This is a genomic window from Ensifer sp. Root423 (genome assembly GCF_001426275.1).
In the GTDB taxonomy this organism is placed as follows: Bacteria; Pseudomonadota; Alphaproteobacteria; order Rhizobiales; family Rhizobiaceae; genus Ensifer; species Ensifer adhaerens.
The window spans coordinates 549116-606220 of record NZ_LMEG01000045.1; the positions used below are offsets into that span (position 1 = coordinate 549116).

General features: G+C 63.7%; 51 protein-coding genes and 1 pseudogene (2 of these 52 only partly in view). 20 read left to right on the forward strand and 32 right to left on the reverse strand.

The genetic code is table 11. The annotated features are described in order from the left end of the window. Positions 1–216 carry the 5' portion of an IclR family transcriptional regulator gene (locus ASD01_RS31295; protein WP_051659582.1) on the reverse strand. It extends 603 nt beyond the left edge of the window, so 216 of the gene's 819 nt are visible here — the first part of the coding sequence; its start codon is at positions 214–216; the stop codon falls past the left edge of the window. 154 nt (positions 217–370) lie between these two features. Here ASD01_RS31295 and ASD01_RS31300 point away from each other — a divergent pair, with 154 nt between their 5' ends. From ASD01_RS31300 to ASD01_RS31320, 5 genes are all read left to right on the forward strand, one after another. Then, positions 371–1141, forward strand: coding sequence for an SDR family NAD(P)-dependent oxidoreductase (locus ASD01_RS31300; protein WP_060529839.1), 771 nt, complete (start codon positions 371–373; stop codon positions 1139–1141). Beyond that, on the forward strand, positions 1138–2058 hold the full coding sequence (locus ASD01_RS31305) for a 2-dehydro-3-deoxygalactonokinase (protein ID WP_177235696.1): 921 nt from the start codon (positions 1138–1140) through the stop codon (positions 2056–2058). Before ASD01_RS31300 ends, ASD01_RS31305 begins: the two co-directional genes overlap by 4 nt. A gap of 15 nt (positions 2059–2073) precedes the next feature. Next, on the forward strand, positions 2074–2709 hold the full coding sequence (locus ASD01_RS31310; protein WP_034801028.1) for a 2-dehydro-3-deoxy-6-phosphogalactonate aldolase: 636 nt from the start codon (positions 2074–2076) through the stop codon (positions 2707–2709). After that, a complete protein-coding gene (locus tag ASD01_RS31315) occupies positions 2709–3593 on the forward strand; it encodes an SMP-30/gluconolactonase/LRE family protein (RefSeq protein ID WP_034801025.1) in 885 nt (294 codons plus the stop codon). Before ASD01_RS31310 ends, ASD01_RS31315 begins: the two co-directional genes overlap by 1 nt. A 96-nt stretch (positions 3594–3689) precedes the next feature. Beyond that, positions 3690–5414 (forward strand): IlvD/Edd family dehydratase, encoded by a 1725-nt coding sequence (locus ASD01_RS31320; protein WP_034801023.1) that lies wholly within the window; start codon positions 3690–3692, stop codon positions 5412–5414. A gap of 63 nt (positions 5415–5477) precedes the next feature. Here ASD01_RS31320 and ASD01_RS31325 read toward each other — a convergent pair whose 3' ends face one another. Next, entirely contained in the window at positions 5478–6572 is a 1095-nt protein-coding gene (locus ASD01_RS31325; RefSeq protein ID WP_051659570.1) for a hypothetical protein, read from the reverse strand. Positions 6573–6927: 355 nt separating this feature from the next. Between ASD01_RS31325 and ASD01_RS31330 the strand changes: the two genes are divergently transcribed. Then, complete coding sequence (locus ASD01_RS31330) at positions 6928–7566, forward strand: PRC-barrel domain-containing protein (RefSeq protein ID WP_034801021.1); 639 nt, start codon at positions 6928–6930, stop codon at positions 7564–7566. A 116-nt stretch (positions 7567–7682) separates the two neighbouring features. Next, positions 7683–8261 carry a hypothetical protein gene (locus ASD01_RS35865; protein WP_060644847.1) on the forward strand — a complete coding sequence of 193 codons (579 nt, stop codon included), beginning with the start codon at positions 7683–7685 and terminating at the stop codon, positions 8259–8261. Between the two features lie 25 nt (positions 8262–8286). Here ASD01_RS35865 and ASD01_RS31340 read toward each other — a convergent pair whose 3' ends face one another. Continuing rightward, a complete protein-coding gene (locus ASD01_RS31340) occupies positions 8287–9837 on the reverse strand; it encodes a trimethylamine methyltransferase family protein (RefSeq protein ID WP_034801018.1) in 1551 nt (516 codons plus the stop codon). A gap of 92 nt (positions 9838–9929) precedes the next feature. Between ASD01_RS31340 and ASD01_RS31345 the strand changes: the two genes are divergently transcribed. After that, entirely contained in the window at positions 9930–10868 is a 939-nt protein-coding gene (locus ASD01_RS31345) for a LysR substrate-binding domain-containing protein (RefSeq protein WP_034801015.1), read from the forward strand. Between the two features lie 6 nt (positions 10869–10874). On the opposite strand, the gene ASD01_RS31350 is transcribed toward ASD01_RS31345, so the two are convergent. Together ASD01_RS31350 and ASD01_RS31355 are read right to left on the reverse strand one after the other, a co-directional pair. Then, positions 10875–12221, reverse strand: a complete 1347-nt coding sequence (locus ASD01_RS31350; protein ID WP_051659581.1) for a putative bifunctional diguanylate cyclase/phosphodiesterase — start codon at positions 12219–12221, stop codon at positions 10875–10877. Positions 12222–12484: 263 nt separating this feature from the next. Then, a complete protein-coding gene (locus tag ASD01_RS31355) occupies positions 12485–14203 on the reverse strand; it encodes a response regulator (RefSeq protein ID WP_034801011.1) in 1719 nt (572 codons plus the stop codon). Between the two features lie 381 nt (positions 14204–14584). Between ASD01_RS31355 and mutL the strand changes: the two genes are divergently transcribed. Together mutL and ASD01_RS31365 are read left to right on the forward strand one after the other, a co-directional pair. After that, positions 14585–16402 carry a DNA mismatch repair endonuclease MutL gene (gene mutL / locus ASD01_RS31360; RefSeq protein WP_034801009.1) on the forward strand — a complete coding sequence of 606 codons (1818 nt, stop codon included), beginning with the start codon at positions 14585–14587 and terminating at the stop codon, positions 16400–16402. Positions 16403–16492: 90 nt separating this feature from the next. Next, positions 16493–16726 (forward strand): DUF2093 domain-containing protein, encoded by a 234-nt coding sequence (locus ASD01_RS31365; protein WP_034801006.1) that lies wholly within the window; start codon positions 16493–16495, stop codon positions 16724–16726. A 53-nt stretch (positions 16727–16779) separates the two neighbouring features. Here ASD01_RS31365 and lpxK read toward each other — a convergent pair whose 3' ends face one another. The 6 genes from lpxK to ASD01_RS31395 all read right to left on the reverse strand — a co-directional run bounded on the left by lpxK (position 16780) and on the right by ASD01_RS31395 (position 22711). Further along, on the reverse strand, positions 16780–17820 hold the full coding sequence (gene lpxK / locus ASD01_RS31370; protein ID WP_034801004.1) for a tetraacyldisaccharide 4'-kinase: 1041 nt from the start codon (positions 17818–17820) through the stop codon (positions 16780–16782). Between the two features lie 213 nt (positions 17821–18033). Next, a complete protein-coding gene (locus tag ASD01_RS31375) occupies positions 18034–18738 on the reverse strand; it encodes an HAD family hydrolase (RefSeq protein ID WP_034801001.1) in 705 nt (234 codons plus the stop codon). A gap of 24 nt (positions 18739–18762) precedes the next feature. Beyond that, positions 18763–20076: a lipid IV(A) 3-deoxy-D-manno-octulosonic acid transferase gene (waaA, locus tag ASD01_RS31380; RefSeq protein WP_034800999.1), complete on the reverse strand. Its 1314-nt coding sequence runs from the start codon at positions 20074–20076 to the stop codon at positions 18763–18765. Positions 20077–20167: 91 nt separating this feature from the next. Then, a complete protein-coding gene (locus ASD01_RS31385; RefSeq protein ID WP_034800996.1) occupies positions 20168–20404 on the reverse strand; it encodes a DUF4170 domain-containing protein in 237 nt (78 codons plus the stop codon). Positions 20405–20464: 60 nt separating this feature from the next. After that, complete coding sequence (locus ASD01_RS31390) at positions 20465–21280, reverse strand: 3'(2'),5'-bisphosphate nucleotidase CysQ (protein ID WP_034800994.1); 816 nt, start codon at positions 21278–21280, stop codon at positions 20465–20467. 84 nt (positions 21281–21364) lie between these two features. Continuing rightward, the gene (locus tag ASD01_RS31395; RefSeq protein WP_034800992.1) at positions 21365–22711 is read right to left on the reverse strand and encodes a TldD/PmbA family protein; all 1347 of its coding nucleotides are present in this window, start codon (positions 22709–22711) and stop codon (positions 21365–21367) included. 147 nt (positions 22712–22858) lie between these two features. Here ASD01_RS31395 and ASD01_RS31400 point away from each other — a divergent pair, with 147 nt between their 5' ends. After that, positions 22859–24694, forward strand: coding sequence for a monovalent cation:proton antiporter-2 (CPA2) family protein (locus tag ASD01_RS31400; RefSeq protein ID WP_034800989.1), 1836 nt, complete (start codon positions 22859–22861; stop codon positions 24692–24694). Positions 24695–24765: 71 nt separating this feature from the next. On the opposite strand, the gene ASD01_RS31405 is transcribed toward ASD01_RS31400, so the two are convergent. From ASD01_RS31405 to ASD01_RS31415, 3 genes are all read right to left on the reverse strand, one after another. Continuing rightward, entirely contained in the window at positions 24766–25647 is an 882-nt protein-coding gene (locus tag ASD01_RS31405; protein WP_060529841.1) for a patatin-like phospholipase family protein, read from the reverse strand. Between the two features lie 83 nt (positions 25648–25730). Then, entirely contained in the window at positions 25731–26291 is a 561-nt protein-coding gene (rsmD, locus tag ASD01_RS31410; RefSeq protein WP_034800983.1) for a 16S rRNA (guanine(966)-N(2))-methyltransferase RsmD, read from the reverse strand. Positions 26292–26297: 6 nt separating this feature from the next. Beyond that, positions 26298–28373: a pseudouridine synthase gene (locus ASD01_RS31415; RefSeq protein ID WP_034800981.1), complete on the reverse strand. Its 2076-nt coding sequence runs from the start codon at positions 28371–28373 to the stop codon at positions 26298–26300. Positions 28374–28446: 73 nt separating this feature from the next. Between ASD01_RS31415 and ASD01_RS31420 the strand changes: the two genes are divergently transcribed. Next, positions 28447–28896 (forward strand): nucleoside deaminase, encoded by a 450-nt coding sequence (locus tag ASD01_RS31420; protein ID WP_034800979.1) that lies wholly within the window; start codon positions 28447–28449, stop codon positions 28894–28896. Between the two features lie 23 nt (positions 28897–28919). Here the strand turns inward: ASD01_RS31420 and ASD01_RS31425 are convergent, their stop codons facing one another. The 5 genes from ASD01_RS31425 to ASD01_RS31445 all read right to left on the reverse strand — a co-directional run bounded on the left by ASD01_RS31425 (position 28920) and on the right by ASD01_RS31445 (position 35264). Beyond that, complete coding sequence (locus ASD01_RS31425) at positions 28920–29399, reverse strand: GNAT family N-acetyltransferase (protein ID WP_034800977.1); 480 nt, start codon at positions 29397–29399, stop codon at positions 28920–28922. A gap of 114 nt (positions 29400–29513) precedes the next feature. Further along, positions 29514–30134, reverse strand: coding sequence for a hypothetical protein (locus ASD01_RS31430; protein ID WP_034800975.1), 621 nt, complete (start codon positions 30132–30134; stop codon positions 29514–29516). A gap of 127 nt (positions 30135–30261) precedes the next feature. Beyond that, positions 30262–33171: an isoleucine--tRNA ligase gene (gene ileS / locus ASD01_RS31435; RefSeq protein WP_034801431.1), complete on the reverse strand. Its 2910-nt coding sequence runs from the start codon at positions 33169–33171 to the stop codon at positions 30262–30264. A 244-nt stretch (positions 33172–33415) separates the two neighbouring features. Further along, positions 33416–34402, reverse strand: a complete 987-nt coding sequence (locus tag ASD01_RS31440; RefSeq protein WP_034800973.1) for a bifunctional riboflavin kinase/FAD synthetase — start codon at positions 34400–34402, stop codon at positions 33416–33418. A 13-nt stretch (positions 34403–34415) separates the two neighbouring features. Further along, on the reverse strand, positions 34416–35264 hold the full coding sequence (locus tag ASD01_RS31445; RefSeq protein ID WP_034800971.1) for a TIGR01459 family HAD-type hydrolase: 849 nt from the start codon (positions 35262–35264) through the stop codon (positions 34416–34418). 433 nt (positions 35265–35697) lie between these two features. Here ASD01_RS31445 and groES point away from each other — a divergent pair, with 433 nt between their 5' ends. The 3 genes from groES to ASD01_RS31460 all read left to right on the forward strand — a co-directional run bounded on the left by groES (position 35698) and on the right by ASD01_RS31460 (position 38839). Further along, the gene (gene groES / locus ASD01_RS31450; protein WP_004675403.1) at positions 35698–35994 is read left to right on the forward strand and encodes a co-chaperone GroES; all 297 of its coding nucleotides are present in this window, start codon (positions 35698–35700) and stop codon (positions 35992–35994) included. A gap of 62 nt (positions 35995–36056) precedes the next feature. Next, positions 36057–37697, forward strand: a complete 1641-nt coding sequence (gene groL / locus ASD01_RS31455) for a chaperonin GroEL (RefSeq protein ID WP_034800965.1) — start codon at positions 36057–36059, stop codon at positions 37695–37697. A 692-nt stretch (positions 37698–38389) separates the two neighbouring features. After that, positions 38390–38839, forward strand: a complete 450-nt coding sequence (locus tag ASD01_RS31460; protein WP_034800963.1) for a hypothetical protein — start codon at positions 38390–38392, stop codon at positions 38837–38839. Positions 38840–38957: 118 nt separating this feature from the next. Here ASD01_RS31460 and ASD01_RS31465 read toward each other — a convergent pair whose 3' ends face one another. From ASD01_RS31465 to hisS, 7 genes and pseudogenes are all read right to left on the reverse strand, one after another. Beyond that, the gene (locus tag ASD01_RS31465; RefSeq protein ID WP_060644848.1) at positions 38958–41756 is read right to left on the reverse strand and encodes a bifunctional diguanylate cyclase/phosphodiesterase; all 2799 of its coding nucleotides are present in this window, start codon (positions 41754–41756) and stop codon (positions 38958–38960) included. A 216-nt stretch (positions 41757–41972) separates the two neighbouring features. Continuing rightward, positions 41973–43196 (reverse strand): NAD(P)/FAD-dependent oxidoreductase, encoded by a 1224-nt coding sequence (locus ASD01_RS31470; RefSeq protein ID WP_034801428.1) that lies wholly within the window; start codon positions 43194–43196, stop codon positions 41973–41975. An 87-nt stretch (positions 43197–43283) separates the two neighbouring features. Next, the gene (locus ASD01_RS31475; protein ID WP_034800959.1) at positions 43284–43991 is read right to left on the reverse strand and encodes a glutathione binding-like protein; all 708 of its coding nucleotides are present in this window, start codon (positions 43989–43991) and stop codon (positions 43284–43286) included. Positions 43992–44137: 146 nt separating this feature from the next. Beyond that, complete coding sequence (hisG, locus tag ASD01_RS31480) at positions 44138–44833, reverse strand: ATP phosphoribosyltransferase (protein ID WP_034800957.1); 696 nt, start codon at positions 44831–44833, stop codon at positions 44138–44140. After that, positions 44830–45963, reverse strand: a complete 1134-nt coding sequence (locus ASD01_RS31485) for an ATP phosphoribosyltransferase regulatory subunit (protein WP_371273164.1) — start codon at positions 45961–45963, stop codon at positions 44830–44832. Before ASD01_RS31485 ends, hisG begins: the two co-directional genes overlap by 4 nt. After that, positions 45848–46105 carry a zinc finger domain-containing protein gene (locus tag ASD01_RS37675; RefSeq protein WP_371273162.1) on the reverse strand — a complete coding sequence of 86 codons (258 nt, stop codon included), beginning with the start codon at positions 46103–46105 and terminating at the stop codon, positions 45848–45850. The genes ASD01_RS31485 and ASD01_RS37675 overlap by 116 nt, the downstream gene beginning before the upstream one ends. Positions 46106–46151: 46 nt before the next feature. Continuing rightward, positions 46152–47489, reverse strand: a pseudogene (gene hisS / locus ASD01_RS31490) (histidine--tRNA ligase); the annotation flags it as partial. A gap of 440 nt (positions 47490–47929) precedes the next feature. On the opposite strand from hisS, the gene ASD01_RS31495 reads away from it, so the two are divergent. Further along, positions 47930–48358, forward strand: coding sequence for a hypothetical protein (locus ASD01_RS31495; protein WP_034801425.1), 429 nt, complete (start codon positions 47930–47932; stop codon positions 48356–48358). 108 nt (positions 48359–48466) lie between these two features. After that, positions 48467–48853: a CopM family metallochaperone gene (gene copM, locus ASD01_RS31500; protein WP_034800951.1), complete on the forward strand. Its 387-nt coding sequence runs from the start codon at positions 48467–48469 to the stop codon at positions 48851–48853. A 60-nt stretch (positions 48854–48913) separates the two neighbouring features. Here the strand turns inward: copM and ASD01_RS31505 are convergent, their stop codons facing one another. Further along, positions 48914–49558, reverse strand: a complete 645-nt coding sequence (locus ASD01_RS31505) for a DNA-3-methyladenine glycosylase I (protein WP_034800948.1) — start codon at positions 49556–49558, stop codon at positions 48914–48916. Between the two features lie 256 nt (positions 49559–49814). On the opposite strand from ASD01_RS31505, the gene ASD01_RS31510 reads away from it, so the two are divergent. After that, the gene (locus tag ASD01_RS31510) at positions 49815–50588 is read left to right on the forward strand and encodes a L,D-transpeptidase (protein ID WP_034800946.1); all 774 of its coding nucleotides are present in this window, start codon (positions 49815–49817) and stop codon (positions 50586–50588) included. A gap of 191 nt (positions 50589–50779) precedes the next feature. Then, positions 50780–51475: a L,D-transpeptidase gene (locus ASD01_RS31515; RefSeq protein WP_034800943.1), complete on the forward strand. Its 696-nt coding sequence runs from the start codon at positions 50780–50782 to the stop codon at positions 51473–51475. Positions 51476–51541: 66 nt separating this feature from the next. On the opposite strand, the gene glcF is transcribed toward ASD01_RS31515, so the two are convergent. The 4 genes from glcF to ASD01_RS31535 all read right to left on the reverse strand — a co-directional run bounded on the left by glcF (position 51542) and on the right by ASD01_RS31535 (position 56008). Next, complete coding sequence (gene glcF / locus ASD01_RS31520) at positions 51542–52837, reverse strand: glycolate oxidase subunit GlcF (RefSeq protein WP_082572962.1); 1296 nt, start codon at positions 52835–52837, stop codon at positions 51542–51544. Between the two features lie 111 nt (positions 52838–52948). Beyond that, complete coding sequence (locus ASD01_RS31525; RefSeq protein ID WP_034800937.1) at positions 52949–53329, reverse strand: DUF4870 family protein; 381 nt, start codon at positions 53327–53329, stop codon at positions 52949–52951. A 31-nt stretch (positions 53330–53360) separates the two neighbouring features. Further along, the gene (gene glcE / locus ASD01_RS31530) at positions 53361–54572 is read right to left on the reverse strand and encodes a glycolate oxidase subunit GlcE (protein ID WP_034800935.1); all 1212 of its coding nucleotides are present in this window, start codon (positions 54570–54572) and stop codon (positions 53361–53363) included. After that, positions 54569–56008, reverse strand: a complete 1440-nt coding sequence (locus tag ASD01_RS31535) for an FAD-linked oxidase C-terminal domain-containing protein (RefSeq protein ID WP_034800933.1) — start codon at positions 56006–56008, stop codon at positions 54569–54571. Before ASD01_RS31535 ends, glcE begins: the two co-directional genes overlap by 4 nt. Before the next feature lie 106 nt (positions 56009–56114). Here ASD01_RS31535 and ASD01_RS31540 point away from each other — a divergent pair, with 106 nt between their 5' ends. Next, complete coding sequence (locus tag ASD01_RS31540; protein WP_034800931.1) at positions 56115–57011, forward strand: LysR family transcriptional regulator; 897 nt, start codon at positions 56115–56117, stop codon at positions 57009–57011. 72 nt (positions 57012–57083) lie between these two features. Here ASD01_RS31540 and ASD01_RS31545 read toward each other — a convergent pair whose 3' ends face one another. Next, positions 57084–57105, reverse strand: partial view of a DUF3422 family protein gene (locus ASD01_RS31545; protein WP_034800929.1) — the end only. Its footprint extends 1253 nt past the window's final position; only the last 22 of its 1275 coding nucleotides appear in the window; the start codon falls outside the window, past its right edge — the gene reads right to left on this strand; it ends in the stop codon at positions 57084–57086.

Genomic DNA, 57105 nt, shown 5'->3' on the forward strand with positions numbered 1-57105 from the left:
GTCGCGGCGCTGGATCAGCAGTCCTTCCTCGACCAGATGGCTGAGCAGCCGGTACAACGTGCCGCGCGGCTGGCCGGACCGGGCGAGAATATCGGTAAAACGCTGCGGGCCATCGGCGGTGACCACCGCTTCCAGGACGGTGATTGCCTTGCCGAGCGTGCCCGTGCCAGCCTCCGCACGCACTTCGTCCCCTCCGCCTGCCGCTTCATCCGTCATCGTCGCTCGCTTGTTTGTTTCCGATTGCAGTCGCGCGATCGGGCGCGCGACCTTGACAAGGTAGACGCTTCGACGTGATAATTCCATATAATAAAATCAAGTTCCAAATAATGGAACAAATCTTCACCATAGGACTGATCGGGGATACAGGAATATGCCGGTGCCGAAGGCACAATTTCATGATCTCAAAGACCGCGCGGTGCTGGTCACCGGTGGCGGTTCCGGCATTGGCGCAGCGCTTGTCGAGGGTTTCGTCGACCAGGGTGCACGGGTGGCCTTCGTCGATATCGACGAGAGGGCAAGCCTCGACCTCGTCGAAAGGCTCGCCATCAAGGCAAGCACGGCACCGGTCTATATTCCCGCCGATTTGCGCGACATCGAAGCGGTAAAAAAGGCCGCGCAGACTGCGGCGGCCGCTCTCGGCGCGCTCCACGTGCTCGTCAACAATGCGGCGCGCGACGATCGCGAGCCACTGGAAAGCGTGACCGAAGAGAGCTGGGACGAGAGCCAGGCGGTCAACCTCAGGCACCTCTTCTTCATGAGCCAGGCGGTTGCGCCGCATATGCGCGAAGCCGGCGGCGGGTCGATTGTCAATTTCTCGTCGATCGCCTATCTGCTCAACATGGCCGAAATCCCGGCCTATGCGACGGCGAAAGCCGCGATCGTCGGCCTGACCAAATCGCTCGCCGGAAAGCTCGGCCAGGACAACATCCGCGTCAACGCGATCCTGCCCGGCATGATCGTCACCGAGCGCCAGAAACGGCTGTGGCTGAGCGACGCGGCAATCGCCGGCATGCAGGAACGGCAGTGCCTGAAGCGCAGCCTCACCGCCGACGATCTCGTCGGCCCTTGCCTTTTTCTCGCGTCGGCGTGCTCGTCGGGCATGACCGCGCAAACAATGATCATCGATGGAGGCGCACTTTGATGACGGCAGCCTATTATGCCGCGGTCGACTGGGGAACCACGAGTTTCCGGCTGTGGATCATCGGCGAGGACGGCTCGGTGCTCGCCGAGCGCCGAAGCGGCGAAGGCATGACCACGGCCAACAAGGCCGGGTTCCATGCGATCCTCGAAAAGCACCTGGCCGCCGTCGATGCGCCAGGCCACCTGCCGGCGATCATCTGCGGCATGGCCGGGGCCAAGCAGGGTTGGGTGGAGGCCGGCTACCTCGATACGCCGGCCGCGCTCGCCGATATCGCCTCCCATGCCGTGGCAGTGCCGGATCTCGATCGCGACATCCGTATCCTGCCGGGTCTGGCGCAGCGTGATCGGCGGCACCCGGATGTGATGCGCGGCGAGGAGACGCAATTGCTCGGCGCGGCAAGCGACCTCGGTCGCGGTCTACATCTCGTCTGCATGCCGGGCACACACAGCAAATGGGTGCGGCTCGAAGACGGCGCCGTCAGCGGCTTTTCCACCTTCATGACCGGCGAATTGTTCGACGTGATCTCCAAGCACTCGATCCTCAGCCACTCGATCGCCGACGCGCATGCGTTTACCGGCGATCATCCCGCCTTTGCGGCGGCGGTGGCCGAGGCACGCACAAATCCGGCGCTCGCCACCAGCCTGATCTTCGGCGCGCGCTCAGGCCAATTGCTGCACGGCGCAAGCGCGACCGACGCCAAGGCATTGCTGTCGGGCACGCTGATCGGCCTGGAGATCGCCGGCGCGTTGGCTTCAGCCAAGACGATCGACAGCATCTGCCTCGTCGCCTCCGGATCCCTTGGTACGCTTTATCAGGCTGCGCTCGAAAGCCTCGACTGCCCTCTTCAGGTGGTCGATGCCGACACGGCCGTCCGCTCCGGCCTTTCGACCGCCGCCCAGGCGATCTGGCCCCTCTGAACGAAAGACACGCTCATGACCCGCATTCCCTTTCCGTCGATGAAGTACCCGCTGATCGCGATCCTGCGCGGCCTCAAGCCCGAGGAAACCGCAGGCGTCGTTGGTGCCCTGATCGAGACCGGCTTCTCCGCGATCGAGATCCCGCTGAATTCGCCCGATCCGTTCCGCTCGATCGAGACGGCAGTGAAGATGGCGCCCGAGGGATGCCTGATCGGCGCCGGCACGGTGCTGACGACGACACAGGTGGAACAACTCGCCGATGTCGGCGGCCGCCTGATGGTGAGCCCCAATGTCGAGCCGGCGGTGATTTCTCTCGCCGCCAAAAAGGGCATGGTGACCATGCCAGGCGTGCTCACCCCGACCGAGGCGCTTTCGGCCGCGGCGGCGGGCGCCACCGGCCTCAAGTTCTTCCCGGCAAGCGTGCTCGGCCCGTCCGGCATCACCGCGATCCGCGCGATCCTGCCGCCAGAGCTGGAAATCGCTGCCGTCGGTGGCGTTTCGGACGCGAATTTCGGCGACTATGCCAAGGCCGGCATCCGCAGCTTCGGTCTTGGTTCCAGCCTCTACAAGCCCGGCATGAGCGCGGCTGAAGTGCGCGAGCGCGCCGTTGCCACCATCAAGGCCTACGACGCCGTCTACGGAGCGCGCTGATGAGCGACACCATCCCCTTTTCCGGCAGCATTCTCTGCGAAGCGACGTCGATCCTCGGCGAAGGTCCGACCTATGACCCGGCCACCGGCACTGCCTGGTGGTTCAACATTAAGGGCCAGGAACTGCATGAACTGCACCTCGAAAGCGGGCGCAAGTCCGTGCACGCCCTACCCTTCCTCGGCAGCGTGCTCGCCGTCATCGATCCGACCCGGCAGCTGATCGCCTCCGACCAGGGCCTCTTCATCCGGGATACGCGGACCGGTGCCTTCAGCCTGCTGACCACGCTTGAGGACGAACCCATCAATCGCTCGAACGACGGCCGGGTTCATGCGTCCGGTTCGCTCTGGATCGGCACCATGGGCCGCAGCGCCGAAAAGGGCTCCGGCGCGATCTATCACGTCGCCGGCAGCAAGGTGACGAAGCTCTATGCCGCCATCACCATTCCCAACAGCATCTGCTTCTCGCCGGATGGAACCGTCGCCTATTTCGTCGATACCGACATCAATCACCTGATGCGCGTCGATATCGACGCCGCGACCGGGCTGCCGAAAGGCGAACCGAGCCTGCTCGTCGACGGCAGTGGCGAAGCTGGCGGTATCGACGGCTCCGTGTGCGATGCCGACGGCCTGATCTGGAACGCCCGCTGGGGCAGCGGCACGGTCGATGTCTACCGCCCCGACGGCGCGCGCATCGCGCGCTACGCCGTGCCGACGAGCCAGCCGAGCTGTACCGCCTTCATCGGAGCGAAGGCCGACCGCATGCTGGTGACATCCGCCTGGCAGGACATGGACGAGGCAACGCGTGCGGCGGACCCGCATGCCGGCAAGGCCTTCGATCTCGGCGTCAGTGTCAAGGGCCGGTTCGAACCGTCTTTCCGTCTCTGACCGGAAATTCTTGGCCGAGTAACTCTTGGCGAAGCGCCAATAAAAAGTCATACAATTCAGCCACGCGTTTGATCGCATGGTGAGGAGGAAGCTCGCATGAGCGACAAGAAGAAAGAACTGCGCAGCCGTCACTGGTACGGCGGCACCGACAAGGATGGGTTTATCCATCGCTCCTGGATGAAGAACCAGGGATTTCCGGACCACGTTTTCGACGGCCGCCCGATTATCGGCATTTGCAACACCTGGTCGGAACTCACGCCCTGCAACAGCCATCTGCGCATTCTGGCAGAGGGCGTGAAGCGTGGCGTGTGGGAGGCCGGCGGTTTCCCGGTCGAGTTCCCGGTGTCTTCGCTCGGCGAGACGCAGATGCGCCCGACCGCGATGCTCTTTCGCAATCTGCTTGCCATGGATGTCGAAGAGGCGATCCGCGCCTATGGCATCGACGGCGTGGTGCTGCTCGGCGGCTGCGACAAGACAACCCCCGGCCAGTTGATGGGTGCGGCGTCGGTCGACCTGCCGACGATCGTCGTCTCCTCCGGCCCGATGCTGAACGGCAAGTGGAAGGGCAAGGACATCGGCTCCGGCACGGATGTCTGGAAGTTCTCCGAGGCCGTACGCGCCGGTGATATGAGCATGCAGGAATTCATGGCGGCAGAAAGCGGCATGTCGCGCTCACCGGGTGTGTGCATGACGATGGGCACGGCCACCACCATGGCGTCGATCGTCGAGGCGATGGGCCTGTCGCTGCCGACCAATGCGGCGCTGCCGGCCGTCGACGCCCGCCGCATGGCGCTGTCGCACATGACCGGCAAACGCATCGTCGAGATGGTGCATGAAGACCTGCGCCTGTCGAAGGTGCTGACCAAGAAGAATTTCGAGAACGGCATCATTGCCAACGCCGCCGTCGGCGGCTCGACCAATGCCGTCGTGCACATGCTGGCGATCGCCGGCCGCGCCGGCGTTGATCTCTGTCTTGAAGATTTCGACCGCGTCGGCAGCCAGGTGCCGTGCATCGTCAACTGCATGCCGTCCGGCAAGTATCTGATCGAAGACCTCGCCTATGCCGGCGGCCTGCCGGCGGTGATGAACCGCATACAGCATCTGCTGCATGCCGACGCGCCGACAGTCTTCGGCGTGCCGATCAGCAAATACTGGGAGGATGCCGAAGTCTACAACGACGACGTCATCCGCCCCCTCGACAATCCGCTGCGGGCTGCCGCCGGCATTCGCGTGCTCAAGGGCAACCTTGCCCCAAACGGCGCCGTCATCAAGCCGTCGGCCGCAAGCGAGCATCTCCTCGTCCATGAAGGTCCGGCCTATGTCTTCGAGACGATCGAGGAGCTGAAGGCGAAGATTGACGATCCGGACCTGCCGGTGACCGAAGACACGATCCTCGTGCTCAAGGGCTGCGGACCCAAGGGCTATCCGGGAATGGCCGAGGTCGGCAACATGCCGATCCCGCGGCGCCTCGTCGAAAAGGGCGTGCGCGACATGGTGCGCGTGTCCGACGCCCGCATGTCCGGTACCGCCTTCGGCACCGTGGTCCTGCATGTCAGCCCGGAATCGAATGCCGGCGGGCCGCTCGCCATCGTCAAGACCGGCGACCGCATCCGCCTCGACGCGATGAAGGGCGAGCTCAACCTGATGATCAGCGAGGAAGAGTTTGCCACGCGCATGGCCGCCTGGCAGGCGCCGCCGCAGAAATGGACCCGCGGCTACTACAAGCTCTACCAGGACACGGTGCTGCAGGCAGACAAGGGTGCGGACCTCGACTTCCTCGTCGGCGGCAGCGGCAGCGAAGTGCTGCGCGAAAGCCACTGACGGCTTCGGACGCAGTTCGAGGCAGACGCGTTTCAAATACCCCGCCCGTCAGGCGGGGTATTTTTATCCGGCCAGGGGACGGGAGCCCAACGGCGAAAGCCTTGCGGCCGGCGAACGCAGTCGCGACCAGGTTTCAAAGCCGTAGATGGCGAGCCCGAGCGCAATGAAAAACTCCTTGTACTCGGTCGGGTCCCAAAGGCGCACGAGCGTGGAAGCCTGGAGAATGAACAGCTCCTGGATCGCGACGATCAGAATGGCGCCTGCCGTCAGCACGATGAACTCGCGCCAGTGCCCTGCCCTCAGCGCGATATCGGCAACCATCAGCAGTATGATCACGGTCATCATCACCATCATCTGCGTCGGCAACATGCTCCAGTTGTCGCTGTTGAAGGCGGCCATCGGGGCGCTTGCCGCCAGCACCAGCACGCTCGGCGCAAAAGCATCGAGCCGACCAAGGCTGATGCTCTTGCGCAGATAGAGCCAGACGAAGGGCGCCAGCGTCAAAAGGAAGAAGCTGCCGGTGTAGTAGAGCAGTTCCGAGAAGCCGGTGGAGATGTTGTGCAGGTTCAATTCCTGCTGCTTGTTGAGCGCGAGCAGGCCCTCCGGCGTGGCGATACCGAAGACGCGCTGCATCCAGGATATCTCCTCCATGCCGACCACGAAGAAGCAAAGCGCCAGAAGCGCTGCAAAAGCCGCGGCCATCCAGGCGCGACGTCCCATTCCTGAACGGGCCACGCGCAGTTGCCCGACGGCAGCAAACGCAAAGAAACCGCTGGCGATGAAGATCAGCAGGGCAGAGGCCCATTCGACCAGGCCGTCTTCACGCGCCAGAAGGCTGAAACCGAGGGGATCGGCAACGAACACCAGCGCCATCAGCACGGCGAGCATCCAGCCGGCGACACAAAGCCCAAGCTCGCGGCCGGACGCCAGCCGCAGCTCCGGCGCGCCCAGCCAGGCGGCATCGCGGGTAAAGCCCTGAACCGCCGCGAGTGACAGGCTCAGCGCCACCCAGGCATGCCAGAGATTGTAGGGCTCGACGCCAGGAACCCGTTCCGAAAAATAGCGCAGCCCAAAAAGATTGCGCTCGATCAGAACGAGGCCGGCCATCGCCAGAACGGAGAGCAAGGAAACAGAAAGAAAGCGGCGCGGCAAAAACATCGAAAACCATCCCGGGATAACAGGGTGACGACGCTGCGCGCTATTTCCTGCCATCTGCCAAGTATCGACAAGAACGCTCAAGAATTCATGAATGACCCAAAGTACATAATTGATCACTAAAATACATATATTCGAAATCCAAAATACATGTCCGCGCGAGATTGCCGACAATCCTTGGAAAATCGCGGACGAGGGTCACGTTCACCGGCAACGGACCTTTCGACCTGAAACTTTGACTATTTTTTCCGGAACCGTTCGGGCTCCCGGGCGTTGACACCATATCACCGGCGCGGTCGACCTGGCGGCAGAAGCCAGGCCGCGCCCTGATCGAAACGTCAAGGAAAGGCAGTTTGAGATGATCAAGAAACTCGTAACAACCGTCGCAGCCGGCGCGCTCTTCGCGGGTCTTACTGTCGCCCCGGTGGCTTTCGCGCAGGACGCAACCAAGCCGATGGAACAGCCGCAGACAATGCAGCCGGCGCAGCCCGCCCCGGACGCCATGGCTCCGGCCGATCAGGCTGAAACGAAGCCGCCGATCACGGAAACCAAGACCGCTGATATGGCGCAATCGGACGCCACCTATCTGACCGAGCAGGCAAGCGACCAGATCGCAACCAGCACCTATATCGGCCAGAGCGTCTACAATGCCGGTGACGAAAGCATCGGCGAGATCAACGACCTGATCATGAAGAAGGATGGCGGCGTGGAAGCGGCCGTAATCGGTGTCGGCGGCTTCCTGGGTCTCGGCGAAAAGGACGTAGCGGTTCCGTTTGATCGCATCACGATCGCCGAGCAGCCCAACACGGACAAGCTGAAGCTGACGACCACCGAAACCGCCGATACGCTGAAGTCGGCTCCGGAGTTCAAGACGAAGGCGCAGCAGGTTGCCGAACAGAACGCCAACCAGCCGGTTGACACGTCGACGACCTCTTCGACCACGACTACTGCACCGGCGCAGCCGATGCAGCAGGGTACCGAACAGCCGCAGCAGTAACGTCGTAGCATTCCAAGCTGTTCAGTACGCCTTCCAACGGGCGGCGGTGCCAGGCACCGCCGCCTTGGCTTTGCGTCAGACGAGCACTCCGTCGCGTAGGCATCGTAAATGCCCGCGTGGATGTTGCGACTGGCGACGTCATCGCCGATCCGGAACATGTCGAAGCGGGCATCGAGGTTTTTCTGCGGGGTGGGGTTCTCACCGCGAAGCAGCGCCTTGTAATCGACGCCCCCCAGCTTCCGAGAAAGCAGCTCGAGTTCACGACAGAGGTCGTCCATCGGCACCTCGACCACCAGTGGCGCGACACGCCCCTTGATCGTTGCCTTGTCCGAAAAATCGGAACCGAGCGTCGCAACAAGGCCATTGCACTCCCGCCGAACGGATTTCAGCCGCGTGTTGATCGTCACCCGGACATTGTGTTCGGCAAAGGCGGTCGCATAGGGCACATGGTTCATGCCCCCGACCTCGGGCGCGAACATGCGCTCGGGCGAGACGATCTGCTCGCCGCCGCCTCGCGCGATCAGTTCGGCCGCCATCATGCCGCTATAGGCGCCGTTGTCGTCATAGAGCGGCACCGGCCCCTCCGGCTTCACCGTCCCGGCGATGATATCCCAGCTCGACACGACGAGGTCGTCGGCTCAGGCGGGAAGGCTGCAGCAGCGGATCTTTCGACGATGTCGTTTCCTGTTCCTTGAAAGGCGACCGAGAATGCCGGCTTCGTCAGTACCAAGCATCCGCCATGCTCTCCTTGCGGCGCGTGACATAATCGATCAGCGCCTCGTCGCGCGCCACATCCAGCGGCGGCGCTTCATATTCGGCAAGCGTCTTCTTCCAGGCGCGGTTGGCACGCGTCGCCATGTCGGTCTCGCCCTCCTCAACCCATTTCTCGAAGGGCTCGTTGTCCGAAAGGGCCGAATCCCAGAAGGCGGTCTGGTAGTTGCGCATGGTGTGGTCGCAGCCGAGGAAATGGCTGCCGGGACCGACCTGCAGGAAGGCGTCCATGGCCAGCGTGTTGTCGTCGACGACCACGCCGGCAAGATAGGCATGCAGCGCGCCGCAGAAGTCGGTGTCCATAACGAACTTCTCGTAGGACATGGCGAGCAGCCCATCGACGAAGCCGGCGGAATGCAGGATGAAATTCGCGCCGCAATGCACCGCCGAGAGCATCGACATCGCGCCTTCCTGCATCGCCTGTGCATCCGGCAGCTTCGAATTGGAGAAATTGCCGGCACAGCGCAGCGGCAGGCCGAGCCGGCGCGCAAGCTGGCCGACGACCATGCTGCCGATCGCCGGTTCCGGCGTGCCGAAGGTGGGCGAGCCCGAGCGCAGCGACATGGACGACAGGAAATTGCCGAAAATGACCGGGGCGCCCTTGCGCTCCAGCTGGGTCAGTGCACAGCCGGCAAGCGTCTCGGCATAGGACTGGGCGATGGCGCCGGCATTGGTGACCGGCCCCATGGCGCCGCCAAGGATGAAGGGCACAATGACCGCGGCCTGGTTTGCCCGCGCATAGGCGCGTAGCGACTTCGTCATCGTCCCGTCCCAGACGAGCGGCGAATTGACGTTGACGTTGCCGAGGATGACGCAGTTGCGATCGACGAAATCGCGACCAAAGAGAATGCGCGCCATCTCGATCGAATCTTCGGCACGGTCTTCCGCCGTGATCGAACCCATGAAGGCGCGGTCGGAATATTTGATATGGCTGTAGACCATGTCGAGGTGGCGCTTGTTGACCGGCACGTCGACCGGCTCGCAGATCGTGCCGCCGGAATGGTGCAGCCAGGGGCTCGACTGCGCCAGCTTGATCAGGTTGCGGAAGTCCTCGATCGTGCCGTAGCGCCGGCCCTTGTCGAGGTCCATGACGAAGGGCGAGCCATAGGCCGGCGAGAAGACGACGTTGTTGCCGCCGATCTCGACATTGCGCGCCGGATTGCGGGCATGCTGGGTAAACTGGTGCGGCGCCGAGGCGACGATTTCCTTCAGCATGCCCGGTTCGAAGGTCACCCGGACGCCGTCGACCTTCGCGCCGGCCCTTCGCCAGTGATCGAGAGAAACCGGGTCGTCGCGAAACTCGATGCCGACTTCGGCAAGGATTCGATCGGCAATCGCTTCGATCCGAAGCAGGCTTTCCTCGCCGAGGATATCGTAGGTCGGAATGTTTCTGGTGATGTAGGGAACACCGAGGCTGCGTCCTGCGCCCTCGCGCCGGTTCGGCCGTGTGCCGCGTGTCCGTCTCGGTACCGCCGCGTCCGTTGCCAGTGCCGTATCCATGCCCATATCCTCCCATCATCTCAGATGATGCTATGGGCGAAAAACTCCACTGTAACGCTGGAAAAATTCGATCCATGCTATAAGCGTCATTTATGGAAAACCTGCGCCGCCTGCTCCCGTCCGCCACAAGCCTCATCGTGTTCGAGGCAGCCGGCCGCCACCAGAACTTCACCCGTGCTGCCAACGAGCTCGGCATGACCCAGGCTGCAGTCTCCTACGCCGTGCGCGGTCTTGAGGAACAGCTGGGCGTGCCGCTGTTTCATCGCGTGCACCGCGCGGTCGAGCTGACGGAAGCGGGCGAGAAGTTTCATGCCGACGTCTCCGTCGGCCTGTCGCGCATCCAGAAGTCGGCCGAAGACATTCGCGCCAAAGGCCGCGAGACCAACGTGACGCTCGCGGCCTCCACCGCTTTTGCCTCGATGTGGATGCTGCCGCGCCTCAACCGCATGCGCGAGGACCTGCCGGAAATCGATCTCCGGATCCAGACCAGCGTGCGCGACCTCGATCTGGAGGAAGAGCCGATCCCGCTCGGCATCCGCGGCGGCGACCCAAGCCATTGGCCGCGTTACCATGCCGCCCTGCTCGCCGACGAGGTGGTCAACGCGGTCGCCACACCCGCCTATATCGAGCGGCACGGCTTGCCGAAAACGGCCGCCGACCTGCCACGCCACAATCTCATCCACCTGGAAGAGCCGGTCCGACGCGCCTGCGACTGGACCGAGTGGTTTGCGAGCGCCGGTCTTGCCTATCCCAAACAGGCGCGCCGGCTTTCGATCAACGACTATGTCCTGGTGATCCAGGCGGTGCTATCCGGCGAAGGCGTGGCGCTCGGCTGGGAACACTTGATCTATCCGCAGATCCGCTCGGGCGCGCTGGTCCCGGTCGCCGGACACGTGCTGAAGACGGGCCTTGCCTTCTACGTCGTCTGGCCGCGATCGCGCGAACTGAATGCGCAGGCCAAAAGGGTGCGTGACTGGCTGCTGGATGAGGGGCGGCGCGACCGCGCAGCGATGTCCGGCGCCGAGGACTAACCCGGATCAGGCCTGGGCGGGAAGATCGCGGTAGCGATCGGCAAGATAGCGCATCGTCGCCACCGCATCGGCGGGCTTTCCATAGAAGTAGCCCTGCCCCAGTCCGCAGCCGAGCGCCTTCAGTTTCAGGGCTTCGGAAAAATCCTCGATGCCTTCGGCGACGACTTCGAGCTCAAGCCCCTCGCACATCGACACGATCGCCTTGATGATATGCTCCGAGGCACGATCGGCAGAAATGCGCGAGACGAAGGCCCGGTCGATCTTGACCTTGTCGAAGGAGAAGTCGCGCAGCCGGCCAAGGCTCGACTGGCCCGTGCCGAAGTCGTCGAGCGAGACGCGGACGCCGGCGGCGCGCAGTTCCGCAACGATCTTCTGGGCGATATCCGCATCGGCCATGACGGCCGTTTCGGTGATTTCCAGCTCCAGGCGCCGCGGGTCGAGGCCGATCTGGCTGATGATCGACAGCAGGCGCCGGCTGGTGGTCGGATCCGTGAGCTGCGCCGAGGAGAGATTGAAGGAGAGGAAGAGCTCCTTCGGCCAGGAAAGCGCGGCATGGGCTGCCTTGCGCAGCAGGACCTCGGCGAGCGAATCGATGAAACCACGCTCTTCGGCGAGCGGCACGAACACCGCCGGCGAGACATAGCCGAGATCGGCATCGCACCAGCGCGCCAAGGCCTCGAAGCCGACAACCGCGTCGTTGCGCAGATCGACGATCGGCTGGAAGTGCACGTCAACCTCGTTGGCGATGATGGCGTTGCGCAGCGCTTGCTCAAGCTGCGTCGCGCGCTTCATCTCCTGGGCGATCTCCTGCGAGTAGACGGTGATCTGCCCGCGGCCGCGGCGCTTCGAGCGATAAAGCGCGGTATCGGCGCTTTTCAGGAGGTCCTCGAATACCTCTCCGGCAAAGGGATAAACGGCGAAACCGAAGGAGGCGGACAGACGAACGTGACGGTCGCCGAGATCAAAGGGGGCCGACAGCACCTCCTTCAGCATCTGTCCGATCTTCTCGGCGCCCTTGCGCTCGAAGATCAGCGGCAACACGAAGGCAAATTCATCGCTGTCGAAACGGATGATCGTGGCGCCCTCGGGCGCGCAGGCCTTCAGGCGATAGGCCACCTGGCAGAGGATTTCGTCGCCCGCTTCCGGTCCGAACAGGTCATTGATCGGCTTGAAACCATCGATATTGGCAAGGCCGATGGTGAACGGGGCCGGGTCGCTGGCACGCTCCTCGGCGAGATCAAGGACACACTGGCGCAGGCAACGGGCGTTGCCGAGCCCCGTCAGTTGATCGACATCACCCCGGGCCGCAGGCGCCTCGCGGCCAACACGGTGGTAAGGAGTTTCCGCTGTCATCATCGCCGTCCCCCACTCATCTGGCAGGGATGGCGTGCGATCGAGCCCGCCGCCAGCGTGCGCCACGACGAAGACCGGCTGTGTCTTTCCGACACGACCGGGGCTTGGGCAACGAGGTGGATGCGAGGCATACGGATGGGGCTCTACACTTTAGCGGCAATTCGGGGCAGACGATCGCAATCGGCGGTTAACAATCCGATATCGTGCCGCTCCAAGATTTGCCATTGGCCTCCCCAATTCTAGCGAGTTGACACGCCTTTTACTCAACCTGCCGTTCGTACTGCCTTCACCGGCATGAATTTTCTCAACACCGCCTCGATCATATCGGGGCTCACCGGCTTCATGATGTGGTCGTCCATGCCGCATGCCTTGCATTGCTGCAGGTCGATATCCAAGGCCTGGGCGGTAACCCCGATGATCGGAGTTTTCTGTGCGCGTCCCTTTTCAGCCGACCGGATTGCGACGGTTGCGTCGAAGCCGTTCATGACCGGCATCGACACATCCATCAACACAAGGGCCGGTTGCAGTTCGTGCCAGAGTTCGACGGCCTCGCGACCGTTGGCGGCGATCCGATGCGAAACGCCGAGCCCCTCGAGGATCTGGGTGAAGACGAACTGGTTGATCTGATTGTCCTCGGCAACGAGCACGTCGACCTGCGGAGCCGGCGGCGGCGGCGCGATCTCTTCGGCCTCGAACGACAGCGACCATTCCGGTTGCAGCGCGGCACCCGCGCGCTCGGAACAAACACGGAAGACTTCCGCAAGCACCGCCGCCCCGTCCTGATCGGCGGACACCGGGAGGATCGGGCTGTCGCGCCAGCCGGCAGCTATCTTCTGCCGCTCGGGGAAAGCCGCGTCGAGCAGCAGGATGTCGAGTTTCAGCCCCGCCTCGTCGACAGCAGCGCAGAAGGCGTGCAATTCGTCGACATCGCGAACGGCGCAGGCGTCGAGCCCGGAGCCGCGCAGCCGGGCGACAAGCCGCTCCTCCAGCGCTCGGTCGTCGGTCGCCAGAAGCACCCGCAGGCCGCGCGCCGGCAAGGTCTCGATCATCGACCCCGCCTCGACGAGCTGCTGGACATTCAGCGCCCGGAAAGGATCGTAGAAATTCTGCGCCGCGGCAAAAATGCTGTAGTCGCGGATCTGCAGGGTGACCTCGCCCGAGGGCTCCTCGCCGCCCGGATACCAGACGGCAATATCGGTCACGTCGTTCATGCAGGTGACGACGAAATGGCGGCCGGGCATGCCGACGCGGTACTTGCGGGTCAGCACCCAGAGGTCGCTGCCGTCGGCACGCACGATGTGCTCGGCCTGCGAAAACGGCTTGCCGGTTTCAAGCACCATGCGATCGGACTGTTCGAAGCGCTCCGCCAGGTCGCTCTCGACCAGGTCCCAGGCTGAGCGGCCGAGGATGGCGTCCTGCGCCAGGTCATGGATCAGGCAGAAGGCCTTGTTGACTGCGATGTAATTGAGATTGCGATCCTTGACGCAGATGGGATTGGGCTGCGCGTCGAGGATCTGCTCGGTCAGCTCCACCCGCTCCAGGTCGGTCTGAAGCTGTTCGTCGCGCTTCTTCTGGTCAGAGACGTCGCTGATCGACAGGATGCCCATGCCGCTCGACAGGCGGCGCTTGCGCATCGAAACCCAGCGGGTGCGGCCGGCGCGCTCTACGCTCTCGTAGCGCTCGCGCCAATGCAGCGCCATGTGCTCGGCAATCCATTCCTCGCGGTTGGTGCGTCGGCGGCTGTTTTCCGGGACGGTGCCCGGACGGACACCGGTGTCATAGACGGCACCGAGGAAATCCCTGAGCCGCGCGCCCGGCATCAGGGCTTCCGCCGGGACCGGGAAAAATTGCAGCATCGTGCGGCTGGCAAAGAGAATGGTATCGTCCCGGCTGCAGACAAGCACAGCGATGCCGAGTGCGTCGCAACTCGACTCAAGAATGACCCTGTTGATGTCCGCGCCGTTCGGCGCCCCATCGCTCATCGCACTGTCCTCACTCGCCTACCGCATGTGTCCCTGGATCGTCAGATCAGGGGGAACAGGCGGCCATCCAAAGTGCCACAACGGCCTGCCGCGTCTTCATAATGACGCGCGGCGCTGCAACGGCGGTTTCATTTCGGGACATGCTGGGGTGGCCTTGGCAGGCGTCTCTTCGAGCGGCGGGAGTGCGGCGTCCAGCTACGCCGCAAGGCTCAAAAGACAAAACCCGTGATCATTCAGGTTGTTGTGGAAAATCGCAGCAGAGTGTTAAGGGCCGATTAAACCCTCGATCATTTTTCAAGGGTGTCGGCACCAAGCGCTCGCGACCGGGGACGAGATACCGTCCCCTCTTCCGTTTCCGCGGCGAATCCCGGAAAATGGGCCATGGCCATCAAGCAGCTTTCAGAAACCCTCATCAACCAAATCGCCGCCGGCGAAGTGATCGAACGTCCGGCCAGCGCCGCCAAGGAGCTGATCGAGAATGCGCTCGACGCCGGCGCGACCCGCATCGAGATCGCGACCGCCGGCGGCGGCAAGACGCTGCTGCGGGTCACCGACAACGGCTCGGGCATGGCACCTGGCGACCTCGAACTTGCGGTCCGAAGGCACTGCACGTCGAAGCTCGACGACAGCCTCTTCGACATCCGCACCCTCGGCTTTCGCGGCGAGGCCCTGCCTTCGATCGGCTCGGTCGCCCGGCTGTCGATCACGACGCGCACGGCCGGCGCCAGCGAAGGCGCGGTCATTGCGGTTACCGGCGGCAAAACCGAGGCGGTCCGCCCGTCGCCCGCCAATACCGGCACCGTCGTCGAAGTGCGCGATCTGTTCTTCGCCACCCCGGCCCGACTGAAGTTCATGAAGACCGAGAAGGCGGAAGCGGCGGCCATTTCGGAAGTGGTGCGCCGCATGGCGATCGCGTTTCCGGCGGTCCGTTTCGTGCTCTCCGGCAGCGACCGCTCGACACTCGAATTCCCGGCAACCGGCGACGACCGGCTGGCGCGCATGGCGCAAGTGCTCGGCAAGGATTTTCGCGACAATGCGATCGAGATCGATGCGGCGCGGGAAGACGTCGAACTGACCGGCTTTGCCGGCGTGCCGACTTACAATCGCGGCAACTCGCTGCAGCAATATGTCTTCGTCAATGGCCGCCCGGTGCAGGACAAGTTGCTGCTGTCAGCGATCCGTGCCGCCTATTCCGAGACGATCCCGAGCGGCCGCTATCCGGTCGCCGTGCTGTCGATCACGCTCGACCCGGCGCTCGTCGACGTCAACGTGCATCCCGCAAAGTCCGACGTGCGCTTCCGCGACCCCGGCCTGATCCGCGGGCTGATCATCGGCGCGATCCGTCAGGCGCTGACGCGCGACGGCGACCGCGCCGCAACGACGGGCGCCCGCGGCATGATGCAGGCGTTCCGCTCCGGCGATTACCGCCCGCAGCCCTGGAGCGCCGAGACGTCGCCTTCCCGGCCGACACAATTCGACGCGATGCTGCGCCACCTCGGCGAGCAGCCGCAGGCAAGCTTTGCGGCATTTTCCGCCCCTTCCGCGCGTGTCGCCACCCCGTTCGAGCGAGAAATGCCCGTGCCGGCGCCGGAGGCCCCGCAACCGCCGCCGCCGCAATCGTTCCCGCTCGGCGCCGTGCGCGCCCAACTGCACGAAAACTACATCGTCGCCCAGACCGATGACGGCCTCGTCATCGTCGACCAGCATGCCGCGCACGAGCGGCTGGTGTTCGAGGCGATGCGTACGGCGCTGCATTCGCGACCGGTCGCCGCCCAGGCGCTGCTGATCCCGGAGATCGTCGACCTGCCCGAAGACGATTGCGACCGGTTGATGGCCCATGCGGAGGAGTTCTCCCGCCTGGGTCTCGCGATCGAGCGCTTCGGACCGGGCGCGATTGCGGTGCGCGAAACGCCGGCCATGCTCGGCGAAATGGATGCCGTCGGTCTCGTGCGCCAGCTCGCCGACGAGCTTGCCGAATGGGATACGGCAAGCGGGCTGACGAGCCGGCTCGAATATCTCGCCGCGACCATGGCCTGCCACGGATCGGTGCGCTCGGGACGGCGCATGCGCACCGAGGAGATGAACGCGCTTTTGAGGCAAATGGAGGCGACGCCCGGCTCGGGCCAGTGCAATCACGGCCGGCCGACCTATATCGAACTCAAGCTCTCCGATATCGAACGGCTGTTCGGCCGGAGCTGATCTTCACGCCTGGCGAAATGCGACTGGCATTTTTCCGGACGGCGAGCTAGACCAGAGAACCAATAACGAAGACGGAAACAGGCGCCGAGCATGATGAACCGGTTTGAAGGAAGCGCTTCGCGCGAAGCGAAGATCCGTTATCTCGACGGCGACTTTCAGATCGTGCTTGCGGGTTCGCACGTGGTCTGCGCGATGACCGGCAAGATCATCCCCGTCGACGAACTGCGTTACTGGAGCGTCGCCCGGCAGGAGCCCTATGTCGACGCGGAAGCCTCGCTCGAGGCGGAAAAGCGCGCAGGCGCGCTGCCCAACCAGCGCCGCTAATCAAGCCCGGACACCAACGACGGCACTCCGGCGCCACGACCCACAGGGCGCCGTTACTTAGCCGCGCCTTCGCGCAGCTTGCGGGCACGCGCCGCGGCAAGCGCCGTCTCGATGATCTTTTTCGGCGCCATCGGGTCGTCGAAGCGCACATCGATCTCGATCACCCTGCTCGCTGCGGCGAGTTCGGCGGCGCGGCCGTGGCCGGGCTCCAGGCGCACCAGATCCTTGGCCGTGGTAACGAGCTGGCAGCCGAGCGCTGCAGCCTGGTCGAGCAGATCGGCGATTTCGTCCTCGGAGAAATGGTGGTGGTCGGGAAAACTGCGGGTTTCCTCGATGACGGCGCCCGTCTCCCGAACGGTGCGGTAGAACTTCTCCGGATCGGCAATGCCCGCCCAGGCAAGCACCTTGACGCCATTTAGCGATCCGTCGTCGCGCCTTATGACGTCGGCTTCGTAGATCTGCTTGCCGGCGCGGGCGGCGCGACGGATCAGGGCGTCGGCCTCGATGCCGTCACCGATCTTGAGCAGGGCCGTGGCGTGGCGGAGCTGGTTCGACAGTGGCGCCCGCACCGGGCCCGCCGGCACCAGATAGCCGTTGCCGATGCCGCGGCGGGAATCGATCACCAAAAGCGCGAAGTCGAAGGCCAGCCGCGCGCTCTGGAAACCGTCGTCCATGATGATGATGTCGACGCCTTCCTTCACCAGCCGGCGAGCCCCATCGACGCGGCGGCGGCAGACGACGGTCAAGGCCTCCTTCGCCAACAGCAATGGTTCGTCGCCGACGTCGCGGGCGCGGTGATGTTCCAGATCGACGACGGTCGTCACGTCGAGCGAGCCGCCATAACCGCGGCTGAGGAAGCCGGGCTTCAGCCCCTTTTCGCGGATGACGCGCGCAAGCGCGATGGAGGTCGGCGTCTTGCCGGCGCCGCCGACGGTGAAATTGCCGATGCAGATGACCGGGACCGGCACGGAGGCGCGCTGCGCGCGATCCATGCGCATGCCGGCAATCCGTCCGTAAACCCATGAGAACGGCCACAACGCGCGCGCACGCCAATCCGCCTTGGTCCACCAGAATGGCGGCGCTTCCGATACCATCTTCGTTCCGTGGCCTCCCGGCCGCTCAGGTCCTTCCGTTTCCGGGAGGGACGGTTTGTTCGCCGGTCGAAACCGGCGGATTGCGACAAAAAACGTCAGAACGGGAAAAAACGCAAGCTATGGAGACCAATACGGCCACGGCAGGGGCGCTGAACCGGGCCGATCACGATGCAAAACTGAAGGCAATCGCGGCAAGTGCTGCCGCAACTCGATCTAGAGGACAGCTTCGAGTTCGGTGATATCCGAGAGGCAATGGTCGGAAGCCGCCGCAAGCGACTGGCGCGAGCCGGTACCCGTCAGGACGGCGACCGTCATGCCGACGCCGGCGCTGCGGCCCATGTGCATGTCGTGATTGTTGTCACCGACGACGACGACCTGCTGCGGCTCAAGGCCGGTCGCAGCACAAAAGCCAAGCACCATGCCCGGCTCCGGCTTGACGCCGTAGCCGCTGTCGTAGCCCGCCACATAGTGCAGGTAATCCTCGAAGCCGAAGCGCTTTGCCGTTTCGCGGATCGAACGCTCGTTGTCGCTCGAGGCGACACCGAGGCGGTAGCCCTTGGCGTGCAGCCCGGCGAAGAAAGCGCCGAGATCGGTCACCGGCACGGCATATTCAGCCGAGCGCGCAAACAGGCCGTCAAGCAGGGTCGTCAGTTCGGCAACCGTGAAGGGCGCGCCCGCGCCGACGAAGCCGGTCGCGATCTCGACCGTGTTGCCTGCGGCAAGCAGGCTGTCGGGCAGCACGTGGCCGGTGTCGGCGTCCATGCCGCCGGCTGCAAGCAGCGTGCGGGCCAGAGCCTCATCACCCTTTGCCGCGATCCGCGCCAGTTCGTAGTTCACCGGTACCCAGCTCTTTGCGTAGTCGAGCAGGGTTCCATCCTTGTCGAACAGGATGCCGGCTATGGCTTTGGCTGCGGTCATGACGAGGCTTCGTCTCCTGCTGGATCAGTTGTCGGTCGGCGGGTTGAGACGCGCCTTGACGATGAGCGGATTGATATAGGGCTCAAGTCCCTTCATCGTCGCCGACAGGGCGCCGCGCATCTCTTGCACGGTTTCGAGGCCGGCATCGATCATCGAGCGACGCATGTCGTCGTTGGCGAGCAGATAGTTGACGCCCTTGGCCAGCATCTCGACATCGCGCACGATCTTGGCGCTGCCGTTCTTGGCCAGCGTCTGGTAGGTCTCGCGAAAATTCTGGACGTTGCCGCCTGACAGGATGGCACAGCCGAGCATGGCCGGCTCCAGCGGGTTCTGACCGCCTTCGGCAAACAGCGAACGGCCGACGAAGGCAACCTCCGTCAGGCGGAGATAGAGACCCATTTCGCCGATCGTGTCGCCAAGGAAGATATCGACGTCCGGCGTCAGCGCGTCGCGGCGCGTGCGCCGGGCGACCTTCAGCCCCTTGGCCGTCAGCGCCGCCTCGATGGCGTCGCTGCGATCGGGATGGCGCGGAACGATGATCGTTAGAAGGCCGGTTCGCTCCTTGAGCGCACGGTGCACGACACCGGCGGCCGCCTCCTCGCCGTCGAAGGTCGAGATCGCCGCCCAGGTCTTGCGCGTGCCGATCTGCTGGCGATACTCCTTCAGCGCCTGCGGATCGTGTGGCGGCGCGTCGGTGTCGACCTTGAGATTGCCCGACACCATGACCGGCAGCGCACCGAGCGTGCGGAAGCGCTCCGCATCGACATCGGACTGGGCAATGACGAGCGCGAGATTCTCGAACAGCGCATCGGCGAGCGCCGGCCGACGCTTCCAGCGCGCGAAGGTCCGGTCGGACATACGCCCATTGACCAGAACCTGCGGGATATGGCGGCGGCCGAGTTCCAGGATGGTCATCGGCCAGATCTCGGATTCGGCGATGATCGCCAGATCCGGCTCCCAGTAGTTGAGAAAACGGCTGACGGCCGGCTTGAAATCGAGCGGGACATACTGGTGGATCACCGTCGACCCCAGGCGCTCGGCCACGACACGCGCCGAGGTCATCGTCCCGGTCGTCAGCACGACGTGGATGCCGCGCCGCCTAATTTCCTTGATCATCGGGATGACGGCGTTGGTTTCGCCGACGCTTGCCGCGTGGAACCAGACGAGGGGGCCCTGCGGCCGCGGCTCGCTGGCATGGCCGTAGCGCTCACGGCGGCGCGCCGGATCCTCCTTGCCCTTCGCCGCGCGAATGGCAAGGTAGGACCAGACGAGAGGATAGATGGCCGAGCCGATCCAGCGGTAGCTGGACAGCGCCAGGCGCGCGCGAAAGCTGCTCATGACAGGCCACCTTCCCCGGCCGTTCCGGCCCGGAGAGACTTAAGGGCGACTGGCATGCGGGTAAACACCGCGCATCCCGACCTCATCGGCATCAGCCGTTTTCCGGGTCGAGCAGACGGTGCATGTGGACGATGAAGTAACGCATGTGAGCGTTGTCGACGGTCATCTGCGCCTTGGATTTCCAAGCAGTCAGGGCGCTTTCGTAGTCCGGGTAGATGCCGACGATATCGAGCTTGTCCAGGTCGCGGAAATGTACGTCAGTCAGCGTGGTGAGTTCGCCGCCGAAGACGAGGTGCAGACGTTGTTTTTTCTCGGTGTCGTGAGCCATCGGACTTCCATTTATTCTTGTTGGGTGTGGGCGTTGATTTGAGGCATTCAGCCTCAAAGGTCAATGGGGCTCCATGGACCGCGATGCGGCGATCAGGCCCGGCAAGAGCGGCTTTGCCGCCGCGCAGAGAACCCCGTGAACGACAGTGGATCGATTGTATGAGAGCGGCTGCGCATCGAGATCGGCCAGCGCGCCGCCGGCGCTCGCTAGAATGAGATCTGCTGCAGCCAGGTCCCAGTCGTGGGAGTTCTTCTTCACCAGCGTGCCGTCGATCCGCCCGTCGGCAACCATGGCCAGCCGATAGGCAAGCGACGGCACATGCGGGATACGGGTAACGGCGCTGCGATAGGGCGCCGGAAGCTTGCCGATCGTGTCCTCGGCAGCCGCCAGATGCAGTGTTTCCCCGGGTTTTGCCTCGCGCACCGAGATTTGGGCACCGTTTTTCAGCGCACTGCCGCCTGCGACCGCCTCGAAGAGTTCATCGAGCGCCGGGGCATAGAGCACGCCGGCAACGGGCTGGCCGCGATGCACGACGGCGACGCTGACGCACCAGAGTTCCTTGCCGGCGATGAAAGCCCGCGTGCCGTCGATCGGATCGACGACGAAGACCGTTTCGCGCGACAGCCGGCTCAGATCGTCGTCCGTCTCCTCCGACAGCCAGCCGTAATCGGGCCGGGCCGCAAGCAAGCGCGTCTTCAGCACATCGTTTGCGGCAAGATCCGCCTCGCTTACCGGCGAGCGGCCTTCGTTCTTCCAGCGGACGTCGGGCGCCTTGCGGAAATAGCCGAGCGCGGTTTCGCCGGCGACAACCGCCGCGGCACGGATCACGTCGAGATCCGGCTTCCAGTCCGCGCCCGGTGGTGCTGTGTCAGACATTCAAAACCCCGTCAGCCCGCCTCTCCCTTGTCCGGAAGGCGGGATCGGCGCGGGCTTCCCGCGCCTGCTTTTCCAGCGGCCTTGTCAGAGGCCGGCGAGCGTCATGCCCTCGATGGCGAGCGTCGGCGCCGCGACGCCGAACTTGCGGTCGATGTCGTCTGCCGGCGTCAGCGCCATGAACATGTCTTTGAGATTGGACGCGATCGTGACTTCAGAGACGGCAAAGGTCAGCTCGCCGTTCTCGATCCAGAAGCCGGAGGCGCCGCGGCTGTATTCGCCGGTCACCATATTGACGCCCTGGCCGATCAGTTCGGTGACGTAGAAGCCGGTGCCAACCCCGCGGATGAGATCGTCCCGCGAGATCGATCCCGGCTCGAGCGCCAGATTGGTCGAGGACGGATTGACCGTCGGACCGCCGCGCACGCCGCGGCCGTTGGTCTGAAGCCCGAGTTCGAGCGCTGCCGATGTGGACAGGAACCAGTGGTTCAGCACACCATCTTCGACCATCGCCAGTTTCTCGCCGCTGACCCCTTCGCCGTCAAAGGGACGCGAAGAGGAGCCACGCACGATCAGCGGGTCGTCGGTCACGGAAAGACCCGACTTCAGGATCTGCTTGCCCATCATGTCGCGCAGGAAACTCGTCTTGCGGGCGACAGCCGCGCCATTGATTGCGCCGGCCAGATGGCCGACGAAGCCGCGGGCTATGCGTGGATCGAAGACGACGGTGACATTCTTGGCGGTCGGCACCTGGCGCGGATTGATGCGGGCGACCGCGCGCTCGCCGGCCAGGCGGCCGATTTCGTCGGCGTCGCGCAGGTCGGCAAAGAAGAGGCGGCTATCATAATCGTAGTCGCGCTCCATCTTGGTGCCCTCGCCGGCAATCGCGCTGACGGAGCGGCCAAAGCGGGTGGCCATGTAGGAGCCGGAAAAGCCATGCGAGGTGACAAGTACCAGCCCGCCCATGCCGGCCGATGCCCCAGCGCCGCTGGAATTGGTAACGCCCGAGACCGCGAGTGCCGCCTCTTCGGCGGCAAGCGCTGCCTCGGTCAGGGTTTCAGTGGAAACCGCCGTGGCGTCGAAAAGGTCGAGGTCCGGATAGGACTTCGCCAGCCGGTCGGCGTCCGCCAGCGCGGCGAAGGGATCCTCCGGCGAAGCCTTGGCCATGGCAACCGCGCGCTCCGCGAGCAGCTTCAGGTCAAAACCCGGATTGGCCGAAACGCTGGCGACACGCCGTCCGACAAAAACACGGAGCGAAAAGTCGTCACTTTCGGAGGCTTCCGTCGCTTCGACCTTGCCGAGGCGGACGGAGACGGAGCGGGAGCGCCCGCGCACCACCACCGCGTCCGCCGCATCGGCGCCGGCCTTGCGGGCGAGGTCCACGAGTTCGGATGCGCGTTTTTCGAGGTCGGCAGAATCGATCGTGTCTGACATGGTGTGGCCTTTCATTCCTGCCCCATTTATTGTGCGGCGAAGCAGGCATCAAGGGCATCGACCCGATTCCCGCTCAAACACCGCAAATGAAGCGCTCTCGAATGCTCCGCTTGGGGGCCGGGTTCAGCAACAGTGAAAGCCTGAGGCATGGCAACGACACCGATCATCTATTCCCAGGCCCTGATGCTGCTCGGTGGCGCAGTGATCGCCGCTCCCATCTTCAAGCGGCTCGGGCTCGGCACGATCCTCGGCTACCTTTCGGCCGGCGTGCTGATCGGACCTGTCGCCCAAAGCATCACCGAAGGCGAGCAGATCCTGCACGTCTCGGAACTCGGCGTCGTCTTCCTGCTCTTCATCATCGGGCTCGAACTCAAGCCTTCGCGCCTCTGGCAGATGCGGCGCGACATCTTCGGCCTCGGCACGGCGCAGGTGCTGCTGACAGGCATCCTGCTTTCCTACGCCATCTATGCCCTCGGCCTCCTCGATCATGGCGGCAGCATCATCGCCGGCTTCGGACTGTCCCTCTCGTCGACGGCATTCGCCATGCAGATCCTCGACGAGGGCAACGACCGCAACACGCGCTACGGGCAACGCGCCTTCTCGATCCTGCTGCTGCAGGATCTCGCGATCGTGCCGCTTCTGGCGCTGATCCCGCTGCTGGCGGCACAGGCGCCCGAGGACACCACGCCGCCGCTCGAGGATTTCGCCATCGCCACCACTGCGATCGTCGTGCTCTTCGCTGCCGGGCGCTACCTTGTGAACCCGCTGTTCCAGCTCATCGCTCGCACCGGCGCACGCGATGTCATGATCGCCGCCGCACTGCTTGTGGTCATGGGGGCGGCGACCATGATGCAGCTCGCCGGATTGTCGATGGCCATGGGTGCCTTCCTTGCAGGCGTGTTGCTGGCCGAGTCCTCCTACCGCCATGAACTCGAGGCGGATATCGAGCCGTTTCGCGGTATCCTGCAGGCGCTGTTCTTCATGGCGGTCGGCCTGTCGCTAGAGCTCGGCGTCATCGTCGAGCGCTACCAGCTGATCATCATCGCCGTGCCGCTGCTGATGGCACTGAAGAGCCTGGTTCTCTATTGGCTCTGCCGCTTCACCGGATCACATCACAATGACGCCGTGCGCATCAGCCTGCTCTTGCCGCAGGGCGGCGAGTTCGGCTTCGTGCTGTTCACGGCGGCGGCAAGCGCCGGCGTCTTCTCGGACGGCAACGCCTCGCTGCTGGTCGCGATCGTGACCCTGTCGATGGCGCTGACGCCCCTTGCCTCAATGCTCGCGCCGAAATTGATGCGCGAGCAGGACGAGATGGACGAAGAGATCGAAGAAGACTTCGACGGCGCCAATGCCGATGTGCTGATGATCGGCTTCTCCCGCTTCGGCCAGATCGCCGCCCAGATCCTGCTTGCCGGCGGTCGCGATGTGACGATCATCGATCATTCCGCCGCGCGCGTGCGCCAGGCCGCGACCTTCGGCTTCCGGATTTACTTCGGCGACGGCAACCGTCTCGACGTGCTGCGCGCCGCGGGCATCGAACGGGCCAAGATCGTCGCCGTCTGCACCCAGAAGAAGGAAACGACCGACCACATCATCGATCTCGTGCAATCCGAATATCCGAATGCCCGCATCTACGCCCGCTCCTACGATCGTCTGCACACGCTGGAACTGCGCGCCAAGGGTGTCGACTACGAACTGCGCGAGACCTTCGAGTCCGGCCTGCTCTTCGGCCGCAAGACACTGGAGGCACTGGGGGTCGGCGACGACGAGGCGATCGCGATCATGGACGACATCCGCAAGCGCGACGAGGCGCGCCTCGTGCTACAGGAGGCCGAGGGCATCACCGCCGGCCGCGACATGCTGCACTCGCGGCCTGTGCGTCCGGAGCCGCTGGTCAAGCCGAAGCGCGAGGTCGACCATTCGCAAGAGACTGGCGAACGGATCCTCCCGGGCCTTCCCGCGGACGAGCGCGAAAGCGCCTAACCGCTCACGCTGCGACGGCACGCGCCGTCATTGCCAAGGTTGTTCAGGCCCCAAGCTTCAAACACCAAGGTTCAGGTGAGCCTTGGCGCTGTCATCCGCTCTTCGAGGGCGCGCTTCAGTTCGTCCTTGATCGCAGCCGTTGCGTTCAGCACGTCCTGGGCGCGCAGGAAATCCATCACGCGGTAGCGGCCGACATCGGGACGCAACAGGATGTCCGGCGCCCCCTCCTTCAGCTTCATGGCGATGATCGACTGCATCATCAGCTGGCTCGCGCCGAACAGGCTGTCGATCCGGCTCGGGATCGCCTTGCCGTCGCCATCCGGCCCGCCGACGACATCGACCGCAATGACGATATCGGCAAGGCCGCGCAGGTGATCGAAGGGAATGGGATTGTAGATGCCGCCGTCGATCATGACCCGCCCGTCGATCCGGACCGGCGTGAAGATCGCCGGCAGCGCCGCAGACGCAGCCAGGGCCTTGCGGAGGTCGCCCTTCTCGCAGATCTTCTCCGTCTGACCGTAATAGTCGGTGGCGACTACCTTCAGCGGGATTTCGAGGTCGGAGAATTTCTGCGGGATGGCCTCGGGCAGGAAGGCCTTGAGCACCCGCTCGACATTGAACTGGCCGAAACGGAAGCCGCTCGCCATCGCTTCGGAAAGGCTCGACGGCCGCAATTGCCACAGGCGGTTGACCACTTCGCGCCGGTGGCCGACGGTGGAAAGCGTATGGGCCCGGATCTCTTCGCCGCGCAAACCCGCCGCCATGCCGGCGCCCATGATCGCGCCGATCGACGAGCCCGCGATCGCGACCGGCCGAATGCCGAGTTCATCCAGTGCCTCGATGACATGGATATGCGCAAGACCGCGGGCGCCGCCACCGCCAAGCGCCAGCGCGACGGTGGGCCGCGCCGGGGCCCCAGCCGATCCATGCGTCATCGAAAGATCCTGCTTCATCGGCATGCCTCCGCGCTGGGCGGGTTGAGAAAATGGCGTCGTCCGGCTGAGCCTATCCCGGCAACTCAACCGAAATTACGGCATCAGGCTCCGCGAAACCGATAGAAATGCATGCGCGTGTCGCCGAACACCCTGACGTCAAGGTTTTCGAAGACTGCGACCGGCGCCGGCTGGACATCTGCCCGCTCTTCGAGGATCACCAGGGCGCCGGGCACCAGCCAGTTGCCGATGGCAGCCGACTCCAATGCCTTTTCGCCCAGCCCCTTGGCGTAGGGCGGATCGGCGAAGACGAGATGAAACGGCTCCATCGTACCGACGCCGCCAAGGCTCGTGGCGTCGCGCCGGAAGACCTTGGCCCGGCCCTGCAGGCCGAGCGTCTCGACGTTGGTCTGGATCAGGCCCCTGCCCTCGACGCCCTGCTCGACAAAGAGCGCATGCCGGCATCCGCGCGACAGCGCCTCGAAGCCGACGGCGCCGGTGCCCGCGAAAAGGTCGAGCACACGCGTGCCGTCGAGCGCGTCCGGATAGGAATGGCTCAGAATGTTGAACAGGCTTTCGCGCGTCCGGTCCGTGGTCGGCCGGATATCGTTGGACTTTGGGGTCGCCAGGCTGCGACCCCGAAACTCTCCGCCGACGATCCGCACGACCGCTTAGTTTCCTCTGCCGCGCGGCTTGCCGCCGCCAGCCGGGCGCCCGCCGCCGGAGCGACCAGGACCGCCGGGGCGTCCACCGCCGGGCTTGCCGCCACCAGGCTTACCGCCGCGCGGACCGCCGGAGCGTTCACCGAAGGATTTTCCGCCCGAGGGCTTGCCGCCGAACGACTTGCCGCGAGGCTTGTCGCCAAACGGACGGTCGCCACCTTCGCGACGCGGCGGACGGTCACCGTCAGCGCGTGGAGCCCGCGGCTTGTCGAACCGGCGATCACCGCCGTCGCTGCGAGCCGGACGGTCACTGAACGAACGCTCACCGCCTTCGCGACGCTGCGGACGATCACCGTCGGCGCGTGGCGCCCTCGGCTTGTCGGAATAGCTGCGCGGTCCGCCTTCAGAACGGGGACGGTCGCCGCCGTCACGGCGCGCAGGACGGTCACCGTGATCGCGCGACCTGCGGTCACCCGCGTCGCCCGACTTGCGCCGGCCGAAACCGCCATCGCGGCCCTCGTCCTTGCCGCGACGGGCAGGTTCGCTGGCACTGATCCATTCGCCCTCGTCGTCGCGACGCTTGACCGGCGCGGCAGAGGCCGGACGATCGGCGCGGTCGAAGTCTCTGTGCGGGCCACCCTTGCGGTCCGGGTCGAACTTGCCGGTCGTCTTCGTCGCCAGACCATCCTTGTTGCGGCCGTAGCGCTTGGACTTAGGCGCGCTTTCCGGACGCTCGCGACGGGCGGACTTCTCGGTGGCATCGCCATCAACGGACTTCGGCTTCTTTTCGGCGAGCGGGCGGGCGCCCGGCGCCATCCAGACATTGGCCGTGCGGGCGCGCTGAGCCGGCGCGCGCTTCGGCCGATCCTCGAACTTGGCGTCGCGGTCTTCGCGCGGGCCACCCTTGCCGCGGGCACCATCCTTGCCACGACCACCACCGTCGCGGCGGTCGTCACGACGGGTGTCCAGACGAGAAAGGGCACGCTCGCGCTTGTCCTCCGGCTTTTCCCAGCGGTTGTTGCGCTCCGGCCTGCGCGTGTCGGCGGCGTCGTCTTCAGCCTCACCGGCAACGGTCGCCGCCTGATCATTGTAAAGCGGCGCGTCGAAGTTCGCCTTGGCGTCCTCGATCAGGCGCGGTCCCAATTGGTCGCGCAGCGTGCGTCCGCGAATTTCCTGGACGTGTCCTTCCGGCAGTTCGCCGAGCTGGAACGGGCCGTAGGAGATGCGGATCAGGCGGTTGACGTCGAGGCCGAGCGCGCCGAGCACGTTCTTGATTTCGCGGTTCTTGCCTTCGCGAAGCCCCATCGTGATCCAGACGTTCGAGCCCTGGACGCGGTCGAGCGTCGCTTCGATGGCGCCGTACAGCACGCCATCGACGGCGATGCCGTCCTTCAGCTTGTCGAGCGCTTCCTGATCGATCTCGCCATGGGCGCGCACGCGGTAACGGCGCAGCCAGCCGGTCGACGGCAGTTCGAGCACGCGGGCAAGGCCGCCATCATTGGTGAGGAGCAGCAGGCCCTCGGTGTTGATGTCGAGGCGGCCGATCGACAGAACCCGCGGCAGCTCGTCCGGCAGGTTCTCGAATACGGTCGGACGGCCCTCCGGGTCGGCATTGGTGGTCACCAGACCGGCCGGCTTGTGATAGAGCCAGAGGCGCGTGCGCTCGATACCGCGGATCGGCTGGCCATCGACCTCGATCGCATCGGCGAGCGTCGCGTTGACCACGGGCGTGTCGAGGATGACACCGTTGAGCCTGATGCGGCCTTCCATGATCATGCGCTCGACGTCGCGACGCGAGGCAACGCCGGCGCGCGCCAGGATCTTCGAGATGCGCTGCGGCTCGTCGGCGGCCGCTGCAGCCGCTGCCGGGCGCTCCCGGGCCGGACGCGAAGCGCCGGCCTTGGGATCAGACGTCTTTGCGTCGAAGCTCCTGCCGGGGCCCTTGGCACCGAAAGACTTCGGGCCGGAAGCCTTGGCTCCTGCAGCCTTTTTCGGCGCAGCGCCCTTCTTGTCGGCGAAATGCGGTTTCTTGTCCCGGCCAGCGGACTTGCCGCCAGGCCGCGTGGGCTTGTCTTTGGATGTCATTTGTGTTGCCTGCCTTTTGCGGCTGTCCTATCAGGTCGCGGCCCGTGGGTTAAGAGAAATTATTGTTTGAGCGATGGCTGAGACGACACGCTTCATGGATGCGGCCCTTGAAGAGGCCCGCAAGGCTGCCGAACGCGGCGAAGTGCCGATCGGCGCCGTGGTGGTTTTCGACGGCCGGATCATCGCCAGCGCCGGCAATCGGACCCGCGAGCTCAACGACGTGACGGCCCATGCCGAAATTGTCGCGATCCGCGAAGCCTCCGCAGTCCTCAACGACGAACGGCTTGCTGGCGCCGACCTCTACGTGACGCTCGAGCCGTGCACGATGTGCGCCGCGGCGATCTCCTTTGCGCGCATCCGCCGCCTTTACTACGGCGCGGACGATCCGAAAGGCGGTGCGGTCGACAGCGGCGTACGGTTCTTCGGCTCGCCCACCTGCCATCACGCCCCCGACGTCTATTCCGGCCTCGCCGAGCGGGAATCTGCCGAGATCCTGAGGGATTTCTTCGCCAGCAAGCGCTGAGAAGGCACGTCCGTATTCTTGCTTCAGTCGGCTGCGAAGCTCGTCAGTGCTGCGCCCGAGAGACGGTAGCGCGTCCATTCCGACATCGGCTCGGCACCCACGGCCTCGTAGACCCGGATCGCCGGCTCGTTCCAGTCGAGAACGCTCCACTCGAAGCGGCCGCAGCCTTCCTCGACGGCAATCCTTGCCAGGTGCTTCAGGAGCATCTTGCCGGCGCCCGAACCGCGGCAATCCGGCGTGACGTATAGATCCTCGAGATAAAGCCCCTTGCGCGCCTGCCAGGTGGAATAGTTGTAGAACCACATGGCAAAGCCGGCCGGCTTGCCGTCCTTCTCGCAGATCACGGCGCGGGTGATGGCGCCCGGGCCGAAAAGCGAATCCTGGAGCATCCCGACCGTCGCCTCGACGGCGTCGGGCTCTTTTTCGTAGATGGCAAGTTCCGTGATGAAGCGCAGGATCGTCTCTGCATCTTCCGGGCGGGCGTCGCGAATGCTGATGGTCATGGCTCTGGCGCTGCTTAGGCAATTCCAGAAAACGCGCGAAGTGCTTTCGTCCGGAGCTGCATGGATGCAAAAGGGTGAGGCATTCGCCGTTTCAAATGAAACGGCGAACTGGTCTTAGAAGGGCCAATACCACTTGGTGCCGGAATTCTTGACCTGCGCTTCCTTCTTGCGGCGGCGCTCCTTGTCCTTCTCCGGCTCGCCGAGGTCGGTCTCCGTGCCCTCGGGCAGGCGGCGGTAGTCGAGCGGCGGATCGCTCAAGAAGCGGCGCTTGTCGGAATAGGCGCCCTGCTCGACCTTGCGGGCCTCGCGGTAGGCCTCCTGCTGCTCCTTTGCCGAAAGGCGGCGGCCGTTGGCGCTGGCCTTGGCAAGGGGGGAGACGTAGTTCGGGTTGTTCTTGTTGGCGTCGGCCTCTTCACGCAGGCGGTTGCGCACCTCTTCCGGAGACTCGACCCATTCCGGGTTCCCCTCACGGCTGGCGAGCGACTTCTGCGGCTCGACGAGTGACGCCTGCTGGGTGGACGGCGGCAGCACGAGACCAGGACGCGGCTGGTACTTGACCGGATCCCGCTTCGGCGGACCGAAGCTGGCGACGCTGCCGAGGTCGTCCATGAGCTGCTCGCCGGCCGTCTTGTCCGTGCCGTAGGTCGGCCCGCCGATGCAGCCCGTAAGCACCAGGCCGCTCGTCAAAATGGCGGCCACGCTGGCAAACACTCGCAACTCTCGCGTCATTTCCATGAGATTCCTTCCAGCCGGCCACCAGTCAGCGCGGCCACTCAAGCGCCCATGGCGGAGAAATCCGCCAAATTTCGGGCAGGTTTTACCGGATGAACGCAAGGAGTGCAATTCATCCGGTAACAATGCGTTAAGCCTTGAAACCAAGCTCGCGCAAGGCAGCGGCATCCCGGGCGGACACGTCCGGGTAGAGTGCGTCAGAACCGACATCGGTCGTGATCCGCCAGGAGCGAGCACATTTCTGGCCCTCGGCAAGCTTCGGCACGACGCTGACCTTGGCCACGTCAGCCAGCCGGAACGCGTCGGCCGGACCTTCGGTGGTCTCGACAGTGATCCCCGAGGTGATGCAGATCTCGGCGAAATCCTGGCCTTCCAGCGCCTTCAACAGCTCCGGATCGGCCACGTGGACGACCGGTGCGGCTTCCAGCGACGAGCCGATGCGCTTGTCCTTGCGTTCGATCTCGAGCGCGCCGGTGACGACGGTGCGGACCGCACGGATCTTCTCCCACTTGGCTTCGAGCGCATCGTTCTTCCATTCCGCCGGGATCGCCGGGAACTGTTCGAGATGCACCGAGACCGCATCGGGCTTGCGCGACAGCCAGGCCTCTTCGGTCGTAAACGGCAGCATCGGCGCCAGCCACAGCACGAGGCAATCGAAGAGCTTGCGGATGACGGCGAGTGCCGCACGGCGGCGCAGGCTCGACGGCGCGTCGCAGTAGAGCGCATCCTTGCGAACGTCGAAATAGAAGGCCGAGAGTTCGACGTTCGAGAAATCGATCAGCGAACGGGCGATCTTCTTGAAGTCGAAGGCGTCGTAGCCTTCGCGCACGACCTGGTCGAGTTCGGCCAGGCGATGCAGCATCAGCTTTTCGAGTTCCGGCATCTCGGCATAGGCAATTTCCTCGCCCTTGTCGTGGGCGAGCGTGCCGAGCATCCAGCGGATCGTGTTGCGCAGCTTGCGATAGGCGTCGATGTTTGTCTGGATGATCGTCTTGCCGAGGCGCTGATCTTCCCAATAATCCGTCGTCATCACCCACAGGCGCAGGATGTCGGCGCCGGCATCCTTCATCACCTCTTGCGGGGTGACGGTGTTGCCCTTGGACTTCGACATCTTCTCGCCCTTCTCATCCATGGTGAAACCATGGGTGACAACGGCGTTGTAGGGTGCGCGGCCGCGCGTGGCGCAGGCTTCGAGCAGCGAGGAATGGAACCAGCCGCGATGCTGGTCCGAACCTTCGAGATAGACGTCGGCCGGCCACTTCAGGTCCGGACGGTCTTCGAGCGTGAAGGTATGGGTCGAACCGCTGTCGAACCACACGTCGAGGATGTCCATGACCTGATGCCACTTGGCATGATCGTGGTCGTTGCCGAGGAAGCGATCCTTGGCGCCTTCGGTGAACCAGGCATCGGCACCTTCCTGTTCGAAAGCGTCGAGGATGCGAGCGTTGACGGCCTCGTCGATCAGGATCTCGCCCTGATCGTCGGCAAAGATCGCGATCGGCACGCCCCAGGCGCGCTGGCGCGAGAGCACCCAGTCCGGACGGCCTTCGATCATCGCACGCAGGCGGTTCTGGCCGGCGCCCGGAACGAAGCGGGTGTCGTCGATGGCGGACAGCGCGCGCGAACGCAGGGTCGTGCCATCACCAAAGGCCTTGTCCATGTAGACGAACCATTGCGGCGTGTTGCGGAAGATCACCGGCTTCTTCGAGCGCCAGGAATGCGGATAGGAATGCTTGAGGCGACCGCGAGCGAAGAGCGCGTGACGGGCGATCAGCGCCTTGATGACGCGATCGTTGGCGTCACCCTTCTTGCCCTTGTCGTCGATGACGCGGCCCGCGCCACCTTCGGCGTCCGGGCCGAAACCATGGGCGTCAGCGGTGAAGTAGCCGGCATCATCGACCGTGAACGGGATCGCCGAGGAGATGCCGCGGGCTTCGAGCGCGCGGGCATTGTCCATCCAGGCATCAAAGTCCTCGCGGCCGTGGCTCGGGGCCGTGTGCACGAAGCCGGTGCCGGCATCGTCTGTCACGTGGTCGCCGTCGAGCAACGGCACCTTGAAGGCGTAGCCGCCGCCCAGACCGTGCAGCGGATGGGCGCAGGTCACGGACGACAGTTCATCGGCCTCGAGGTCGCGAACGAAGTTGAAGGTGAGCTTCGCCTTGGCGGCAGACTCATCGGCCAGGCGCTTGGCAAAGATCAGCTTCTCGCCCGGCTGGGGGCCGAAATCGTTCTCGGCGGTCGCCACTTCGTAGAGGCCATAGGCATAACGCGACGAGTAGGCGATGGCGCGGTTGCCGGGGATGGTCCAGGGCGTGGTCGTCCAGATCACAACGAAGGTGCCGGCAAGGCTGTCGGGACCTTCGGTGACCGGGAACTTCACCCAGATCATGTCGCTTTCGACATCGGCGTATTCGACTTCGGCTTCGGCAAGCGCCGTGCGCTCGACGACCGACCACATGACAGGCTTCGAGCCGCGATAGAGTTGGCCGAGCTTGGCGATCTTCATCAGTTCGCCGGCGATGCGCGCTTCGGCGTGGAAGTTCATCGTCGTGTAGGGATTGTCGAAGTCGCCCTCGATGCCGAGACGCTTGAACTCCTCGGCCTGGACCTGGATCCAGCCGGCGGCGAAATCGCGGCATTCCCGACGGAACTCGTTGACCGGAACCTCGTCCTTGTTCTGGCCCTTCTCGCGGTACTTCTCCTCGATCTTCCACTCGATCGGCAGACCGTGGCAGTCCCAGCCGGGTACGTAGTTGGCGTCGAAACCGCGCATCTGGAACGAGCGGTTGATGACGTCCTTGAGGATCTTGTTCAGCGCGTGGCCGATGTGGATGTTGCCGTTGGCATAGGGCGGGCCGTCGTGCAGCACGAACTTGTCGCGGCCGGCAGCCGATGCGCGCAGCTTCTTGTAGAGGCCCATCTTCTGCCAGCGGGCCACCGTTTCCGGCTCCTTCTGCGGCAGGCCCGCGCGCATCGGAAATTCCGTCTGCGGCAGATAGAGGGTCGAGGAGTAGTCGATCTTTTCAGCGGTGTCGGTCATGGTTTTTGCAATCGCTTCTTCGCGCGAACGGCCGCGCATACGAAATGGGCTCGGTATCGAGAGATGACTGGGGCGTCGGAAACGCCGAAATCCCGGACCTTCCGGCTGATCACAGCACGCGGAAGGCCGGGCCAATAATTCGCTGATCGATGATCAATCGACGGTGCCGGGTCATGGTGGCCGGTTGTTTAAGGCGTTTTCGGCCTTTTGAAAAGGTCCGCCGCCGCGCGAAGACCGAAATCTTTTATCGGGCGAAGTTGAGCTTGCGGTCGATGTCACCGAGTGGCGTGACGCCGGAAAGCAGCGCGCGGGCCTCGGCCTCGTCCTGCCGGATCTGCGCCACCAGCGGATCGAGGCCATCGAATTTCAATTCGTCGCGCAGGTGACCGAAGAAAGTCACGGCGCAGACTTCGCCATAGAGATCGCCGGAGAAGTCGAAGACGAAGGTCTCGAGCAGCGGTTCGCCGTCGCTGTCGACCGTCGGCCGGCGCCCGAAACTGGCGACCCCGTCGTAAAGCGAGCCGTCGGGACGACGGAAGCGCACGGCGTAGATGCCGGGTCGGAGTTCCACCTCGGGTGCAAGCCGCATGTTGGCGGTGGGAAAACCGAGTTCGCGACCGAGCTTCTTGCCGCCGATCACCTCGGCTTCGACGAGATAACGGTAGCCGAGCATGCCCGCGGCCTGGGCGACATCGCCTTCGCCGAGCAGCGCGCGGACATAGCTCGACGAGATGACGGATGCATTTTCATCACGGAAGGCATCGACCAGCGTCACACCAAACCCGTTGTCGCCGCCTGCCGCCATCAGAAAGGCGGGCCCGCCTTCGCGGCCCTTGCCGAAATGAAAGTCGAAACCGGTCACCACATGCGAGGCATGCAGCCATTCAAGCAGGATGCGGTGGATGAAATCCGAGGCGGAAAGCTGAGAGAAGGTACGGTCGAAGGGATATTCGATGACGGCGCCGAAGCCCATGCCTTCGAGGATGCGCGCCTTCAGCGGCGCCGGCGTCAGCCGGAAGACTGGAGTGTCCGGGCGAAAAACGGTTCGCGGATGCGGCTCGAAAGTCAGGACCAGCGCGGGCACGCCGCGCGACTTGGCCTCCTCCAGCGCCCGGTTAAGGACCGACTGGTGGCCGCGGTGAACGCCATCGAAATTGCCGATGGCGACGACACCGCCGCGCAAGTGCTCCGGAAGCGGATCACGGGTCTCGTTGCGATGAAAAACCGTCATCTCCGTCTTCCCGTCAGGCGAGCCGTGGCATCCAGTATTTCGGCGAGGCGCCCTCCTTCTTGAGGAAGGCGGCAAGCTTCGCCTCGTCGGTCCGGCTTTCGTTCATGTATTCCTGGGCGTGGATACCGGCGCTGATATAGAGCAGATCCAGGCCCGCGTCCTGCGCGCCCTTGACGTCCGTCGGCATGCCGTCGCCGACGGCGATGACACGGGTCAGGTCAATCGCCCCGCGCGCGGCCTTCGCCTCGCCCAGGGCGGCGCGATAGATCGCGATATAGGGTTTGCCGGCGATGCGCGCCTCGCCACCCAGCTCTTCGTAAAGCTTGGCAATCGCACCGGCGCAGGGGATCAGCCGGTGACCACGCTCGACGACGAGGTCCGGGTTGGCGCAGATGAACGGGATCTTGCGCTTGGCAAGGCCCGTCAGGGTCGCGCGGTAATGCTCGGGCGTTTCGGTCTCGTCGTCATAGAAGCCGGCGCAGACGACCGTCTCGGCATCTTCCGAGGAAACGATCTGCGTCCCCAGCCCCTCGAGCAGGGGCAGGTCGCGCTCGGCGCCGATGAAGAAGATCTTCTTGTCGGCGGCAGCGATCAGCGCCCGGGTCACGTCGCCCGAAGTGACGATCCGATCATAGGCTTCGTCGGGCACGCCGAGACTGCGGATCTGCACCTTCACCATCGGGCTCGGGCGCGGTGAATTGGTGATGAGCACGACGGTCAGTCCGGCGGCGCGCGCCTCGGCCAATGCTTCACAGGCGGACGCGAAAGCCTGCACGCCGTTGTGAAGCACGCCCCAGACGTCACATAAAACGACATCGTAGCGCTTGGCGATTTCGCGAAAACTGTTGATCCTTGCGGCCATCCTGGCTTCCTGCAAACACGGTTTCCGGCTTGCATGGCAAGGAAGACAGGAGATTACAAGTCTCGTCTCCCGAAAAAGGCGCACCCTCCCAAGGATTCCGGCGGTGTCGAGAACCAGGAAAAATGCACTGCAGATGCGGCCCGCCGCGTAGAAGCACATTGTCGTGGTTATCAACCGTCAAAATCCCGCCCATGCCACTCATCGACGCGATCGCCCACATTTCGCCAAGAATGGGGCTAGGCTGCCTGTGCCCGCGCCTGCTGCGCCCGTCCAGGGCAACTGCCGTCAGCAAAAAATCTAGGCGCCGATCCTTGACTCACCCCATACCCAAGCTTATCTCGGCATCGCTAGCACTCGATAAATGAGAGTGCTAACACCCATCCATCGGGTCGATCAGCGATCCGTAATGTCATTTGATCGAGGGATTAGACTAATGGCAAGCACCAACTTCCGCCCGCTGCACGACCGCGTCGTCGTTCGCCGCGTTGAGTCTGAAGAGAAGACCAAGGGCGGCATCATCATTCCGGACACCGCCAAGGAAAAGCCGCAGGAAGGCGAAATCGTCGCCGTCGGTTCGGGCGCCCGTGACGAAAGCGGCAAGGTCGTTGCCCTCGACGTCAAGGCTGGCGACCGCGTTCTGTTCGGCAAGTGGTCGGGCACCGAAGTCAAGATCAACGGCGAAGACCTTCTGATCATGAAGGAAGCCGACATCATGGGCATCATCGGCTGATCAGCCGGCGTCCACCCCTTTTTATGACAACCAATGGGCAATGAGCCCGGGAGTTTTCTCTAATGGCTGCAAAAGAAATCAAGTTCGGCCGCACCGCGCGCGAAAAGATGCTGCGTGGCGTCGACATCCTCGCTGACGCGGTAAAGGTCACGCTCGGCCCGAAGGGTCGTAACGTCATCATCGACAAGTCCTTCGGCGCTCCGCGCATCACCAAGGACGGCGTATCGGTCGCCAAGGAAATCGAACTCGAAGACAAGTTCGAAAACATGGGCGCCCAGATGGTCCGCGAAGTTGCTTCGAAGACCAACGACATCGCCGGCGACGGCACCACGACTGCAACCGTTCTTGCCCAGGCGATCGTTCGCGAAGGCGCAAAGGCTGTTGCTGCCGGCATGAACCCGATGGACCTGAAGCGTGGTATCGACCTCGCTGTCACCGAAGTCGTCAAGGATCTCCAGGCCAAGGCCAAGAAGATCAACACTTCGGAAGAAGTTGCACAGGTCGGCACGATCTCGGCCAACGGCGAGCGTCAGATCGGCCTCGACATCGCTGAAGCGATGCAGAAGGTCGGCAACGAAGGCGTCATCACGGTTGAAGAAGCCAAGACCGCCGAAACGGAACTCGAAGTCGTCGAAGGCATGCAGTTCGACCGCGGCTACCTGTCGCCCTACTTCGTCACCAACCCGGAAAAGATGGTCGCTGACCTCGACGACGTCTTCGTTCTCCTTCACGAGAAGAAGCTCTCGAACCTCCAGGCCATGCTCCCGGTTCTCGAAGCTGTCGTTCAGACCGGCAAGCCGCTCCTCATCATCGCTGAAGACGTCGAAGGCGAAGCTCTTGCAACGCTCGTCGTCAACAAGCTGCGTGGCGGCCTGAAGATCGCTGCCGTCAAGGCTCCGGGCTTCGGCGATCGCCGCAAGGCCATGCTCGAAGACATCGCCATCCTGACGGGCGGCACCGTGATCTCCGAAGACCTCGGCATCAAGCTCGAAAACGTCACGCTCGACATGCTCGGCCGTGCGAAGAAGGTTTCGATCTCCAAGGAAAACACGACGATCGTCGACGGCGCCGGCCAGAAGGCCGACATCGAAGGCCGCGTTGCCCAGATCAAGGCCCAGATCGAAGACACCACCTCCGACTACGACCGCGAGAAGCTGCAGGAACGTCTTGCCAAGCTCGCTGGCGGCGTTGCCGTGATCCGCGTTGGCGGCTCGACGGAAGTCGAAGTGAAGGAAAAGAAGGACCGCATCGACGACGCTCTCAACGCGACGCGCGCTGCTGTTCAGGAAGGCATCGTACCGGGCGGCGGCGTTGCCCTGCTGCGTTCTTCCGTCAAGATCACCGTCAAGGGTGCAAACGACGACCAGGAAGCCGGCATCAACATCGTTCGTCGCGCTCTGCAGGCTCCGGCCCGCCAGATCGCTGAGAACGCTGGTGACGAAGCCTCCATCGTTGTCGGCAAGATCCTCGACAAGGACCAGGACAACTTCGGCTACAACGCCCAGACCGGCGAATACGGCGACATGATCTCGATGGGCATCATCGACCCGGTCAAGGTCGTTCGCACCGCCCTTCAGGACGCTGCTTCGGTTGCCGGCCTCCTCGTCACGACGGAAGCCATGATCGCCGAACTGCCGAAGAAGGACGCCCCGGCTGGCATGCCTGGCGGCATGGGCGGCATGGGCGGCATGGACATGATGTGATAATGGCGACAGCCTTATCGCAGCATCGTCCATAAAGCTTCGCCCATGCACTTAAAGTGGTTCAGCGCGTCAAGCCTTATCGCAGCATCGTCCATAAAGCTTCGCCCATGCACTTAAAGTGGTTCAGCGCGTCAAGCGCRCTGAACGGGCGGCATGGACATGATGTGATAATGGCGAMAGCCTTATTGCAAGGATCCATCCGGATCGGAAAGGCGGCCTTCGGGTCGCCTTTCTTGTTTTTTATCAATGCCACTCATCGCCGGAGAGCATCTGCCGAACAGTCGGCAGGAAAAAACCCATCGGTTGTAGTCAGGCTTCAAAAAACCGTTGAAGTCGAAAAAAAACGAACTATAACAGCGCCCCAAGTGAGCGAAGATTGAGGGGAGACTGGGCGGCACACTTAAGGCAGACAGGCAATCGCCGGGGCTTTTTCGTATTCGCTGCCCATCCGGAAATTCTTCGAGACTATACCTAAAGAATAAAAGTATTTAATCGCAAATTAAGCCGACACTCTCCTTCGAAATAAGTTCGCCGGCGAGATCCACTACTATCTATAGACCTTTCTACTTGAGAAAACACCCACATCACGTGGCGTGCGCTCTCGTATTGGTCATGTCGGGCGCAGTTTGCACATTGGGACGCGTTTCCCTGGGGCGCCGAAGGCAGCTCCGGGAACTCTGCTGGGGTAGACCGTGTTTAAGATCACCAGAGCAAATTCCGCTCCCCTCGGCTCTTCGGGACATCTGCATCCGGGCCTACCGCATCATGAATTCATGGAGCAGTTTTGCGTCTCGGAGGGGTGGTCCGGCGACCTGTCGACGGGCCTGTTCCGGCTCGGCGAGAAGGCGGCCGCGATCCATGGCCTGCGTGACGGCGAGTGCGGCCTTCTGAACTTCGTTCGCTGCTACGATCCGGCCGATCGCAATCACGTGCTCGAACTGTTCGAACAGGCGGCAACGAGCTGCTCGTCTTTCTGCTTTTCGACGACGATCGCGCTCGAGGAGTCCGGCCAGAAGCAGCCGCTATTCTGCATCGGAGAATCCTCCGGCCTCGAACAGCGCTATTCCGGCATGATCACCGGCATCTTTTTCTTTCCACGCTTTCTCGTGGAAGTCGCGGGTCGCGCACTGCTGCGCCAGTAAGCCCGCCCCTGCCCGCGCACGGGCCCGAGTGTAGAGAACCCTCGATCACATATGGCCGCCGCAACCGCCCCATGGGCGATTGCGGTGAAGGTGTGCGGCAGAGACGCGGACGTACGGCTCAGGCTGCCGCCGCGTCGTCCTTGCCCGTGAAGAGCACCGTGATCGGCGCCGGGCGACCAAGCAGATAGCCCTGCGCCTCGTCGCAGCCCTCGGCTTGCAGGATATCGAGCTGCTTCTGCGTTTCGACGCCTTCGGCAAGGACAGGCACGGACAGGCTCTGGCCGAGCGCAAGAATGGCGCGCACGATCGCCTTGGCCTGCGGGCTGCCTTCCACTTCCCACATGAAGCTCCGGTCGAGCTTGATCTTGTCGAAGGGGAAGGACCGCAGCGTCTCGAGCGACGAATAGCCGGTCCCGAAGTCGTCGATCGCGATGGTGACGCCCAGTTCCTTGATCTGGCGCAGCGTCAGCAGCGCCCGCTCCTTGTCGTCGATGATCGTCGATTCCGTGATTTCGAGCTCCAGCCGGTTCGGGTCGAGACCCGTGTCGGCAAGCACGTCCTGAACCAGACTGACGATGTCGCCGTTGGCAAGCTGGACCGGCGAAAGGTTGACGGCAATCTTGTGACTGCTCTCCCAGCCCGCCGCCTCGCGGCAGGCCTCGCGCAGCACCCATTCGCCGATCGGCAGGATCGCGCCGCATTCCTCGGCAAGCGGGATGAACTCGCTCGGAGGCACCATGCCGCGTTCCGGATGGCTCCAGCGCAGGAGCACCTCGTAGCCGATGACGGCGCCGCTCATCACAGACTTCTGCACCTGGTAGTGCAAGGCAAGCTGCTTCTTCTCGACCGCGTCCCAGAGATCGTTGGCAAGCGCGCGCCGCTGGCGGGCAGCTTCATCCATCGACACCTCGTAGAAGCAGACGGTCTGGTTGAGGGCGGCCTTCGCCCGGTACATCGCAAGGTCGGCATTGTTGATCAGCGTGTCGGCCGTCTCGGCATCCTGCGGATAGATCGCGACACCCATGCTGCCGCCGGACTTGAGCTCGAAATCGCCAAAGCGCATTTCCTCATGCAGGCTCTTTTCGATCCGGCGCAGGAAGTCGTTAAGCTCGGAGAGTTCCTCGAAGCGCTTGACCGCCGCGAACTCGTCGCCGCCGAAGCGTGCCACGAACTCGCCTTCCTGCAGAAGGCCCTTCATGCGCTGGGCGATCGTCACCAGCACGAAGTCTCCGGCGGCGTGGCCGTGCAGATCGTTGACTTCCTTGAACTTGTTGAGGTCGATGCCGATGACGGCGACCTTGCGGTTGAACCAGGCGGCCGCGTCCAGCTCCTCTTCGAGATAGCTGCTGAACTGCAGCCGGTTCGGCAGCCCCGTGAGGCTGTCGTGGCGGGCAAGGAAGGTAATCTGCTCCTCGGTGTCGAGCCGCTCGGTGATGTCCTCATAGGTGCTCACCCAGCCGCCATCGGGCAGCGTGCGATGCTTGGTCAGGATCGAGCGGCCGTTGACGAGCTTTTCGACGATATCGCCGCCGCCATTGCCGACCATTTCGATCCGGTGCTTCTGGTAGAGCTCCTCGGCCTTGGTCCGGGCCATCTCCGGATCTGTGTAGATGCGGGCAAAGACGATATCGAGGATTTCGCGGAAGGTCAGCCCCTTGCCGGCGAGTGTCTCGGAGAAGCCGAAGATCTCTCGGCAGCGACGGTTGGAGAGCAACAGCCGGTCGCTGCTGTCGAACAGGCAGATGCCCTGCGACATGTTTTCGAGCGCGACATCGAGATTGTTGCTGACTTCGGCGATACGGTCGGCGTCAAGCTTCGCCTTGGTGATGTGCTTGACGATCTTGATGAAGCCGGCGTGCTTGCCGTCGTCGTCCATGAAGGGGTCGAGCACCACGTGAGCCCAGAACCGGGATCCGTCCTTGCGATAGCGCCAGCCTTCGTTCTCGTACTTACCATCGGCCAGTGCGACCTCGAGCGCCCGCTGCGGTACGCCGTCGCGCTGATCCTCCTGCGAGTAGAAGCAGGCGAAATTCTTGCCGACGATTTCCTCGCCCTTATAGCCCTTGTTGGCCTCGGCGCCGGCGTTCCAGCTGGCGACGCGGCCGTCGGTGTCGAGCATATAGATCGCGTAGTCCTTCACGCTGCGCACGAAGCGGGCGAATTCCCGTTCGGCAGCAGCGGCGGAAAGCTCGGCATGATGGGCGAAGCCGGCGGCGATCAGCACCATCGACAGCAGGAAGAAGGCGGTGCCGGCGATGACGAAGGCAAGCAGATGCGGCTGGATCATGCCCGCATGGGTCGGCGTCAGCAGATCGGCCTCGATCGTGACCGCACCCATGGCGGTGAAATGCAACGCGACGATCCCGAGCGTCATCAGCAGGGTGGCAAGGATCTTCGCCTTCAGCGGCTTGCCGACACTGGCGATCGTGCGCAGAGCGGCGATGTCAAACAGCGAGCCGACGACCACGGAGGCGACGACCAGTGCCGCATTCCAGCGGATGCTGCCCGGCACGTCGAGCGCCGCCATGCCAAGAAAATGCATGCAGGCGACGCCGCCGCCGAGAACGAAGCCGCCAGCAATCCAGCCGAGGCGGTCCTGAACATGGGTCGCGATCAATAGGGCCGTCGTGGTGAGGATGATGGCAACGGCCAGCGACAGGCCGGTGAGATCCATCTGGTAGCCGAGGACGACGCCGGGATCATAGGCGAGCATGGCGATGAAGTGGGTCGCCCAGATGCCGAAGCCGCTGGCGATGCCGGCGGCCGTCGCCCAGATCGCTTTCGCCTTGCCCGAGGAGCCGCGGGCGCGCTGCAGCAGCGTTACTGCTCCGTAACTCGCGAGAAAGCACACAAGTGCGGCCAAAACGACCAGTCTGGGATTATGCTCTACCACCAGGCATGTAAGAACCTTGAACATCGCCAATCGCCTAAATCAAATTCTGTCGGGAAACGAGACCTCTCGCCTCCACTTAAGCTGCCTGTGTTGGCGTCAGGTGATTTAAGGAAGTGATAAATCGAGGCTCTGCCGGGCAATTGCCCAGCAAGACAATAGTTTCGTCGTTAACGAATTTTGAAACCACGCCGCCTTCAAGTTGCAGCCTGCCAAAAAGCGCCGCCTGGCGTGGTTCGCCGCCTATGCTTGCGACAGCAGCGCCTTGAGGTCGGATTGGGGATCGGCGATGACGGCTCGGTCAGGATTGATGCCGCTCTCCAGCAGCTTCTTGCCGGTCACATAGGCCTTGGCGTCGTTGATCGCATCGACGGCCACCAGGCGCCCCTGCCGGAAATACCAGACCGACACGCTGCCTTCGCGCTGGCCGGGCCTGACGATGGTTTCGTCGTGGCCGAGCCCGAAGCCGGCGATCTGCAGCTTGACGTCGTACTGGTCCGACCAGAACCAGGGCTTGGGATCGTAAGGGGCATCACTGCCGGCAAGGATAGCCGCGACCGCTTCGGCCTGATCGACGGCATTCTGCACCGACTCCAGCCGGATGCGCAGATCCTCGAAGGGAAGAACGGCGCAATCACCCATCGCGAAGACCGCCGGATCGGAGGTGCGGCCATGCGCGTCGACGACGATGCCGTTTGCGGTTTCGAGCCCGGCGTCGTGGGCCAGGCGATCATTGGCGGTCACGCCGATGCCGACGATGACGACATCGACCGGCAAGGTGGAACCATCGGAGAGTTCCGCCGCGGTGACACGGCCATTGTCGCCGACGAGGCGGTTGAGACCGGTACCCTCGCGAATATCGACGCCGCGACCACGATGAATGTCGCGCACGAGCCCCGACGTCGCCGAGGAGGCAACACGCTGCAGGATGCGGTCGGCCATTTCGATGACCGTGACGTCCAGGCCGCAGGTGCGCGCGACGGCTGCCGCTTCAAGACCGATGTAACCACCGCCGATGACGAGCGCGCGACGGCCGGGCTTCATCTCCTCGGCAAGGCTGTCGGCATCCCTGAAGTCGCGAACGACGAAGACACCCTCGAGATCGCCGCCGACCGAGGCCGGCAGCCGGCGCGGCGTGGCGCCGGTCGCAAAGGCCAGCACTTCATAGTCGAGCGATGTGCCATCGCTGAGCGTCACGTGTTTGCCGGCCCGGTCAAGCCCGATCACGGTCGTTTCGAGGCGCACGTCGACAGCGTGCTCGCCGTACCAGGCTTCCGGCCGGTAGAGCAGGCGGTCGAGGCTCATCTCGCGCAGGAGATACTTTTTGGAGAGCGGCGGGCGCTGATAGGGCAGGCTTGCTTCGGAGGCGACGATGGTGATCGGCCGCTCGTCCTTGAGCGCACGGAGCTTCGCAACTAGAGCAAAGGCGGCCTGACCGCCACCGACAACAACAAGCCTTCCGGACACGCTTCCCACCTGCCTTTATTCATCTGTACAACAAGGCCTAGCCTTCCGCCCGAGCTTCGTCAACTCTGGCACAGGCCACGCCGTTTGCTATTCCTTGCGCGGCACGTCCATGCCCTTTTGAGCCGCCGGGCGCGACAGGCCGCGCTCGACCCAGGCCATCACCTTGGGGAAGCTCTTGTAATCCAGGACCTCGGCACCGCCATAGAATCTGCGCGCACCTTCGACCCAGGGATAGGTGGCGATGTCAGCGATCGTGTAATCGTCGCCCATCAGCCATTGCCGCCCGTCAAGGCGGGTTTCGAGCACGCCGAGCAGCCGCTTGGCTTCGTCACGGTAGCGCTCGACGGGGTAGGAATTGTTGGCGACCTTGTCGGCGGCGAACTTGAAGAAGTGACCGAACTGGCCGAACATCGGACCGACGCCGCCCATCTGGAACATAACCCAGGCGATCGTTTCGTAGCGGCCGGCCGCGTCGGCAGGCAGCAGCTTGCCGGTCTTTTTAGCGAGATAGATAAGGATCGCGCCGGACTCGAACAGCCCGATTGGCTTTCCATCCGGGCCGTTGGGATCGATGATCGCCGGGATGCGGCCGTTGGGGTTGAGCGAGACGAACTCCGGCGACTTCTGGTCATTGGTATCGAAGGCGATGCGGTGCGGTTCGTAGGGCAGGCCCAGCTCTTCGAGCGCGATCGAAACCTTCACGCCGTTCGGCGTCGGCAGCGAATAGAGCTGGATGATATCAGGGTTTTTCGCCGGCCAGCGCTTGGTGATCGGAAAGGCGGACAGATCGGCCATGAAGGTCTCCTGGAACGGAACAGCGGGAGGCGGCAGAAACGCCGCACGCAGACTTACATAGGAGCGGAGGGCGCGCCTTTTGAGGGCCCTACTTTATTTTTGTAACCGGCGGGATCGTCAAGACCGCGCATGCCCCGTTCGCAGCGTCAAAGGACGCTACGCACGGCCGCGATAATCCGTGCCACCACAGGATCGCCCTCGTGAGCCGCCTTGCGCGCCCGAACCAGGCAAGCTTCGGAACGCAGGATCACGCCATCGGTGAGTATCTTCAGGTGGTTTGCCTTCAACGTCGAACCGGTCGAGGTGATGTCGACGATAATGTCGGCGGAACCAGAGGCCGGCGCGCCTTCGGTCGCCCCGAGGCTTTCGACGATGCGGTAAAGCTGGATGCCGTGGCTGCCCGAGAAATGGTTCTGCGTCAGCCGCCAGTACTTGGTGGCGATCGCCAGACGGCGACCATGGCGGGCACGGAAATCGGCGGCAACGTCGCCAAGGTCGGCCATGGTGTCGACGTCGTACCAGACCTCAGGCACCGCGACGACGACGTCGGCATGACCGAAGCCGAGACGGGCGCAGAACTCGACGCGCGCATCGGCGTTGGCAAGCCCCTCGCGCACCAGGTCTTCGCCGGTTACGCCGAAATCGATTGAGCCGTTGCCGAGCTCTCGCGAGATTTCCGACGCCGAAAGGAACGCAATCTCCACATCATCAGCACCTTCGACGCGGCCGCGATAGGAGCGGTCGTTGCCGACGGCAACGATCTTCAGGCCGGCGCGTTCGAAGATCGCCGAAGCGTCATCCTTCATCCGCCCCTTGGACGGCAAGGCGATAGTGATGGTCATTGGGCGCCTCCTTCAGAGGCAATCGCCTTTTCGATGCGGTCGAGCCAGAGCGAGAAGCCGACGGCCGGGATATGCTCGCGGGCGCCGAGCAGAGTCAGCAGCCGATCGAAGCGGCCGCCGCCGGCAAGGACGGCATGCGTTCCGGCAAGCTCAACCTCGAAAACCAGGCCGGTATAATAGTCGAGAGGACGACCAAAGGCCGCTCGATAACGAATGGCGCCGATGTCGGAACCGGCCTTGCTAAGGGCGGCAACGCGGGCATCGAAACGGGCGAGCGCATCATCGATTTTGAGGCCGGATTTCTGCGCGAAAGCGAAGAGTGCGGCCGGCGCATCGGCAAGCGGCACGTCGAGCGCCAGGAACGCGGCGACCTGATCCAGCGTTCTGCGGTCAAGCCGCGTGTTCGCCAGTTCCATCTTCTCCTTCAGCCGGCGCGCAATATCCTGCGGCGAACGGCTAGCGTTGGTCGAATAGCCGGTCGCTTCCATCGTTGCGGCGACATGCGCGACGAGACGGTCCTCGTCTTCGAGCAGGCCGTCCATCGACAGCCGCACGACTTCAGGACCGAAGACGCCGACCGTGCGCGGATGGGCGAGCTCGGTCAGAAGCTTCTGCAGGTGCTTCTGGTCGCCGAAGGCGTGGATCAGCCGCTTCTGCCAGCCAGCCGGCAGGCCACAGGCACCGACGACGGCTTCAAACACGGCCTGGTCGCCAAGCGTCACGCTGAGAGACCGGCCCGGCACCCGGTTGGCGACGATGCGCATCGCGTCAGAGACGGCGCGCGCATCGGCTGCCGCCGTATCGGTGTCGCCAAGATCCTCGATGCCGGCCTGGTAGAATTCGTTGCCGCCTTCGCGGCGCTGGCGGAAGACCTCGCCGAGATAGGCATAGCGCTTCGGCGTTCCGGTCACCGCCTCGATATGGCGGAGACAGACGGGAATGGTGAATTCCGGCCGCAGGCACAGGCTCTCGCCGGTCTCGCTCTCGGTCATGAAGATGCGGCGGCGCAGATCCTCACCGGCCATGGCGAGGAAAGGCTCGGCCGGCTGGATCACCGGAGTGTCGACACGCAGCGCGCCGAGGCTTTCGAAGTCGGCAAGCAGCGCATCGGCAAAGGCAGGCAGATTGATGAGGGCCATAGTCGTCAGCCCCTTGCCCGATCCTCGGCCTGTGCCGCCAGCATCTCGCGCACCTTTTCGACCAGTTCGGCCGTCGGCACGGAAACCTGGGCCACGCGCGCCTCGCGCCAGGCCGCGTTGTCCTCGATCTCACCCGACAGGCGCTTGCCCTCGATCAGATCCTTGATCTGCACGACACCGGCGGCGCGCTCGTCGCCACCCTGGATGATGGCGAGCGGCGAGCCACGGCGGTCGGCATATTTCAGCTGATCGCCAAAGTTCTTCTTGTTGCCCTGGTACATTTCGGCGCGGATGCCGGCATGGCGGAGCTGCTGCACGAAACGCTGGTAATGGCCCATCGCCTCGATGTCGCGGTCCATGACGCAGACGACAACAGGCGCGAGCACGTCAGATGCACCGAGCTTGCCGAGGTTCTTCAGCGCCGTCATAAGGCGGGAAACGCCGATCGAGAAACCGGTCGCCGGGACCGGCTGCCCCATGAAACGCGACACGAGACCGTCGTAGCGACCACCACCGCCGACCGAACCGAAGACGACCTTTTCGCCCTTCTCGTTGGTGACGGCAAACTGCAGCTCGGCCTCGAAGACGGGGCCGGTATAATATTCGAGACCACGCACGACCGAGGGGTCGATCTTGATGCGGTCAGCCTCGTAGCCGGCGCTCAGGACCAGGCTGCGGATGGTGTTGAGTTCCTCGACACCTTCGCCGCCCTTGGCGGTGCCTGAAACGAGCACTGCCAGTTCGTCGGCACTTTCGGCATAATTCTGGATGCCGACGAAGAACAGGACCTTGTCGATCTGCTCGCCATTGAGGCCCGCACCCTTGGTGAAGTCGCCGCTTTCGTCCTTGCGGCCTTCGCCGAGCAGGAGCCTGACGCCTTCGGGGCCGAACTTGTCGAGCTTGTCGATGGCGCGCAGCACCGTCAGGCGGGCATTGACCTTGTCGTCGCCGCCAAGACCGATCGCCTCCATGACGCCGTCGAGCACCTTGCGGTTGTTGACGCGGATCACGTAGTCGCCGCGCGCTATGCCAAGGGCTTCCATGGTGTCGGCCATCATCATGCACATTTCGGCGTCCGCCTGGACGCCGGCGGCACCGACGGTGTCGGCATCGAACTGCATGAACTGGCGGAAGCGGCCCGGGCCAGGCTTCTCGTTGCGGAAGACGTAGCCGGCGCGATAGGTGCGGAACGGCAGCTGGATCTCGTTGAAGTTCTCGGCGACGTGACGGGCGAGCGGCGCCGTCAGGTCGTAGCGCAGCGACATCCACTGGTCGTCGTCATCGGTCAGCGAGAAGACGCCTTCGTTCGGCCGGTCGCTGTCGGGCAGGAACTTACCGAGCGCATCGGTGTATTCGAACAGCGGTGTTTCGACCGGGTCGAAACCATAATGCTCGTAGACCGCCCGGATCTTGCCGATCATTTCGTCCGTCGCGCGGATATCGGCAGCGGAGCGATCGACGAAGCCGCGCGGAAGACGCGCCTTGAGCTTCTGCGGTTTCTTCTGTTTCTCGGTCATGGGAGCATTCCGGACTGTCTCTTGTTGGCTGCTTTCCCTATCGGATCAAGTGGGGGGCGGCAAGGGTTTGCACCGCGCAAAGCGTTCGCCCGGGCCATGCGCCGGCGCTTTGCGTCAAAGCCTAGCACGGGTGAGCTTCGCGTCATCGGGATCGACACGCACCATCGCGACGCGTCGGGGAGGACTTGACCTCAACCACAAGGCGCATTAGACGATATGCAATCACTAAAAGTTTATCGCCTGACCGATCGACGACGTTCCGGCTGCACCGATGATCGTCTATCTTCGCGGCCAAGGGCCGAGTACCTACAAACGAGTTTTCGATGCAATGACTGCATCGGGAAAACACTTCAATGGCAAACAACGCATCGAAGCGCCTTGCGGCAGTGGCGGTCTCCGGTAACGAGACATCACGTCCGCGCGGCGAGAAGAAGGGCATCATGTTGAGGTTCATGACACCTGGCTCGGGAGCCATCCAACCCGGGCACCTCGGGGCGCATTCGGCCTGGATGGACCACCTCGATGAAAGCGACTATTTCGTGGAGACATGGCGCTGCGATCTGGCCAGCGGCGTCTTTCATCTGGGCGAGCGAACCGCCGCCCTGCTTGGCGCTTCCAACCGCTCCTGCGGCATCGTCGATCTGGTGCGTGCCTATGACAGCCGGGATCGCGTGACAGTGCTCAACATCCTCGAGCAGGCAACCGCGTCGCCGTCTTCGTTCTGCTTCACGGCGCTCGTGCGCTTGCCAAGTTTGAAGGCGGCACAGCTTTTCTGCGTCGGCCGGTCGTCGCTCGACGCGTCCACCGGCGAAAACATGCTGCAGGGCATTTTCGCCTTTCCGCGCGAGCGTCCTGCGCTTGACGCCTGAACGGACGGGTTGAATCCGCAGCCAGCCCTTCCCTAGATTGATGGAGTGCCAAGGAGCCGGCCACGGCCGGCCTCTTGGCACGAGACATCAGATAAGGAAGGAAACACCATGTCGCTGAAACCGCTGATCGCCGCCCTCGCGCTTTCCGCCTGCCTCGGCTTTCCTGCGTTGGCAGAGGAGTCCGGACACGGCAGCATGCACCATGGAGCGACCGAAACCGCGATGCCGAAGGGCGACAATTCGCCTTCGAGCAAAGCCTTCGCCGAAGCCAATGCCCGCATGCACAAGGACATGGACATCACCTACACCGGCAAGGCGGACATCGACTTCGTGCGCGGCATGATCGCCCACCATCAGGGCGCGATCGACATGGCGAAGGTGGAGCTCGAATACGGTAAGGACGAAACGCTGCGCAAGCTGGCCGAAGAGGTCATCAAGGCGCAGGAAGGCGAGATCAGGACGATGAAGGCGTGGCTCGCCAAGAACGGCGGCTGAACCCGCAGTCCCAACGCCACCGGCAAACACCCGTCGTCAGGCAGACGACGGGCGCACTCATCAGGCGACGCGGGCCTGGGGCCTTGCAAGCTTGCCACGCAACTCCTCGACGACCGTGCGGCAGTGGCAGCCTTCGATGTGATCGTTGACGAGGCCCATGGCCTGCATGAAGGCGTAGATCGTCGTCGGGCCGACGAAGGTCCAGCCGCGCTTCTTCAAATCCTTGGAAATGCGGGTCGAGGTCGGGGTCGTCGGATTGGCGACGATCGCTTCATAGGTCACCACCTGCGGACGCTCGGCTGCCTGCGGCTCATAGGACCAGAAATAGGCCGCCAGCGAACCGAACTCTTGCCTCAGTTCCTGGGCGCGGCGCGCGTTGTTGATCGTCGAGACGATCTTGCCGCGATGACGCACGATGCCTGTATCGGCAAGGCAACGCCCGATTTCCGCGTCGCCGAACTTTGCGACCGCGTCGAAATCGAAACCGGCGAAGGCGGCGCGAAACGCCTCGCGCTTGCGCAGGATCGTCAGCCAGGACAGGCCGGACTGGAAACCTTCCAGGCAGATCTTCTCGAAAAGCCGGCGGTCGTCGGTGACCGGGCGCCCCCATTCCTCGTCATGGTAGCGACGATAATCGTCGAGATTGCCCTGCCAGGCGCAACGCAAAAATCCGTCCTCACCGATCACAATGCCCTTGGCCGTCATCGCCCTCTTTGCTCCATCCTGCTCATTTTCCTGCCTTTACCATTTGCAAACCAGATTCCTAAAGCAGCGGATAACCCTACCCAAAGCTTTATCGGCGCCATCGGCTTTTAACGAGGCACCGTTTACCATTCGGTCGCCCTCCAAATGACACGATTGCCCCCATTGCCAAGGCGCAACCCGTCCGTTCGAGCATTCCGCTCACCGGCAGACTGCGCCCCCTTCAGTGATTTTCGGCGAAAGGTAGCGAGTCCGTCCGATGTTGAAAAAGTCTCTTCTTATAGCCGCCTCTCTTCTGACCCTCGTGGCTGGCCCGGCCGGAGCACAGGACCGGTATCAGAACAGGCCGCCCGTCGTCGTCAGTCCCGACCTCACCGCCCCCTGGGTGATGCAGCTCGGCGGACAGCAGGCGCGCACGCGGCAGGTTATCTACCGGCAGCAGATTCCGCAGGCCACCCGAAAACAGTTCTATCAGCAGGGACAGGTCGCGAAACCTCAGGTCAAGCGCCGCGCCGTCAATCCGCTGATCCAGCCGGCCAATGCCATGCGCGCCCAGCGGCCGGTGAAATCGAAATTCGACCCGCAGTACCTGCCGCAGACGGTCGCCTATGAGAGCAAGGAAAAGCCGGGCACGATCGTCATCGATACCAACAACCGCTTCCTCTATCTGGTGACCGGCAACGGTGAGGCACGGCGCTATGGCGTCGGTGTCGGCAAGCCGGGCTTCGAATGGGCCGGCGCCCACAAGGTCACCCGCAAGGCGGAATGGCCGAGCTGGACGCCGCCGCAGGAGATGATCACCCGCGAGGCGGCCAAGGGCCATTACCTGCCGGCGCGCATGGACGGCGGCCCGGAAAATCCGCTCGGCGCACGCGCCATGTATCTCGGCTCGACGCTCTACCGCATCCACGGCACCAACGCGCCCTGGACGATCGGCTATGCCGTTTCCTCCGGCTGCATCCGCATGCGCAACGAAGACGTTGTCGATCTTTACGAGCGCGTGAAAGTGGGCACGAAGGTTATCGTCATCTAATTGCAGCACTGCATAGAATATTCCCCTCTCCTCACCCGTGTTGCTGTTGCCTATGCGTGATTTTCAGGCAACAGCAGCGTAAGGACAGGCAAGTTTTGTGATCACGTTTGATCTACCGGATGTATCGCGGGCTTGAACTTCGATGCGTTTTGCATAGCCTGCCTGCAACGAGGGTTTAGAGGGAATCGTAAATGAAGCGTCATGCCAGCAAAGTGGTCGCAATCGCGATTGCGACCAGCACTATTCTTGTGGCCGCCAGCGCCTCGGCTTTCACGCCGGCGCCCGTAGCAGGCCCCAAGATCCAGTCGTCAGACATTGTACTCGTGGCCACTCCGAAGAAGCCGGCAAAACAATACTGGCGCACCAAGGTTCGCTTCCGCACCGACGAAGCCCCCGGCACGATCATCGTCGATACCAACAACAAGTTTCTCTACTACATCGACGGCCCGAACCGCGCGACGCGCTACGGCATCGGCGTCGGCCGGGACGGCTTCGGCTGGTCGGGTGTCGTGAAGGTTGGCCGCAAGGCCGAATGGCCGACCTGGACGCCGCCGGCCGAAATGCGCCGCCGCGAGGCCGCCAAGGGCCGCATCCTGCCGATCACCCAGGAAGGCGGCATCGACAACCCGCTCGGCGCCCGCGCCATGTATCTCTACAAGGGCGGCCGCGACACGATCTTCCGTATCCACGGCACCAACCAGCCCTGGACCATCGGCCAGAACATGTCTTCCGGCTGCATCCGCATGATGAACGAGGACGTGGAGCATCTCTACGACCGCGCCGACGTCGGCACGAAGGTCATCGTCATCGGCCCCGGCAGCAAGGCCGGCGACACCTATTTCGACGATCGCGGCGTCGACATCTTCCGCCAGATCTTTGGCGGCTGAGGACGCCGAAACTTCCACCCACCAAAAAGGCCGGCTCCCGAAAGGTGGCCGGCCTTTTGCTTTGCCTCAGAGCCCCTCAGGCTTTGCCCCGCCATAGGCCCAGTCGAGCAATTCGACCGTATGCAGGATGGGGATTTTGGTGCCGCTGGCGATCTGGGTGATGCAGCCGATGTTGCCGGTCGCGATCGCATCCGGCTTCGTCGCCTCGATGTTCTTCACCTTGCGCGCCTTCAGCTTGGCCGAGATTTCCGGCTGCAGGATGTTGTAGGTACCGGCCGAACCGCAGCAGAGATGGCCCTCGGCCGGATCGCGCACGACGAAGCCGGCGCGCTTCAGAAGCTGCTTCGGCGCAAGCGTGATCTTTTGGCCGTGCTGCATCGAACAGGCGGAATGGTAAGCGAGCGTCATGCCGCGCGCCTCCTGTTCCGGCAGGTCGAGGGTCGCCAGATACTCGGTGATGTCCTTGGCCAGCGCCGAGACCCGTGCGGCCTTTTCCGCATAGGCGGGATCGAGCCTGAGCATGTGGCCGTAGTCCTTGATCGTCGTTCCGCAACCCGAAGCGGTGATGACGATGGCGTCGAGTCCACCTTCGTCGGCAACCTTGAGCCACGCATCGACGTTGCGGCGCGCGGCTTCGAGCGCCTGGTTCTCGCGGCCCATGTGATGCACCAGCGCGCCACAGCAGCCCTCGCCGGCCGAAACGACCACCTCCACACCAAATCGCGTCAGAAGCCGGATCGTCGCCTCGTTGATCTCCGGCTTCAGCACGGGCTGGGCGCAGCCGCTGAGCAGCGCAACGCGGCCGACACGCTTGTCCTTGGGCGCATGAACGCCGGGTGTGGCCGAAGCCGAGGGCTCCGCCACGACGGCGGGCGCCAGATCGAGCATCACGCCAAGAGTTTTCAGGAAGGCGACGCGCTTCATCAATCCGGCGAGCGGCCGGGCAAGGCCGGCTGCCTTCAGCGACAGGCGGAAGCGCTGCGGATAGGGCAGCACGGCTGCGAGCACGGAACGCGCCAGCCGGTCCTTGAACGGGCGGCGATAGGTGTTTTCGATATGCACGCGGGCATGGTCGACGAGATGCATGTAGTCGACGCCGGAGGGACAGGTAGTGGTGCAGGCGAGGCACGACAGACAGCGGTCGATATGGGTGACCGTTTCCTTGTCGGCCGCCCGGCCGTTCTCCAGCATGTCCTTGATGAGATAGATACGCCCACGCGGGCTATCGAGCTCGTCGCCGAGCGTAACATAGGTCGGACAGGTCGCGGTGCAGAAGCCGCAATGCACGCACTTGCGCAGAATGGCCTCGGATTCGGCCACGTGCGGATCGGCGAGCTGCGCGGCGGTAAAATTGGTCTGCAAGTGCGAACTCCACTCTTCGTCCTGCGGAACCGGGCGCTTCGCGCCGCGGTCGATTGCAACATTCTGTTTTCAGCTTCCTTCGACCTTGCCGGTCTCCGGTTGCATACCGGCCTAAACCATCCAGCCCTCGGGATTGGTGATCGGCTCTTCGCGCGCGGCCCTTTGCAGGCCGACGACGCAGCGCACGACGATCCAGACAGCGGTGGCGATGAAGCCGAGGATGCCGACAAGCACCACCGTCAGCAACAGCGAGATCAACAGGAACAGCAGCGATATCCAGAAGGTCCGGATCGCCCAGACATAGTGCGTCTGGACCCACGGCGCGCCCTTGCCACGATTGAGATAGGCCATGACGACGCCGATGATCGGCGTGATGCCCACCGCAAACCCGACGAGATAAAGGACATAGATCACCTGCACGTTGATCTTGCCCGGCTCCAGCCAGCGATCGGTCTCCCGGGAGAACGGTGTCTGCGGACCCTTATCGCTCATGCTTGTCTCTCCTGTTCCCTTGCGAATGCGCTCAGGAAATCGCGGCCATGCGGCCGGGATTGAAGATCCGGTGCGGGTCGAACTTCGCGCGCACGCGCTCGCTCAACTGTGCCACGGGCAAGGGTTGCGGTTCAAACGATGAAACGGCCTGACGGTAGCTGTCATCGGCCCTGACGAGGGTCGCGTGGCCGCCGCCGAGAACCTTGATGTAACGGCGCACCAGTTCCGCCTCGGGATCGGCCTCCATGCGCAACCATACGAGACCGCCCTGCCAGTCGTAGAAAGCGTCGACGCCGGTCTGCAGCCGCAGTGCTGCTACCAGTTGATGGCCAAGCGACGGGGCGACGGACGCGCGCCAGAGCGGCTTCCTGGTACCGTCGGCATAGGGTTTGACGTCGCGGATCTCCGTCCAAAGCCTTGCTGTTTGCGATGCATCAAGCCGCGTCACCGCGCCGAAGCGGCCGACTGCCTTTGTCAGCTTTTCAGCCCTGATCGCAACGGATGCCTCCAGCCCTTCGAGCCTGAGCACGGTGACTGCACCATCCGGAAGGTTGCCATCCAGGAACCGTCCGCGCACGCTCTCGGGCAGATGCGCCGCGCCGGAAACCTCAGTTGTCTGCGCCATTGCCTCGGCCATGACCGCCGCCGCCTCGGCATCGTTGAGCCCGGAGACGACGATGGTCTCCGACGCCGGCGGCAGCGGCAGGACGCGGAAGGTGACTTCGGTGAGGATGCCGAGCGTGCCATGCGAGCCAGCCAAAAGCTTGACCAGATCGAGACCGGTGACGTTCTTCATCACACGCCCGCCGGCCTTGATCGCCTCGCCCTCGCCGTTGACGAAACGCACACCGAGCAGGCTGTCGCGGGCGGCACCGGCGACATAGCGCCTGGGGCCGGATACGTTGGCGGCAAAGACCCCGCCGATCGTCGGCTCACCCGAGGAGGCGAAGATCGGCCGGTGATCCATCGGCTCGAAGGCGAGCATTTGCCGGTTTTCGGCCAATGCCTCGCCGATCTCGCGCAGTGGCGTTCCCGCAAGCGCAGTGATCGTCATTTCGGCCGGATTGTAGCTGACGATGCCGGAAAGGCGGCGGGTCGACAGCACCCGATCGGCGCGCACAGGATTGCCGAGGCCGGAGCGCGTGTTGCCGCCGATCACTGCGAGCGACGCCTTGTCCGCCGCCATGGCGCGAACGACGGTCGCAATCCCCTCTTCGCTGGCCGGTTCGAAATGCACGATCATGCGGCGGGACGCCCTTTAAGAGGGAAGACCTTGGACGGGTTCAGGATCCATTGCGGATCGAAGGCAGCTCGCGCCGCCATCTGCTGGTCGAGGTCGATCTGGTTGTACTGATGCAGCATGAGATCCCGTTTTTCGATGCCGACGCCATGCTCGCCGGTGAGGCAGCCACCCGCGTCGACGCAGAGCTTCAGGATATCGTTCCCGGCAGCCTCGGCGCGCGCAGCATCCTCCGGGTCGTTGATGTTGTAGAGGATCAGCGGATGCATGTTGCCGTCGCCGGCGTGGAAGACATTGGCGACGCGCAGGCCGTAGCTCGCGACGATCTCACCGGTGCGGGCAAGCACATGGGAGAGTTGGCTGAGCGGCACGGTGCCGTCCATGCAGATATAGTCGGCGATGCGGCCGGTGGCGCCGAAGGCGGATTTCCGGCCTTTCCAGATCGCGGCCGCTTCCATGGCCGACTGGCATTCCTTGATGGTCGCGACCCCGTGACGGCGCGCGACCGCAACGATGCTCGCGAGCATCGCATCCATCTCCGGCTCGGAGCCTTCGACCTCGACGATCAGTAGCGCTTCGACATCGAGCGGGTAGCCGGCGTGGGCGAAGGCTTCGCAGATCTCGATCGCCGGCTTGTCCATGAACTCGATCGCGACGGGAATGATGCCGGAACCGATGACATCAGCGACGCAGGCGCCGGCCGCCTCCGAGGAGGCAAAGCCGAAGAGCACCGGGCGGGCTCCCTCCGGTTTGGCGATCAACCGCACCGTCGCCTCGGTGACGATACCGAGCTGGCCTTCCGAGCCGCAGACGAGGCCGAGCAGATCATAGCCCGCCGCATCCAGCGCCTTGCCGCCGAGATCGACGACGGTGCCATCGAACAGCACCATCTTCACGCCGAACAGATTGTTGGTGGTGACGCCGTATTTCAGGCAATGAGCACCGCCGGAATTCATGCCGATGTTGCCGCCGATCGTGCAGGCGAGCTGCGAGCTCGGGTCGGGTGCATAAAAGAAGCCATCGGCGGAAACCGCCTCGGAGATGTTGAGGTTGGTAACGCCCGCCTGAACGGTGGCGGTGCGATTGAAAAGGTCGACATCGAGGATGCGCGACATCTTCGAGAGGCCGATGACGACCGCATCCTCTTGTGGGATGGCACCGCCCGAAAGCGAGGTACCGGCCCCGCGCGGCACGACGGGAACGCCGTAGCGGCTGCAGTATTTCAGGAGCGCGGCCACCTGTTCGGTGGTTTCCGGCAAGGCGACCGCCAGGGGCATGCGGCGATAGGCGATGAAGGCATCGGTCTCGAACGGCTTCAGTCCGCGCTCGTCGCTGATCAGACAGCCCTCGGGCAGCAGGTCCGAGAGGTCGGCGATAATCTCGCGGCGCCGGGCGATAACCTCTGGTTTCGGCTGCAGAAAACCGATTGTCTCCGCCATCAGCTCCTCCCGCCGCATATCGATTGGTTCATTTTCTTTACCACTAGGACAGAGGCCTCGCAAATGCTATTGAGCTTTTCCGTTTTGGAAATAATGGCAACGATTGATGACGAATTTAGGCGATCTTGAGATTTTTGCACGGGTCGTTTCCACCGGCAGTATGTCGGCAGCGGGGCGGGCGCTGGGGTTTTCCCCAGCTGTGATCTCCAAGCGCATCAAGAGACTCGAAGACCGGCTCGGCACGCGCCTCCTTCAACGCACGACGCGCCAGATTTCGCTGACGGAAGCCGGCCAGGGCTTCTACGACCGGGTGCTCGGCATTCTGACCGGCATCGAGGAGGCGGAAGCCTATGCGTCGGGCCGCTCGTCGCATGCGCTCGGGGTGCTGCGGATATCGGCACCCACCTCCTTCGGCCGCATGCACATCGCGCCGCATCTGACCAAGTTCATGAAGGACCATCCGGATCTGAAACTGCACATCGTGCTGACGGACGAATTCACCGACATCGTCGCGGAAGGCTTCGACATGGCGGTTCGGATCGGCGAACTGGTGGATTCGTCGCTCGTCGCCCGTAAGCTTGCCCCCGTCCGCCGGCTGCTCTGCGCCTCGCCGGACTACATCGCCCGCAACGGCGCACCGAAAGAGATCGGCGACCTCGCCAACCACCTCTGCCTGCCGGCGCATAACAACGACAATTGGAAGCTCGAAGGGCCGGAGGGCGCGCTGGTCTGGCACCCGGAAGGGCCGCTCGTCACCAACTCCTCGGAGATTGTGCGCGCTGCCGTCATCGCCGGCGCCGGCGTTGCACTGCGCTCCACCTGGGATATCGGCCCGGAATTGCGCAGCGGCCAGCTGGTGCAGGTGCTACCGCAATGGGAAGGTTCGAAGCAGCTGACGCTTTCGGCCGTCTACCCAAGCCGCCAGTTCCTCCCGGCCAAGGTGCGCCTCTTCATCGACTATCTCGCCGAACTCTACGGACCGATCCCCTATTGGGAGCAGTAGGCGAACCGGCCTGGCATCTTTGTTTTCCGCAATTCCGGACGCAAAACCGCTGCACACTTTTGCTGGAATTGCTTACTTATGCTCGCTGTCCTCG

What these genes read in the sequence shown, in the direction of transcription:
- ASD01_RS31300 (WP_060529839.1), top strand. Translation starts at nt 371, where the DNA reads ATGCCGGTGCCGAAGGCACAATTTCATGATCTCAAAGACCGCGCGGTG.
- ASD01_RS31310 (WP_034801028.1), top strand. Translation starts at nt 2,074, where the DNA reads ATGACCCGCATTCCCTTTCCGTCGATGAAGTACCCGCTGATCGCGATC.
- ASD01_RS31315 (WP_034801025.1), top strand. Translation starts at nt 2,709, where the DNA reads ATGAGCGACACCATCCCCTTTTCCGGCAGCATTCTCTGCGAAGCGACG.
- ASD01_RS31320 (WP_034801023.1), top strand. Translation starts at nt 3,690, where the DNA reads ATGAGCGACAAGAAGAAAGAACTGCGCAGCCGTCACTGGTACGGCGGC.
- ASD01_RS31325 (WP_051659570.1), bottom strand. Translation starts at nt 6,572, where the DNA reads ATGTTTTTGCCGCGCCGCTTTCTTTCTGTTTCCTTGCTCTCCGTTCTG.
- ASD01_RS31330 (WP_034801021.1), top strand. Translation starts at nt 6,928, where the DNA reads ATGATCAAGAAACTCGTAACAACCGTCGCAGCCGGCGCGCTCTTCGCG.
- ASD01_RS31340 (WP_034801018.1), bottom strand. Translation starts at nt 9,837, where the DNA reads ATGGATACGGCACTGGCAACGGACGCGGCGGTACCGAGACGGACACGC.
- ASD01_RS31345 (WP_034801015.1), top strand. Translation starts at nt 9,930, where the DNA reads ATGGAAAACCTGCGCCGCCTGCTCCCGTCCGCCACAAGCCTCATCGTG.
- ASD01_RS31350 (WP_051659581.1), bottom strand. Translation starts at nt 12,221, where the DNA reads ATGACAGCGGAAACTCCTTACCACCGTGTTGGCCGCGAGGCGCCTGCG.
- ASD01_RS31355 (WP_034801011.1), bottom strand. Translation starts at nt 14,203, where the DNA reads ATGAGCGATGGGGCGCCGAACGGCGCGGACATCAACAGGGTCATTCTT.
- mutL (WP_034801009.1), top strand. Translation starts at nt 14,585, where the DNA reads ATGGCCATCAAGCAGCTTTCAGAAACCCTCATCAACCAAATCGCCGCC.
- ASD01_RS31365 (WP_034801006.1), top strand. Translation starts at nt 16,493, where the DNA reads ATGATGAACCGGTTTGAAGGAAGCGCTTCGCGCGAAGCGAAGATCCGT.
- lpxK (WP_034801004.1), bottom strand. Translation starts at nt 17,820, where the DNA reads ATGGTATCGGAAGCGCCGCCATTCTGGTGGACCAAGGCGGATTGGCGT.
- ASD01_RS31375 (WP_034801001.1), bottom strand. Translation starts at nt 18,738, where the DNA reads ATGACCGCAGCCAAAGCCATAGCCGGCATCCTGTTCGACAAGGATGGA.
- waaA (WP_034800999.1), bottom strand. Translation starts at nt 20,076, where the DNA reads ATGAGCAGCTTTCGCGCGCGCCTGGCGCTGTCCAGCTACCGCTGGATC.
- ASD01_RS31385 (WP_034800996.1), bottom strand. Translation starts at nt 20,404, where the DNA reads ATGGCTCACGACACCGAGAAAAAACAACGTCTGCACCTCGTCTTCGGC.
- ASD01_RS31390 (WP_034800994.1), bottom strand. Translation starts at nt 21,280, where the DNA reads ATGTCTGACACAGCACCACCGGGCGCGGACTGGAAGCCGGATCTCGAC.
- ASD01_RS31395 (WP_034800992.1), bottom strand. Translation starts at nt 22,711, where the DNA reads ATGTCAGACACGATCGATTCTGCCGACCTCGAAAAACGCGCATCCGAA.
- ASD01_RS31400 (WP_034800989.1), top strand. Translation starts at nt 22,859, where the DNA reads ATGGCAACGACACCGATCATCTATTCCCAGGCCCTGATGCTGCTCGGT.
- ASD01_RS31405 (WP_060529841.1), bottom strand. Translation starts at nt 25,647, where the DNA reads ATGAAGCAGGATCTTTCGATGACGCATGGATCGGCTGGGGCCCCGGCG.
- ASD01_RS31415 (WP_034800981.1), bottom strand. Translation starts at nt 28,373, where the DNA reads ATGACATCCAAAGACAAGCCCACGCGGCCTGGCGGCAAGTCCGCTGGC.
- ASD01_RS31420 (WP_034800979.1), top strand. Translation starts at nt 28,447, where the DNA reads ATGGCTGAGACGACACGCTTCATGGATGCGGCCCTTGAAGAGGCCCGC.
- ASD01_RS31425 (WP_034800977.1), bottom strand. Translation starts at nt 29,399, where the DNA reads ATGACCATCAGCATTCGCGACGCCCGCCCGGAAGATGCAGAGACGATC.
- ASD01_RS31430 (WP_034800975.1), bottom strand. Translation starts at nt 30,134, where the DNA reads ATGGAAATGACGCGAGAGTTGCGAGTGTTTGCCAGCGTGGCCGCCATT.
- ileS (WP_034801431.1), bottom strand. Translation starts at nt 33,171, where the DNA reads ATGACCGACACCGCTGAAAAGATCGACTACTCCTCGACCCTCTATCTG.
- ASD01_RS31440 (WP_034800973.1), bottom strand. Translation starts at nt 34,402, where the DNA reads ATGACGGTTTTTCATCGCAACGAGACCCGTGATCCGCTTCCGGAGCAC.
- ASD01_RS31445 (WP_034800971.1), bottom strand. Translation starts at nt 35,264, where the DNA reads ATGGCCGCAAGGATCAACAGTTTTCGCGAAATCGCCAAGCGCTACGAT.
- groES (WP_004675403.1), top strand. Translation starts at nt 35,698, where the DNA reads ATGGCAAGCACCAACTTCCGCCCGCTGCACGACCGCGTCGTCGTTCGC.
- groL (WP_034800965.1), top strand. Translation starts at nt 36,057, where the DNA reads ATGGCTGCAAAAGAAATCAAGTTCGGCCGCACCGCGCGCGAAAAGATG.
- ASD01_RS31465 (WP_060644848.1), bottom strand. Translation starts at nt 41,756, where the DNA reads ATGTTCAAGGTTCTTACATGCCTGGTGGTAGAGCATAATCCCAGACTG.
- ASD01_RS31475 (WP_034800959.1), bottom strand. Translation starts at nt 43,991, where the DNA reads ATGGCCGATCTGTCCGCCTTTCCGATCACCAAGCGCTGGCCGGCGAAA.
- hisG (WP_034800957.1), bottom strand. Translation starts at nt 44,833, where the DNA reads ATGACCATCACTATCGCCTTGCCGTCCAAGGGGCGGATGAAGGATGAC.
- ASD01_RS31495 (WP_034801425.1), top strand. Translation starts at nt 47,930, where the DNA reads ATGTTGAGGTTCATGACACCTGGCTCGGGAGCCATCCAACCCGGGCAC.
- copM (WP_034800951.1), top strand. Translation starts at nt 48,467, where the DNA reads ATGTCGCTGAAACCGCTGATCGCCGCCCTCGCGCTTTCCGCCTGCCTC.
- ASD01_RS31505 (WP_034800948.1), bottom strand. Translation starts at nt 49,558, where the DNA reads ATGACGGCCAAGGGCATTGTGATCGGTGAGGACGGATTTTTGCGTTGC.
- ASD01_RS31510 (WP_034800946.1), top strand. Translation starts at nt 49,815, where the DNA reads ATGTTGAAAAAGTCTCTTCTTATAGCCGCCTCTCTTCTGACCCTCGTG.
- ASD01_RS31515 (WP_034800943.1), top strand. Translation starts at nt 50,780, where the DNA reads ATGAAGCGTCATGCCAGCAAAGTGGTCGCAATCGCGATTGCGACCAGC.
- ASD01_RS31525 (WP_034800937.1), bottom strand. Translation starts at nt 53,329, where the DNA reads ATGAGCGATAAGGGTCCGCAGACACCGTTCTCCCGGGAGACCGATCGC.
- glcE (WP_034800935.1), bottom strand. Translation starts at nt 54,572, where the DNA reads ATGATCGTGCATTTCGAACCGGCCAGCGAAGAGGGGATTGCGACCGTC.
- ASD01_RS31535 (WP_034800933.1), bottom strand. Translation starts at nt 56,008, where the DNA reads ATGGCGGAGACAATCGGTTTTCTGCAGCCGAAACCAGAGGTTATCGCC.
- ASD01_RS31540 (WP_034800931.1), top strand. Translation starts at nt 56,115, where the DNA reads ATGACGAATTTAGGCGATCTTGAGATTTTTGCACGGGTCGTTTCCACC.